Origin of the sequence: Caballeronia sp. LZ003, from assembly GCF_031451465.1 — a bacterium.
In the GTDB taxonomy this organism is placed as follows: domain Bacteria; phylum Pseudomonadota; class Gammaproteobacteria; order Burkholderiales; family Burkholderiaceae; genus Caballeronia.
Genome location: NZ_JARUXJ010000001.1, coordinates 1,949,813 through 2,006,470, shown reverse-complemented (window position 1 = coordinate 2,006,470; position 56,658 = coordinate 1,949,813). Strand labels below are relative to the sequence as shown.

General features: G+C 61.6%; 53 protein-coding genes, 1 tRNA gene and 1 pseudogene (1 of these 55 running past the window's edge). 38 read left to right on the top strand and 17 right to left on the bottom strand.

Annotated features, from left to right (window positions below; translation table 11 throughout):
* From QCE79_RS08910 to QCE79_RS08900, 3 genes are all read right to left on the bottom strand, one after another.
* Positions 1 to 507, bottom strand: partial view of a triphosphoribosyl-dephospho-CoA synthase gene (locus QCE79_RS08910; protein WP_309845267.1) — the 5' portion only. It extends 369 nt beyond the left edge of the window; only the first 507 of its 876 coding nucleotides appear in the window; the start codon lies at positions 505 to 507; its stop codon lies off the left edge, out of view.
* A gap of 200 nt (positions 508 to 707) precedes the next feature.
* A complete protein-coding gene (mdcA, locus tag QCE79_RS08905) occupies positions 708 to 2,402 on the bottom strand; it encodes a malonate decarboxylase subunit alpha (protein WP_250465146.1) in 1,695 nt (564 codons plus the stop codon).
* Positions 2,399 to 3,193: a GntR family transcriptional regulator gene (locus tag QCE79_RS08900; protein WP_244825517.1), complete on the bottom strand. Its 795-nt coding sequence runs from the start codon at positions 3,191 to 3,193 to the stop codon at positions 2,399 to 2,401. Before QCE79_RS08900 ends, mdcA begins: the two co-directional genes overlap by 4 nt.
* A gap of 157 nt (positions 3,194 to 3,350) precedes the next feature.
* Between QCE79_RS08900 and QCE79_RS08895 the strand changes: the two genes are divergently transcribed.
* The 3 genes and pseudogenes from QCE79_RS08895 to QCE79_RS08885 all read left to right on the top strand — a co-directional run bounded on the left by QCE79_RS08895 (position 3,351) and on the right by QCE79_RS08885 (position 5,805).
* Entirely contained in the window at positions 3,351 to 4,667 is a 1,317-nt protein-coding gene (locus tag QCE79_RS08895; protein ID WP_250509203.1) for an MFS transporter, read from the top strand.
* A gap of 200 nt (positions 4,668 to 4,867) precedes the next feature.
* On the top strand, positions 4,868 to 5,218 hold the full coding sequence (locus QCE79_RS08890) for a hypothetical protein (protein WP_370652022.1): 351 nt from the start codon (positions 4,868 to 4,870) through the stop codon (positions 5,216 to 5,218).
* A 200-nt stretch (positions 5,219 to 5,418) separates the two neighbouring features.
* Positions 5,419 to 5,805, top strand: a pseudogene (locus QCE79_RS08885) (hypothetical protein).
* Between the two features lie 243 nt (positions 5,806 to 6,048).
* Here QCE79_RS08885 and fabI read toward each other — a convergent pair.
* Positions 6,049 to 6,840 (bottom strand): enoyl-ACP reductase FabI, encoded by a 792-nt coding sequence (gene fabI / locus QCE79_RS08880; protein WP_244825511.1) that lies wholly within the window; start codon positions 6,838 to 6,840, stop codon positions 6,049 to 6,051.
* A gap of 236 nt (positions 6,841 to 7,076) precedes the next feature.
* On the opposite strand from fabI, the gene QCE79_RS08875 reads away from it, so the two are divergent.
* The 6 genes from QCE79_RS08875 (at position 7,077) to QCE79_RS08850 (ending at position 15,427) form a co-directional block, all read left to right on the top strand.
* A complete protein-coding gene (locus tag QCE79_RS08875) occupies positions 7,077 to 8,900 on the top strand; it encodes an extracellular solute-binding protein (protein WP_250492623.1) in 1,824 nt (607 codons plus the stop codon).
* A gap of 14 nt (positions 8,901 to 8,914) precedes the next feature.
* A complete protein-coding gene (locus QCE79_RS08870; protein ID WP_250465142.1) occupies positions 8,915 to 9,955 on the top strand; it encodes a microcin C ABC transporter permease YejB in 1,041 nt (346 codons plus the stop codon).
* Positions 9,955 to 11,067, top strand: coding sequence for an ABC transporter permease (locus QCE79_RS08865; protein ID WP_309843470.1), 1,113 nt, complete (start codon positions 9,955 to 9,957; stop codon positions 11,065 to 11,067). Before QCE79_RS08870 ends, QCE79_RS08865 begins: the two co-directional genes overlap by 1 nt.
* 8 nt (positions 11,068 to 11,075) lie before the next feature.
* On the top strand, positions 11,076 to 12,674 hold the full coding sequence (locus tag QCE79_RS08860; protein WP_309843468.1) for a dipeptide ABC transporter ATP-binding protein: 1,599 nt from the start codon (positions 11,076 to 11,078) through the stop codon (positions 12,672 to 12,674).
* 147 nt (positions 12,675 to 12,821) lie between these two features.
* Entirely contained in the window at positions 12,822 to 13,496 is a 675-nt protein-coding gene (locus QCE79_RS08855) for a C40 family peptidase (RefSeq protein WP_309845263.1), read from the top strand.
* Between the two features lie 386 nt (positions 13,497 to 13,882).
* Positions 13,883 to 15,427: a 2-isopropylmalate synthase gene (locus tag QCE79_RS08850; RefSeq protein WP_244825503.1), complete on the top strand. Its 1,545-nt coding sequence runs from the start codon at positions 13,883 to 13,885 to the stop codon at positions 15,425 to 15,427.
* A gap of 67 nt (positions 15,428 to 15,494) precedes the next feature.
* Here the strand turns inward: QCE79_RS08850 and QCE79_RS08845 are convergent, their stop codons facing one another.
* A complete protein-coding gene (locus QCE79_RS08845; protein WP_244825501.1) occupies positions 15,495 to 16,010 on the bottom strand; it encodes a hypothetical protein in 516 nt (171 codons plus the stop codon).
* Between the two features lie 328 nt (positions 16,011 to 16,338).
* On the opposite strand from QCE79_RS08845, the gene QCE79_RS08840 reads away from it, so the two are divergent.
* The 27 genes from QCE79_RS08840 (at position 16,339) to QCE79_RS08710 (ending at position 43,243) form a co-directional block, all read left to right on the top strand.
* The gene (locus QCE79_RS08840; protein WP_309845260.1) at positions 16,339 to 17,571 is read left to right on the top strand and encodes a branched-chain amino acid ABC transporter substrate-binding protein; all 1,233 of its coding nucleotides are present in this window, start codon (positions 16,339 to 16,341) and stop codon (positions 17,569 to 17,571) included.
* A gap of 174 nt (positions 17,572 to 17,745) precedes the next feature.
* Entirely contained in the window at positions 17,746 to 18,015 is a 270-nt protein-coding gene (rpsO, locus tag QCE79_RS08835) for a 30S ribosomal protein S15 (RefSeq protein WP_244825500.1), read from the top strand.
* A 388-nt stretch (positions 18,016 to 18,403) separates the two neighbouring features.
* Entirely contained in the window at positions 18,404 to 20,542 is a 2,139-nt protein-coding gene (gene pnp, locus QCE79_RS08830) for a polyribonucleotide nucleotidyltransferase (protein WP_309843463.1), read from the top strand.
* 194 nt (positions 20,543 to 20,736) lie between these two features.
* Positions 20,737 to 21,753, top strand: coding sequence for an NAD(P)H-quinone oxidoreductase (locus tag QCE79_RS08825; protein ID WP_244825496.1), 1,017 nt, complete (start codon positions 20,737 to 20,739; stop codon positions 21,751 to 21,753).
* 253 nt (positions 21,754 to 22,006) lie between these two features.
* Complete coding sequence (tpiA, locus tag QCE79_RS08820; RefSeq protein WP_250509197.1) at positions 22,007 to 22,780, top strand: triose-phosphate isomerase; 774 nt, start codon at positions 22,007 to 22,009, stop codon at positions 22,778 to 22,780.
* An 81-nt stretch (positions 22,781 to 22,861) separates the two neighbouring features.
* A complete protein-coding gene (gene secG, locus QCE79_RS08815; RefSeq protein WP_244825493.1) occupies positions 22,862 to 23,257 on the top strand; it encodes a preprotein translocase subunit SecG in 396 nt (131 codons plus the stop codon).
* Between the two features lie 161 nt (positions 23,258 to 23,418).
* Positions 23,419 to 23,503: transfer RNA gene (locus QCE79_RS08810), tRNA-Leu, on the top strand.
* A 209-nt stretch (positions 23,504 to 23,712) separates the two neighbouring features.
* Complete coding sequence (locus QCE79_RS08805) at positions 23,713 to 24,072, top strand: NADH-quinone oxidoreductase subunit A (protein WP_244825491.1); 360 nt, start codon at positions 23,713 to 23,715, stop codon at positions 24,070 to 24,072.
* Positions 24,073 to 24,133: 61 nt separating this feature from the next.
* Positions 24,134 to 24,613: an NADH-quinone oxidoreductase subunit B family protein gene (locus QCE79_RS08800; protein ID WP_006052903.1), complete on the top strand. Its 480-nt coding sequence runs from the start codon at positions 24,134 to 24,136 to the stop codon at positions 24,611 to 24,613.
* Positions 24,614 to 24,633: 20 nt separating this feature from the next.
* Positions 24,634 to 25,233: an NADH-quinone oxidoreductase subunit C gene (locus QCE79_RS08795; RefSeq protein ID WP_244825489.1), complete on the top strand. Its 600-nt coding sequence runs from the start codon at positions 24,634 to 24,636 to the stop codon at positions 25,231 to 25,233.
* A gap of 9 nt (positions 25,234 to 25,242) precedes the next feature.
* Positions 25,243 to 26,496 carry an NADH-quinone oxidoreductase subunit D gene (locus QCE79_RS08790; protein ID WP_250465136.1) on the top strand — a complete coding sequence of 418 codons (1,254 nt, stop codon included), beginning with the start codon at positions 25,243 to 25,245 and terminating at the stop codon, positions 26,494 to 26,496.
* 144 nt (positions 26,497 to 26,640) lie between these two features.
* Positions 26,641 to 27,126 (top strand): NADH-quinone oxidoreductase subunit NuoE, encoded by a 486-nt coding sequence (nuoE, locus tag QCE79_RS08785; protein ID WP_244825485.1) that lies wholly within the window; start codon positions 26,641 to 26,643, stop codon positions 27,124 to 27,126.
* Positions 27,123 to 28,445, top strand: coding sequence for an NADH-quinone oxidoreductase subunit NuoF (gene nuoF / locus QCE79_RS08780; protein WP_244825483.1), 1,323 nt, complete (start codon positions 27,123 to 27,125; stop codon positions 28,443 to 28,445). Before nuoE ends, nuoF begins: the two co-directional genes overlap by 4 nt.
* Before the next feature lie 49 nt (positions 28,446 to 28,494).
* Positions 28,495 to 30,831, top strand: a complete 2,337-nt coding sequence (nuoG, locus tag QCE79_RS08775) for an NADH-quinone oxidoreductase subunit NuoG (protein ID WP_250525970.1) — start codon at positions 28,495 to 28,497, stop codon at positions 30,829 to 30,831.
* Positions 30,832 to 31,896 (top strand): NADH-quinone oxidoreductase subunit NuoH, encoded by a 1,065-nt coding sequence (nuoH, locus tag QCE79_RS08770; protein WP_244825480.1) that lies wholly within the window; start codon positions 30,832 to 30,834, stop codon positions 31,894 to 31,896.
* 33 nt (positions 31,897 to 31,929) lie between these two features.
* Positions 31,930 to 32,418 carry an NADH-quinone oxidoreductase subunit NuoI gene (gene nuoI / locus QCE79_RS08765; RefSeq protein ID WP_244825478.1) on the top strand — a complete coding sequence of 163 codons (489 nt, stop codon included), beginning with the start codon at positions 31,930 to 31,932 and terminating at the stop codon, positions 32,416 to 32,418.
* A 233-nt stretch (positions 32,419 to 32,651) separates the two neighbouring features.
* The gene (locus QCE79_RS08760) at positions 32,652 to 33,329 is read left to right on the top strand and encodes an NADH-quinone oxidoreductase subunit J (protein ID WP_244825476.1); all 678 of its coding nucleotides are present in this window, start codon (positions 32,652 to 32,654) and stop codon (positions 33,327 to 33,329) included.
* A 20-nt stretch (positions 33,330 to 33,349) separates the two neighbouring features.
* A complete protein-coding gene (nuoK, locus tag QCE79_RS08755) occupies positions 33,350 to 33,655 on the top strand; it encodes an NADH-quinone oxidoreductase subunit NuoK (RefSeq protein ID WP_031360677.1) in 306 nt (101 codons plus the stop codon).
* 17 nt (positions 33,656 to 33,672) lie between these two features.
* Complete coding sequence (gene nuoL / locus QCE79_RS08750; protein ID WP_244825474.1) at positions 33,673 to 35,760, top strand: NADH-quinone oxidoreductase subunit L; 2,088 nt, start codon at positions 33,673 to 33,675, stop codon at positions 35,758 to 35,760.
* 13 nt (positions 35,761 to 35,773) lie between these two features.
* Positions 35,774 to 37,264, top strand: a complete 1,491-nt coding sequence (locus QCE79_RS08745) for an NADH-quinone oxidoreductase subunit M (RefSeq protein ID WP_250465132.1) — start codon at positions 35,774 to 35,776, stop codon at positions 37,262 to 37,264.
* Between the two features lie 25 nt (positions 37,265 to 37,289).
* A complete protein-coding gene (gene nuoN / locus QCE79_RS08740) occupies positions 37,290 to 38,762 on the top strand; it encodes an NADH-quinone oxidoreductase subunit NuoN (protein WP_309843447.1) in 1,473 nt (490 codons plus the stop codon).
* On the top strand, positions 38,762 to 39,079 hold the full coding sequence (locus tag QCE79_RS08735) for a DUF2818 family protein (RefSeq protein ID WP_250465130.1): 318 nt from the start codon (positions 38,762 to 38,764) through the stop codon (positions 39,077 to 39,079). The genes nuoN and QCE79_RS08735 overlap by 1 nt, the downstream gene beginning before the upstream one ends.
* 48 nt (positions 39,080 to 39,127) lie before the next feature.
* Positions 39,128 to 39,736, top strand: coding sequence for an NUDIX hydrolase (locus QCE79_RS08730; RefSeq protein ID WP_309843445.1), 609 nt, complete (start codon positions 39,128 to 39,130; stop codon positions 39,734 to 39,736).
* A 238-nt stretch (positions 39,737 to 39,974) separates the two neighbouring features.
* Positions 39,975 to 40,415, top strand: coding sequence for a DUF1178 family protein (locus QCE79_RS08725; RefSeq protein WP_309843443.1), 441 nt, complete (start codon positions 39,975 to 39,977; stop codon positions 40,413 to 40,415).
* 44 nt (positions 40,416 to 40,459) lie between these two features.
* Positions 40,460 to 41,656: an acyl-CoA dehydrogenase family protein gene (locus tag QCE79_RS08720; RefSeq protein ID WP_309843440.1), complete on the top strand. Its 1,197-nt coding sequence runs from the start codon at positions 40,460 to 40,462 to the stop codon at positions 41,654 to 41,656.
* A 9-nt stretch (positions 41,657 to 41,665) separates the two neighbouring features.
* On the top strand, positions 41,666 to 42,781 hold the full coding sequence (locus QCE79_RS08715) for an acyl-CoA dehydrogenase (RefSeq protein ID WP_309843437.1): 1,116 nt from the start codon (positions 41,666 to 41,668) through the stop codon (positions 42,779 to 42,781).
* Positions 42,782 to 43,243, top strand: coding sequence for a MaoC family dehydratase (locus tag QCE79_RS08710; protein WP_244825464.1), 462 nt, complete (start codon positions 42,782 to 42,784; stop codon positions 43,241 to 43,243).
* A 27-nt stretch (positions 43,244 to 43,270) separates the two neighbouring features.
* Here the strand turns inward: QCE79_RS08710 and QCE79_RS08705 are convergent, their stop codons facing one another.
* The 7 genes from QCE79_RS08705 to QCE79_RS08675 are packed head-to-tail and all read right to left on the bottom strand — an operon-like array spanning position 43,271 to position 50,482.
* Complete coding sequence (locus QCE79_RS08705; RefSeq protein ID WP_309843434.1) at positions 43,271 to 44,497, bottom strand: acyl-CoA dehydrogenase family protein; 1,227 nt, start codon at positions 44,495 to 44,497, stop codon at positions 43,271 to 43,273.
* Positions 44,498 to 44,520: 23 nt separating this feature from the next.
* The gene (locus QCE79_RS08700) at positions 44,521 to 45,603 is read right to left on the bottom strand and encodes a phosphotransferase (protein ID WP_309843431.1); all 1,083 of its coding nucleotides are present in this window, start codon (positions 45,601 to 45,603) and stop codon (positions 44,521 to 44,523) included.
* Between the two features lie 42 nt (positions 45,604 to 45,645).
* Positions 45,646 to 46,371, bottom strand: coding sequence for a histidine phosphatase family protein (locus QCE79_RS08695; RefSeq protein WP_250525963.1), 726 nt, complete (start codon positions 46,369 to 46,371; stop codon positions 45,646 to 45,648).
* 1 nt (position 46,372) lies between these two features.
* Complete coding sequence (locus QCE79_RS08690) at positions 46,373 to 47,161, bottom strand: oxepin-CoA hydrolase, alternative type (RefSeq protein WP_244825456.1); 789 nt, start codon at positions 47,159 to 47,161, stop codon at positions 46,373 to 46,375.
* Complete coding sequence (locus QCE79_RS08685) at positions 47,158 to 48,690, bottom strand: 3-hydroxyacyl-CoA dehydrogenase (RefSeq protein ID WP_309843426.1); 1,533 nt, start codon at positions 48,688 to 48,690, stop codon at positions 47,158 to 47,160. Before QCE79_RS08685 ends, QCE79_RS08690 begins: the two co-directional genes overlap by 4 nt.
* A 44-nt stretch (positions 48,691 to 48,734) precedes the next feature.
* The gene (locus QCE79_RS08680) at positions 48,735 to 49,916 is read right to left on the bottom strand and encodes a pyridoxal phosphate-dependent aminotransferase (RefSeq protein ID WP_244825453.1); all 1,182 of its coding nucleotides are present in this window, start codon (positions 49,914 to 49,916) and stop codon (positions 48,735 to 48,737) included.
* Between the two features lie 35 nt (positions 49,917 to 49,951).
* Positions 49,952 to 50,482 (bottom strand): putative toxin-antitoxin system toxin component, PIN family, encoded by a 531-nt coding sequence (locus QCE79_RS08675; protein ID WP_309843423.1) that lies wholly within the window; start codon positions 50,480 to 50,482, stop codon positions 49,952 to 49,954.
* 56 nt (positions 50,483 to 50,538) lie between these two features.
* Between QCE79_RS08675 and yaaA the strand changes: the two genes are divergently transcribed.
* Complete coding sequence (gene yaaA / locus QCE79_RS08670; protein WP_309843420.1) at positions 50,539 to 51,318, top strand: peroxide stress protein YaaA; 780 nt, start codon at positions 50,539 to 50,541, stop codon at positions 51,316 to 51,318.
* A gap of 24 nt (positions 51,319 to 51,342) precedes the next feature.
* Positions 51,343 to 52,503, top strand: coding sequence for a M14-type cytosolic carboxypeptidase (locus QCE79_RS08665; RefSeq protein ID WP_309843417.1), 1,161 nt, complete (start codon positions 51,343 to 51,345; stop codon positions 52,501 to 52,503).
* 90 nt (positions 52,504 to 52,593) lie between these two features.
* On the opposite strand, the gene QCE79_RS08660 is transcribed toward QCE79_RS08665, so the two are convergent.
* From QCE79_RS08660 to QCE79_RS08640, 5 genes are all read right to left on the bottom strand, one after another.
* Positions 52,594 to 53,172, bottom strand: a complete 579-nt coding sequence (locus QCE79_RS08660; RefSeq protein WP_250465109.1) for a BspC domain-containing protein — start codon at positions 53,170 to 53,172, stop codon at positions 52,594 to 52,596.
* A gap of 116 nt (positions 53,173 to 53,288) precedes the next feature.
* A complete protein-coding gene (locus tag QCE79_RS08655; protein ID WP_244825446.1) occupies positions 53,289 to 53,963 on the bottom strand; it encodes an energy-coupling factor ABC transporter permease in 675 nt (224 codons plus the stop codon).
* A gap of 68 nt (positions 53,964 to 54,031) precedes the next feature.
* On the bottom strand, positions 54,032 to 54,844 hold the full coding sequence (locus QCE79_RS08650) for a response regulator transcription factor (RefSeq protein ID WP_250492514.1): 813 nt from the start codon (positions 54,842 to 54,844) through the stop codon (positions 54,032 to 54,034).
* A gap of 194 nt (positions 54,845 to 55,038) precedes the next feature.
* Complete coding sequence (locus QCE79_RS08645; RefSeq protein ID WP_309843411.1) at positions 55,039 to 56,253, bottom strand: DUF2863 family protein; 1,215 nt, start codon at positions 56,251 to 56,253, stop codon at positions 55,039 to 55,041.
* Between the two features lie 46 nt (positions 56,254 to 56,299).
* The coding region (locus QCE79_RS08640) for a hypothetical protein (protein WP_309843408.1) at positions 56,300 to 56,658 on the bottom strand (359 nt) is incomplete at its 5' end.

Sequence of the window (56,658 nt, the reverse complement as noted above, 5' to 3'; positions counted from 1 at the left end):
GTATCGCGCCGACACGCGCGCGCCGTGACTCGTTTGTGCCGACGCGGGCGCGTAACGATCCTTGAAGCGCGCGATGCGTGCCGCGCTTGCGCAGATCGCCGCGCTGTCGTCGGGCGCATGCATCGCCGCGCCGGCGCACAGCAAGCCGACGATCCAGATCGCACCGCGATGCGCGTTGCTGCCGGCGGTCGCGCGCATCATCGCAATCTCGCCTTCGCGGCCGATGCGTGCAAGCTGTTCGCGTAACGTCTGCGACGGTTCGAGATCGGCCGACGCGCGAGCGATGGCGACAAACGTGGGGTGCAACGCTTTTGCCGAGCGCAACATGATGTCGAGCGACAAATCGCGATGCGCGCCGCTGCCGCGCCGGTCCACCAATGCGGGTTTCGGTGTGAGACACGCTTCGTCGATGAGCGCGGCCACGGCGCGGGTCGCGATGGCATCGGGCGCGATCGGCTGCAAGTGGGCGAACCGAGTGGCTTCGCGCGACGCTAGCGCCGTTTGCATCGCATGGCCCATGCTCGGGCGGGCAGCGGCTCCGGTATTGGCGTGCGTTGCGACGGCACGCGAATTCGACGGGTTCGCATGCGTGGCGTCATCGAGCCGCGCCTCTGCGTTCCACGAACACACGCCAGCGGGAATGTCGGCAACCACGCAAAGGCTCGACGCTTTGTCTTCACGGTCAGACATACACGAACCCATCGCGCTCACCAGCTTCTGAAGCGCGCAGGCGGCGCATACAGACCGCCCGACCACGCCACCAGGTCGTCGATACTGCGTGCCGCGAGCAGCGAACGCTTCGCTTCGCCGCGCCGCACGCCGAGGTCTTCCGGCAACGCGACGATGCCGCGCCTTCTCAACTCCGCCGTCTTCTTCGCATCCGCGCGCATGCCGATGGGCGTGACGCCCGCCACGGCGGCAAGCGCGGCGCGGCGCTCATCGACGCCTTCGGCCGCATGCAGATACGCGATGCCTTCTTCCGTCACGACATGCGTGACATCGTCGCCGTAGATCATGACGGGTGCGATCGGCATGTTGCTTTTTTCACCGACGGCGATGGCATCCAATGCATCGACGATGGTCGGCTCGCCGCCTTTCTTGTACGTCTCGGCGGTCTGCACGACGAGCTTGTGACCACGCGCGATGGCCGGGTTCGGGCCGTCGTTTTTCAGCAGCTTGAGCCACGCCTCGCTCGAATGACGGCGGCCGCGTGGATCGTGGCCCATGTTGGGCGCGCCGCCGAAGCCCGCCAGCCGCCCGAGCGTGACGGTGGACGAGTTGGCGTCGGCGTCCATCTGCAGGGTCGAACCGATGAAGAGATCGACGCCGTATTGCCCTGCCAACTGGCAGAACACGCGGTTAGAACGCAGGCTGCCATCGCGGCCGGTGAAGAACACGTCCGGCCGCGCCGTGATGTAGTCCTCCATGCCGACCTCGCTGCCGAAGCAGTGCACGCTCTGCACCCAGCCGCTTTCGATCGCGGGGATCAAGGTCGGATGCGGATTGAGCGCCCAGTGCGTGCAGATCTTTCCCTTCAGCCCGAGCGATTCGCCATATGTCGGCAGCAGAAGTTCGATGGCCGCCGTATCGAAACCGATGCCGTGATTCAGCGACGTCACGCCGTAGCGGTCGTAGATGCCGCGAATGGTCATCATCGCCATGAGAATCTGCAACTCGCCGATATGCCGCGGATCGCGCGTGAAGAGCGGCTCGACGGCGAACGGGCGGTCTGCCTTCACGACGACATCGATCCACGAACCGGGGATATCGACGCGCGGCAGTTCATCGACGATCTCGTTGACCTGCGCGATCACGATGCCATGTCTGAACGCGGTGGCCTCGACGATGGTAGGCGTGTCTTCGGTGTTCGCGCCCGTGTAGAGATTGCCGTGCCGGTCTGCCTGCACCGCGCACACGAGCGCCACCTGCGGCGTGAGGTCGATGAACATGCGCGCATACAGTTCGATATACGTATAGATCGCGCCGATCTCGAGTTGTCCGTCTTCGAGCAGTTGCGCGACGCGCAGACTTTGCGGACCGGCGAACGCGAAATCGACCTTGCGCGCGATGCCCTGTTCGAACAGCGCGAGATGGTCCGGGCGGCTGATGCTCGAAATCAGCAGATGAACGTCGTGCACGCGTTCGGGATCGAGTCTGGCGAAGGCGCGCGAGAGGAAGTCGGCCTGTTTCTGGTTGTTGCCTTCGAGCGCCACGCGGTCGCCCGTGACGATCAGCGCGTGCAAGGCATCGACGATACGGTCGGTCGCGAGCACCGAGCCGTCGAGCCACGGTTCGATCAGCTTGAGGCGGCGCGCTTTTTCCTGCGCGCGCGTGTTCCACTGCCGGGTTTGCGGGCTCGTGTCGCGCGCGGGCGACGTGGCAGGCGTCGGGGACGAGTTCATCGATCCTCCTTCAAAGAGGTTGCAGAAGCCGTTGCGGGCGCGGCGCGCGGGCGGCGCTTCTTCTTGACATGGCTCGCCGCGGCAAGCGCTTGCGCATCGGCGAGAAAGCGGTGGATCAAATCGCCTGTCGCAAGCAGATGACGCGCGACGAGCGTTTGCGCCTGTTCGATATCGCGGGCGACGAGCGCGGCAAGAATCGCGCGATGCTCCGCATCCGACGAATCCTTGTGAATCGGCAAGCCGAGCTTCAGCCGCAAATAACGTTCGCCGCGCCGATGCATCTGGCCGATCAGCTCCATCAGACGCGGCCGGTCCGCGGGCGCGTAAAGGCTCATATGGAACTGCTCGTTGCGCACGACGTAGAGCGCCGGGTCCGGCTCGCTTTCCGCCGCTTCGAGCAGACGTTGCGATTCGGCGAGCGTTTGCGCCGTGTGATGTTCGAGCGCGATGCCGATCGCCAAGCTTTCGAGCGACGCGCGTATCTCGTAGATCTCGCGCGCCTCGTCGGCCGATTGCAGGCTGACGGCCGCGCCACGATTCGGCTCGATGGTCACCCAGCCTTCGCTTTCGAGCTGCCGGAACGCTTCGCGCACCGGAATCGCGCTCACCGAAAACTGCCGTGCGATGGCGTCCTGGCGCAGCGGTTCGCCCGGCAACAACGCACCTTCGACGATAGCCGTGCGCAACGCATCCGCGATGAAGCGCGACGTGCTCTGGCGCGGTTCGAACTGTGCGTGACGAAACGATGCAAGTGGCTGCGCTGCATCGGAAGTGGAGAGATCTGTCGGCATGGCTAGGTGTAAGTGCGGACTTGCCGCGTGTCGATGTTCAAATATTATATATAAAACGATGCGCGACTTCACAGAAGGTGCTTTCCCTAAGCTGGGAGCGGCTGACAAGAATCGAGAGCGCGCGTGTATCTATATTCCCCTTTCCGGAGACATGGCCATGCCAACCACGGTGGACCGAGAGTTACGCGCCTCGCGCCCGATCAAAACGCCGCTCAACCGCTCGCAGATCACCGGCTTCTGGGGTGCGTGGGCCGGCTGGACGCTCGACGGAATGGATTCTTTCATCTACGCGCTCGTGCTTGCGCCCGCGCTCACCGAACTGCTGCCGCGTTCAGGCTACGCGGCCACGCCCGCGAACGTCGGTCTTGCAGGCTCCATACTCTTCGCGCTCTTTCTGGTCGGATGGGGACTGTCGTTCATCTGGGGACCGCTCGCTGATCGCTTCGGGCGCACCAAGGTGCTCGCCGCGACCATTTTCACGTTCGCGATTTTCACGGGGCTGGCCGCGACATCGCATTCGGTTTGGGAGTTGGGCATTTATCGCTTCTTTGCGGGCGTCGGCATAGGCGGGGAGTGGGCGCTTGCCGGAACCTACGTCGCCGAGGCATGGCCGGAAGATCGTCGCAAGATGGGCGCGGGTTATCTGCAAACCGGGTATTACGCGGGCTTCTTTCTGGCGGCCGCGCTCAACTACACGATCGGCGCGGCATTCGGCTGGCGCGCGATGTTTCTAGTTGGACTGTTCCCGGTCGTCGTATCGATTCTCGTGCTTTTGCGCGTGAAGGAAACCGACAAGTGGCAGCGTGCCGAAGCGACGAGCGCGCCTGCCGTCAAGCAGCACGGTTCGTTGCGCACGATCTTCTCGCCGCAGTATCGCAAGCGCACGATCGTCGCGGCGGTGCTGCTGACCGTGGCGATCATCGGTCTGTGGGCGGGCGCGGTGTATGAACCGTCGGCAGTCATTCAGCTTGCGACGAAGGCCGGCATGAGCAAGCCCGAAGCCGCGCGCATGGCGTCGATCGCGACGGGCTTGCTGTCCATCGGCACGATCTTCGGCTGTCTCGCCTTGCCGCCGATGGCTGAGCGCATCGGCCGGCGCAAGACGCTCGCGGTGTATTTCGTCGGCATGGCGGCTTCCATTGCGCTGTCGTTCGGCTGGGCGTTCTATCTGCCGAACGGGCTCGTGCCGTTTATTGCGCTGCTCGTCGTGCTCGGCTTCTTCGGCGGCAACTTCGCGCTCTTCAGCCTGTGGCTGCCGGAACAGTTCGAAACGCGCGTCCGGGCGACGGCGTTCGCATTCTGCACGTCGGTGGGACGCTTCTTCGGCGCGATCGTGAACTTCGGCATTGGCGCGATGGTGCTGCATATGAAGACGCTCGGCGTGCCGATCGCGCTCACGGGTATCGCGTTTCTCATCGGCCTCGCGGTGATTCCGCTCGCGCCTGAAACGCGCGGACAGGAACTGCCCAATTAGTGCCCGTTGCACGGTCCCTGACGGCGGCTTTCACGAGCCGCCGTTTCTCATTGGCGCGCGGCGTGCATGATCCTTACTCTCCGTAATCATTTGCCTGGTAGGCATTGGTAATGGGACGTTACCAAGTGGCACACAAGCAAAGGCGTTCGTTCGATATAGTCCACTCAACACAACAAACATCCCATCGAGGTGGGCTTCACATGAACAAGGTATTGAGGACATCCGCGCTCGCAGGAGCGTTCGTCATCGGTGGTATGACGCTGTCCGGCGCGGCCATGGCGGGCGTTTCCGTCGGCATCAATCTCGGGGTGCCCGCACCCGTATATGTTGCGCCGGCGCCGGTCTATGCGCCTCCGCCTCCGCCCGTGGTCTATGCGCCGCCGCCTCCGCCGGTTTATGCGCAACCGGCTATCGTGATCGGATGGCATGGCGACCAGTACTGGGATGGCCATCGCTACTGGAACCGCGACGAGTGGAACCACGGTCACGGCGGTCACGGATACGGCGGCCGCGACTACGATCATCACGATCACGGTCATCACGACCATTGAGCGAACGTCGCGCTTAGAGAAAGCCACCCCGTCGAAGGGTGGCTTTTTATTTGTCGCCGCGCGGCAGCGTGTAACAAAAGGTAAGGTTTCTCCTGACGAGAGCCACGTCACGGGAAGAACTTACAAAGCTGAAATATTGCGCTGAAAGGCGTCCGTTATATTTTGTCGCAAGCCAATCAAAACAAAACGAGGACCACGCGATGAAAGTGAATGTCATGGGGCGAGTGCTGGGCGGCATGTTGATCGTGACCGCGTCAGCGATAAGTGGCACCGCGCACGCCGATGTACACGTAGGCGTGAACGTCGGCACCCCCGCGCCGGTGTACGTTGCACCCGCGCCTGTGTACGCGCCGCCTCCGCCGCCTGTGATTTATCAGCCGGCTCCGGTTTATGCGCGTCCGCCCGTGGTCATCGGCTGGTAAGGAAATCGATATTGGGATGGGCGCCGTTACTGGAACCGGAACGACTGGAACCGTTATCACGGCCACGGTTACGGGCATGGCTACAATCGCGGGCCGCAACACGGACACGGTAACGGGTACGGACACGGCAATGGTCATGGCAACGGACATGGTGGCAGGCATTGAACGCGCTGGTCCAGTGTGGCTGCCGAGTCGGCAGATATAGCGGGCCTTTAGACGACGCTACCAAAGGCGTTCTTCACAAAGCCAACGTTCCCGAAGGCGAGGTTCACGAAGATCACGCCCGCATGCATGGCGCTGTGTAAGCGGCTGTCACGACGCCAGCACTTGCAAAAACCCGAACACAAAAGCAAAAGGGCCGCTCTCGCAAGAGAGCAGCCCTCTGCACATGATCGAGCGCCGCAGGCGTTATTCGGTCACGCCCGCCATGCCGCCGACCACCGCATTGAATCCCGCATCGACGTGCACGATTTCCGCGCTCACGCCGGCCGCGAGATCCGACAGCAAGAACGCCGCCACGTTACCCACCTGTTCGATCGTCACGTTGCGCTTGAGCGGCGCGTTGTTTTCGACGAAATCGAGAATCTTGCCGAAGCCCTTGATGCCGCTGGCCGCGAGCGTCTTGATGGGACCGGCCGAGATGCCGTTCACGCGCACGCCGTTGTTGCCCATCGAAGCCGCGAGATAGCGCACGCTTGCTTCGAGCGATGCCTTGGCAAGACCCATCGTGTTGTAGTTGGGAATCGCGCGCTCGGCGCCGAGGTAGCTCAACGTGAGCAGCGACGAACTGTCCGACAGCATCGACTTGGCGGCCTTGGCGAGCGCCGGAAAGCTGTACGCCGAAATGTCGTGCGCGATACGGAAGTTTTCGCGCGTCATGCCGTCGAGGAAGTCGCCCGCGATCGCTTCACGCGGCGCGAAGCCGATGGAATGCACGAGACCGTCGAGCGAATCCCAGCGTTCCTTGAGCGACGCGAAGAGTGCGTCGATGTCGGCGTCGTTCGCGACATCGCACGGAAAGATCAGATCGCTTTCGAATTCGGTTGCGAATTCGGTGATGCGATCCTTGAAACGCTCGCCGACATAGGTGAACGCCAGCTCCGCGCCTTCGCGCTTGCAGGCCTGTGCGATGCCGTAGGCAATCGAACGGTTCGACAGCAAGCCCGTCAGCAGAATTCGTTTTCCAGCGAGAAAGCCCATGAATGCTCCTTTGAAGTCAATGTCGCGCACGTTGGCGAACGAGCCGCATCTGCCAGCGCCGCGTGAGCCTCAAGCGCGTGCGGCGCAATTGACCCACGGTCGCACGGCTTTTGATTTGGGTAGAATTCTCTCACATCGCAATGGCCTGCCCGACCCGAACGTCGATTGCGCGATACCCGGCGCCCAAGGAGCTTATGACGACTCGCACGACGATCCGCCCAACCCGCGCATGGCGCATGGCCATTGCGCTCGCGCTGGCCGGATCGATCGTCTCGGGCGCGAACCAGGCCGAGGCGGCGCACGCTTACGCACAGTACGGCGAGCCGAAATATCCGGCCGGCTTCAGTCACTTCGATTACGTCAATCCCGACGCGCCGCGCGACGGCACGCTCGTACTCGCCAATCCGAACCGCCTGACGAGCTTCGACAAATTCAATCCGTTCACCTTGCGCGGTAATCCCGCGCCGGGGCTCTCGCTGATGTTCGAAAGCCTGACCACCGGCAGTCTCGATGAAGTATCGACCGGTTATGGCTTGCTTGCCGACGACATCGCCGTCGCACCCGATGGCCTGTCCACCACGTTCCACATCAACCCGAAAGCGCATTTCTCGAATGGCGATCCCGTTACCGCCGAGGACGTCAAGTTCTCGTTCGAGACGCTGAAAAGCCCGCTCGCCGCGCCGCAGTTCTCCGTGTACTTCGGGCAGATCGCGCGCGCGGTCGTGGTGGACGCATCGACCATTCGCTTCGAATTCAAGACAGCGACGCGCGAGATGCCGTTGCTCGCGGGCGGCATTCCCGTGTTTTCGCGCAAATGGGGAGTGAAGCCCGACGGCACGCGTATTCCGTTCGATCAACTCGCGTTTCAGAAGCCGATCGGCAGCGGCGCGTATTTGATCGACCAATACGACAACGGCCGCACCATCTCGTACAAGCGCAACCCGAACTACTGGGGCGCGGCGTTGCCGGTGCGCGTGGGCTTGTTCAATTTCGCGCAGATTCACTACAAGCTGTATTCGGACCCGGTCGCGCGGCTCGAAGCCTTCAAGGCGGGCGAGTACGACGTGCTCGTCGAATACGTTGCGCGAAGCTGGGTGCGGCGCGATATCGGCAAGCGCTTCGACAGCGGCGAACTCATCAAGCGCGAATTCCCGCAGCATAACGGCACCGGCATGCAGGGCTTTTTCATGAACACGCGCCGGCCGCTCTTCAAGGACGTGCGCGTGCGTCAGGCGCTCGATCTCGCGCTCGACTTCGAGTGGCTCAACCGGCAACTGTTTTTCAATCAGTACAGGCGCATCGACAGCTTCTTCGTCAATACGGACTTGCAGGCGAAGGGCAAGCCGAGCGACGGCGAACTCGCCATTCTCGATCCGCTCAAAAAGGACCTCGAGGCGTCCGTGTTCGGCGAGATGCCGCGTCAGCCCGACACCGATCCGCCCGGATCGCTGCGCGCCAACCTCATCAAGGCGCGCGGATTGCTCGCCGAGGCGGGCTGGACGTATCGCGATGGCGCGCTGCGCAATGCGAAGGGCGAGCCCTTCGTGTTCGAGATTCTCGACGATACGGGCGGCGGCGCCTCCATGGAACCGGTCGCCGCCGCGTTCGGGCGCAATTTGCAAAAGCTCGGCATCACGATGAACTTTCGCACCGTCGACTACGCGCTGATCCAAAAACGGCTCGACGCGTTCGATTTCGACGTCACGAGCGTGCGCATGCCCGACGTGCAGATTCCCGGCACGGAGCAAGTCTCGCGCTTCGGCAGCAAGTCCGCCGACGAGCAAGGCTCCGACAATCTCGCCGGCGTGAAGTCGAAGGCGGTCGACGCGATTCTGCAAAAAGTGGTGGGCGCGCAGACGCGCGAACAACTCGTCGATGCCACTCACGCGCTCGATCGCGTGCTGATGAATGGCTATTACGTGGTGCCGCATTGGTATTCGGCGACGCATCGGGTGGCGTATCGCAATACGCTTCAGTACCCCGCGACCTTGCCGCTCTACTACACGGCGGAAGAGTGGGTAGTGTCGGCGTGGTGGGCGAAAGCCGCCGCGTCGAAATAACAGGACCGCGCGCCATGTGGAGCTACATACTCAAACGCATTCTGTTGATGATCCCGACGCTCATCGGCGTGCTCACGCTGACCTTCGTCGTGATTCAGTTCGTGCCGGGCGGGCCTGTCGAGCAGGCGGTGCACGATCTGCGGCGCGGCAACGCGGAAGGCGGCGGCGGCTTCGGGCTGCGCACGCATACTGGCGTGGATGCCCAGCAGGTCGCGCAACTCAAGGCGCTCTACGGCTTCGACAAGCCGCCTTTGCAGCGTTACTGGCTGATGCTCGGCAAGTTCGCGCGCTTCGATCTCGGCGACAGTTACTTCCGGCATCAAAGCGTCTGGTCGCTGATCGTGTCGAAACTGCCGGTGTCGATCAGCATCGGCGTATGGACGTTTTTCATCACTTATCTGATATCGGTGCCGCTCGGGATAGCGAAGGCGGTGAGAAACGGCTCGCGCTTCGACGTGGCGACGAGTCTCATCGTGCTGATCGGTTTCGCGATTCCCGGCTTCGTGCTCGGCGTGCTGCTGCTCGTGCTGTTCGGCGGCGGCTCGTTCTGGCAGCTTTTCCCGTTGCGCAATCTCACTTCGGATAACTGGGCCACGCTCTCGCTCGGCGGCAAGATCGTCGATTATCTTTGGCACATCACCTTGCCGGTGGTGGCGTCGGTGGTCGGCAGCTTCGCCATCGTCACCATGCTGACCAAGAACGCGTTTCTCGACGAAATCCGCAAGCAATACGTGCTCACCGCGCGCGCGAAGGGCCTTTCCGAAAGACGCGTGCTCTGGAAGCACGTGTTCCGCAATGCGCTCCTGCCGCTGATCGTCGGCTTTCCCGCAGCGTTTATCGGCGCATTCTTCACGGGCAGTCTGCTGATCGAAACGCTGTTCTCGCTCGACGGACTCGGACTGCTCTCGTACGAATCCGTGGTGCGGCGCGACTATCCCGTCGTGCTAGGCACGCTCTATCTCTTCACGCTGATCGGGCTTGCGACCAAGCTCATCTCCGATCTCTGCTACGTCTGGGTCGATCCGCGCATTCAATTCGAGCAACTGGAGCGCTGATGAACCGAGCCGCTTCTTCACGATCCTCACGCGGCGCCGCCGATGCGCAGCCCTTGCGCGAGCCGGTTTCGCCATCGCCTTCGCGGCGGGTGTGGATGCGTTTCAGGCAGCACAAGCTCGGCTACTGGAGTCTGATCGTGTTTGTCGTGGCGTTCGCGATCAGCCTGGCCGGCCCGCTTTGGTCGAACGTCAAGCCGCTCGTCGTGCGCTACCAGGGACACTTGTATTTTCCGATCGTGCAGACCTACGCGGAAACGACGTTCGGCGGCGACTATCCGACGCCCGCCGATTATCTCGACCCGTTCGTGCGCGACCGCTTCAGCGCGCCGGGCAATTTCGCGGTTTATCCGCCGAATCACTATTACTACGACACGCTCAATTACTTCTCGAAGGGCTCGAATCCCGCGCCGCCGTCGCGCGAGAACTGGCTCGGCACCGACGACCGCGGGCGCGATGTGTTCGCACGGCTCGTCTACGGCTTTCGCGTATCGGTGCTGTTCGCGCTCGTGCTGACGGCCATCGGCACGGTGCTCGGCGTGGTGGCGGGCGCGGTGCAGGGCTACTTCGGCGGCCGGACAGACATCGCCGGGCAACGGCTGATCGAAATCTGGAGTGCGTTGCCGGAGCTTTATCTGCTGATCATCTTCGCGTCGATCTTCGAGCCGAGCCTCGTCTTGCTGGTCATCCTGCTGTCGCTGTTCGGCTGGATCGGGCTCTCGGACTACGTGCGCGCGGAGTTTCTGCGCAACCGCACGCAAGACTACGTACGCGCCGCGCGCGCGATGGGTTTGTCCAACTGGCAGATCATCTGGCGGCATGTGCTGCCCAATAGCCTGACGCCCGTCATCACATTTCTGCCATTTCGCATGAGCGGAGCGATTCTCGCGCTCACGAGTCTCGATTTTCTCGGCTTGGGCGTGCCGTCGCCGACGCCGTCGCTTGGTGAATTGCTCGCGCAAGGCAAGGCCAATCTCGACGCGTGGTGGATTTCGCTGTCCACCTTCGGCGTGCTGGTAGCGACCCTGTTGCTTCTGACTTTCATGGGCGACGCCTTGCGCAACGCGCTCGACACGCGGATTGCGGATGCGGTGAAGGCCGGAGGCGCGAAGTGAGCGCGAGCATGAGCGAACCGTTATTGGCGATCGACGACCTGCGCGTGCGTTTCGGCGATACCGTCGCGGTCGACGGCGTGAGCCTTGACATTCGCGCGGGCGAACGCGTGGCGCTCGTCGGCGAATCGGGATCGGGCAAGAGCGTGACGGCACTGGCAATCCTGCGCCTCGTGCGCGATGCCGAACTCAGCGGCACCATTCGCTTCAACGGCGAGGAGTTGCTGTCGAAGAGCGAGCACGCGATGCGCGGCCTGCGCGGCTCCGACATCGCGATGATCTTCCAGGAGCCGATGACCGCGCTCAATCCGCTCTACACGGTCGGCGACCAGATCGGCGAGACCATTCAGTTGCACGACGGCGCGACGCCGCGCGAGGCGCGTCAGCGTGCCATCGCGTTGCTGGCGCGTACCGGCATCACCGAGCCCGAGCGGCGTGTGGACAGCTACCCGCATCAGTTGTCGGGCGGGCAGCGTCAGCGCGTGATGATCGCGATGGCGCTCGCGTGCCGGCCGCGCCTTCTGCTCGCGGATGAGCCGACCACCGCGCTCGACGTGACCATCCGCGCGCAGATCGTCGATCTCCTGCTGGAACTGCAGCGTGACGAAGCCGAGAAGCGCGGCATGGCCGTGCTGCTGATCACCCACGATCTGAATCTCGTGCGGCGCTTCGCCGAGCGCGTCGCGGTGATGGAGAAGGGTCTTCTGGTGGAAAGCGGGCCGGTGGAGCACATTTTCACCTCGCCGCAGCACCCGTACACGCAGCGATTGCTCGAAAGCAAACCGAAGCGCCACGTTCTGCCCGTGCTGCCCATCGCGCCGGTCTTGCTCGATGCCAAAAACCTCTCGGTCGACTATGCGACGAAACTGCCAGGCATCAACGGCTGGTTCAGGCGCGGCCGCTTCAAAGCCGTCGACGACGTGAGCGTTTCCGTGCGGCAAGGCGAGACGCTTGGCATCGTCGGGGAATCGGGATCGGGCAAATCCACGCTGGCCATGGCGTTGCTCGGCTTGCAGCGCGTATCGAACGGCGCGGTGCAGTTCCAGGGGCGCGCGCTCGGCGATTTTCGCGGACGCGAAAAAACTGTGCTGCGGTCGAATCTGCAAGTGGTGTTTCAGGACCCGTTCAGCTCGCTTTCGCCTCGTCAGACGGTGGAACGAATCGTCGGGGAGGGGCTTGCGTTGCATCGGCCGGAACTGAAGGCGCCGGCGCGGCGCGACAAGGTCATTGCCGTGCTGCGTGAGGTGGGGATGGATCGGACGGCGCTTACGCGTTATCCGCACGAGTTTTCCGGCGGACAACGGCAACGCATCGCAATTGCGCGGGCATTGGTGCTCGAACCCAGCATTCTGATTCTCGACGAACCGACGAGTGCACTAGACGTTTCTATCCAGCAGCAAGTTCTGACGCTGCTCGCCGATATTCAGAAGAAGCACAATCTCGGTTATGTTTTCATTAGCCACGACCTCGAAGTGATCGGCGCAATGGCGCATCGCGTGGCCGTGATGAGAAACGGAATTGTCGTGGAAGCGGGAGAAGTAGAGAAGATTTTTTCGAACCCTTCAGAGGAATACACACGAAAGCTACTGAGGGCAGCGCTGGAATCCTAAAAATCTTTCTTTTTCATCAATTGGGTGCTCGTCTCAATTGTATTTTCCTATTTCTTTTGACAGTTAAATAATTTGTGGCTAGTATCCTTCCAAACTTTCTCGTATCTCCCTGATTTTTCAGTCTTTAATTGTAAAACCTACCGACCGATGCAGCCATTGACATTGACTCAGACATGCGCGCGGGCAGCCGCAGGCATGTTGATCGGCCTTCTGATGACAACAACTTCCGGCGCGTTCGCCGACGAAGTCAGCAGTAATAGCCAAAGTAGCCAAGTTGCCAGCAACGGCAACGCTTCGAACTCCTCCAAGATCAGCCCAGTCGCCGCCACGGCAGACACCGCCAGCGCTCCTGGCGGCGCACGCTCGTTTCTTTCTGGCGTTGCCAGCAAGGCGGGCGATGTGGTCGTCGGCGCACTCAATATGATTGGCGTGCGTTATCGCTGGGGTGGCAATACACCGGATTCCGGCCTCGATTGCAGCGGCTTCGTGCGATACGTCTTTCAGGACACGCTCGGCATGACCTTGCCGCGCCGCGCCGAGGAAATGAGCCGTGTCGGCGAGAAGGTCCGCGTGTCGGATCTCAAGCCAGGCGATCTCGTGTTCTTCAACACCATGCGCCGTTCGTTTTCGCATGTCGGCATCTATATTGGCGACAACAAGTTCGTGCATTCGCCGTCCACCGGCAGCACGATCCGCGTTGACGACATGGAAAGCGGTTACTGGGAGCAGCGCTTCCAGGGCGCGCGCCGCATCGACAACGTGCAGTTCACCGACGGTAGCGAATTGCGTCAGCGCGTGAGCGCGAGTATCGGCGGTTACTAAGCCGTAAGTTGTAAGCCGTCTGAATCTACGAAAGCCTGCTTCCCAACGGAATGCAGGCTTTTTGTTTTCCTACGCGCTGTTTTGCATGACAAGCGGCAGGTAAAAGTCAATCGGTTCGATCGGAAAGCCCGATTGCACGCGTTCCTAAAAGCCGTTATAGTTTTCGAATGAACTTTGTCTCGTTCTCCCTCTCGCTTTATTCGGCTGGTGCGTCGCTACGCGCACTATCGCTACGAGCGCGTCTACCGCGCTGATTCTTCTCGCCTCCCGTCTGCTCGTTCAAGGTTTTCGACGCCAGCGGTGGCGCGAACACCCGAATTCCCTTTTGTCTTTCGCTTCAACGCGATAATTCCAACAGTCGATAATTCTCCCCACTGGAGTCCAACATGGCAGCAGACAAGTTGATCATCTTCGATACGACCTTGCGCGATGGCGAGCAGTCCCCCGGCGCGTCCATGACGAAGGAAGAAAAAATCCGTATCGCGCGGCAACTGGAGCGCATGAAGGTCGATGTGATCGAAGCGGGCTTCGCGGCCAGCTCGAACGGAGACTTCGACGCCATCCACACGATCGCCTCGATGATCAAGGACAGCACGGTCTGCTCGCTTGCCCGCGCGAACGACAAGGACATCCAGCGCGCCGCCGACGCCTTGAAACCCGCGAGCCAGTTTCGCATCCATACGTTCATCGCGACGTCCGCGCTGCATATGGAAAAGAAGCTGCGCATGACGCCGGAACAGGTGTACGAGCAGTCGCGTCTTGCGGTGCGTTTTGCGCGCAAGTTCACGGACGACGTCGAGTTCTCGCCGGAAGACGGCAGCCGTTCTGACATCGACTTTCTTTGCCGCGTGCTCGAAGCGGTGATCGACGAAGGCGCGCGTACCATCAATATCGCGGATACGGTCGGTTACGGCGTGCCCGAGCTGTACGGCAATCTCGTGAAGACGCTGCGCGAGCGCATCCCGAATTCGGACAAGGCGGTCTTCTCCGTGCATTGTCACGATGACCTCGGCATGGCCGTCGCCAATTCGCTGGCGGGCGTGCAGATCGGCGGCGCGCGTCAGGTCGAGTGCACGATGAACGGACTCGGCGAACGCGCGGGCAATACGTCGCTCGAAGAAATCGTGATGGCGATCAAGACGCGCAAGGACTACTTCGGGCTCGACGTCGGCATCGATACGACGCAGATCGTGCCCACGTCGAAGCTCGTTTCGCAGATCACCGGCTTCGTCGTGCAGCCGAACAAGGCAGTGGTCGGCGCAAACGCGTTTGCACACGCGTCGGGCATCCACCAGGACGGCGTCCTGAAGGCGCGCGACACGTACGAAATCATGCGCGCGGAAGACGTGGGCTGGGCGGCGAACAAGATCGTGCTCGGCAAGTTGTCAGGCCGTAACGCGTTCAAGCAGCGTCTGGAAGAACTCGGCGTGCAACTCGAATCCGAGGCCGACGTGAACGCCGCGTTCGCGCGCTTCAAGGAACTGGCCGACCGCAAGGCCGAAATTTTCGACGAAGACATCATGCAGATCGTTTCGGAGGAATCGGCGGAAGCGCAGGCGAAGGAACACTTCCGCTTCGTGTCGATGAAGCAGCATTCGGAGACCGGCGAGCAACCGCAAGCACAAGTGGTGTTCGCGGTCGAAGGCGCGGAAGTGACGGGCGAAGCGCGCGGCAACGGTCCGGTCGATGCGACGTTGCACGCGATCGAATCGAAGGTGGATAGCGGCGCGGAACTGGTGCTGTATTCGGTCAATGCAATCACGACCGGCACGCAGGCACAGGGCGAAGTCACGGTGCGTCTTTCGAAGAGCGGGCGGATCGTGAATGGCGTGGGCACGGACCCGGACATCATCGCGGCGTCGGCGAAGGCTTATATCGCCGCGTTGAACAAGCTGCATTCGAAGGTCGAAAAGCTCAACCCGCAGCTTTGATCGCGGCTTGATGTAGCTCGAAACCAAAGGCCTCGCGATTAGCGAGGCCTCCGTCATTTTGAATACTTCAAAAGGCGTTGCGGCGGTCGGGATCGTGCAGCGGGTCTGGCGTTTTTTGCGTGAGACGCACGATGCCTTGTTCATCGAAATAGAAGTTGTACATCATGTACCAGACGTTCGCCTCCATATAGCGATACGTCCAGACTTCGCGCTTCATCAGCGGGAAGTACGACGTCTCCACCGGACGGCCGAAATTCACGAGCACGTCCGTCTTGGTCCACGTGCCGATCTGCGCCTTGTAGAACTCGTTCTCGTCGAGCACTTGCCGCACGCTGACGATCTTGCCGGAGGCATCGACATCGGCGGCGGTCGTGACTTCACCGAGCGGTTGAGTCGGCCACATCAGGCGCTTGCCGCCGTTGGGCAAATCGTAGACTTCGCGTGGCGGGCCCAAGCGCGCGGTGAGCGTGGATGAATCCGCGCCCGTCTGAAAGTTTTGCCAGGGCTGCGCGCAAGCCGTGAGCATGAGCGCGGCACCCACGCAAGCGAGCGTGCCGCGCAGCCGGTTGAAAGAGTTCAGCATGAAGGCCTCCACATATTCTTGTGTCGCGACAGTGTTAACGTTCTTGGCGCCTCGAGGATTCCAGCGCGCCGCGCGTTGTCGCATTCATCGTTTTGACGATCGTCGCCAAAGCCTGGATCGTTCGCGTTCGATTTTGACACGCCATCGGGACAAAAGCGCGATGCCTCTCATCGACGCGAAGAGGGCGCTCGCGGAATCGCCGCACTTGCACCGCGAGCCATAGCCGTCCTATGATCCGCCCTTTCTTCGACTGGAAGGGCTGACGGTGAGCGAATCCGCAAGCAAACGAGCCGCGCGATGGCTGCAACGGGCCGCGCTGGCCTGCGCGATGTCGTCTTTCATGGCGCACGTAAGCGCCGCTGACTTGCCGCCCATCGAGCTCGCGATGATCGAGGGCATGTCCGGACCTTTCGCCAACGCAGGCGCGGCGGTCGAGCGCAACTTGCGCTTCGGCGTGGAGCGCGTGAATGCGAAGGGCGGCGTGAAGCTCGCCGACGGCATGCACCCGCTGCGACTCGTCGTGCTCGATGGCAAAGGCAGCAGCGAGGCGAGCCTCGTACAGTTGCGCGCGGCGATCGACGACAGGATAGGCTTCGTCATGCAGGGCAACAGTTCGGCGGTGGCGGCCGCGCTGGTGACGGCCATCGACAAGCAGAACCGGCGCGAGCCCGAGCATCGCGTGGTGTTCCTCAACTACTCCGCCGACGATCCCGCCCTGACCAACGCCGCGTGTAGTTTCTGGCATTTTCGCTTCGATGCCCACGCCGGCATGCGCATGGACGCGCTCGCGGACGCGCTGAAGAACGATCGCGCGGTCAAAAAGGTCTATCTGCTGAATCAGGATTACAGCTTCGGCCACGACGTCAGCCGCGAAGCGCAGCGTGCGCTCAAAGAACGCAGGCCGGATATCGCGATTGCGGGCGACGAGTTTCATCCGATCGGCCGCGTGAAGGATTTCGCGCCGTATATCGCGAAGATTCGCGCGAGCGGGGCCGACGCGGTCATCACCGGAAATTGGGGCAACGATCTCACGCTGCTCGTCAAGGCGGCGCGCGAGCAGGGGCTCGACACGAAGTTCTACACGTTCTACGGCAACAGTCTCGGCGCCCCGGCCGCGCTGGGTGACGCCGGCGTAAAGCGCGTGATCGCGGTCGCCGACTGGCATCCGAATGCGGGCGGCGCGTTATCGGACGCGTATTACCGCGATTTCCGCGCGCGCTATCCGGCGGCATCGGACGATTACCTCGTGCTGCGCATGCCGCTGATGATCGAGATGCTCGCCGCCGCGATGACGCGCGTCGGCAGCGCGGACCCTTACGCCGTGGCCCGCGCGCTCGAAGGCATGAAGTTCGATGGCGAAGGATTCCACGCATCGACCATGCGCGCGGAAGATCATCAATTGATCCAGCCCCTGTATGTCATGGAGATGGACAAGGCGGGCACGGCGGGCATCCGGTTCGATAACGAAGGCTCGGACTATGGCTTTCGGACGCTGCTTGCGGTGCCGGCGGAAAAGACCGTCCAGCCGTCGACATGCCAGATGGCGCGTCCGGCGCGCTAGTTGCCCGTCTTTCGGACTTCGCCCTATGCTATACTCTGCGCTTCGCTTTTTTGACTCGGTCCGGCTGTCGAAAACAGTCTGAAACCAAGAGTCTGGAAGAAGCGAATTTATCGTGAACAAACCACGGCACGGCCTTTCTTCCGTGACCGCCTGTCTGTTTTAAAGGAAAAGCAAATGTCCGCAGCAGAAATCAAGAAGTCCGACGTCGTCGCCGAATACGCGCGCGGCGCCAACGACACTGGCTCCCCCGAAGTGCAAGTCGCACTGCTCACGAGCCGCATCAACGAACTGACCGTCCACTTCAAGGCCCACACGAAGGACCACCACAGCCGCCGCGGTCTGCTGCGCATGGTGAGCCGTCGCCGCAAGCTGCTCGACTACCTGAAGGGCAAGGACGCGGACCGTTACCGCTCGCTGATCGAAAAACTGGGTCTGCGTAAGTAATTGCGCCCAAACGTGGCTTTGCGGCCAGCGTTCTAACGAAGTGCCTGTGTCAGTTCGCTGATACGGGCATTTTGTTTTTGCGCGATCCGCTCGCCTGATCATTTGCCCGGTCAGCGCTCGGTCGATCTCTCATCATTGGGTTCGTCGAATGCTGATAATCGGCAAGTAGTTCACATGCTTTACCCCGGATGCTTCATCCGGACAGACACTCGGTGCAGCCTCGCGGCGGAGCTTTGTGTCATTCCAGCGCGGTACGAACACTCAATGCGCGCGGCGCGCTGGAATGGCATAACACACCTCTCAAGCGCGGCTCGGTACCGCCTAGCCAGCGCCGTCCGGTGGGCAAACGTCCACCGATCCGGCGTGGCGCAACGTAGAAGGAGTCGCAATGTTCAATAAGATCGTCAAGGAATTCAAGTGGGGACAGCATAACGTCCGCCTGGAAACGGGTGAAATCGCTCGTCAGGCAAGCGGCGCGGTGATCGTCGATGTCGAAGATACCGTCGTGCTCGCCACTGTCGTCGGCGCAAAGACCGCCAAGCCGGGTCAGGATTTCTTCCCGCTGACCGTCGATTACCTCGAAAAGACCTACGCCGCCGGCAAGATCCCGGGTGGCTTCTTCCGCCGCGAAGGCCGTCCGTCCGAAGGCGAAACGCTCATCTCGCGCCTGATCGACCGTCCGCTGCGCCCGCTCTTCCCGGAAGGCTTCTATAACGAAGTGCAGGTCGTGATCCACGTCCTGTCGCTGAACCCGGACGTTCCCGCCGACATTCCCGCGCTGATCGGCGCGTCGGCAGCGCTCGCCGTGTCCGGTCTGCCGTTCAACGGCCCGGTCGGCGCCGCGCGCGTCGCCTACATAAACAACGAATATGTGCTGAACCCGACGCGTCCGCAAATGAAGGAATCGGCGCTCGACCTCGTGGTCGCCGGTACGGAACGCGCGGTGCTGATGGTGGAATCGGAAGCGCAGCAGTTGTCCGAGGAAGTCATGCTCGGCGCGGTCGTGTTCGGCCACGAGCAGATGCAAATCGCCATCGACGCAATCCATGAACTGGTGCGCGACGGCGGCAAGCCGGAATGGGACTGGCAGCCGGCCCCGAAGAACGAAGCGCTCATCTCGCGCGTCACGGAAATCGCCAAGCCGGAACTGGAAGCGGCTTATCAACTGCGCAACAAGCAAGCGCGTTCGGCCAAGCTGAAGGAAGTTTTCGCGGCGACCTCGGCGAGGCTCGCAGCGGACGCGGCTGCTTCGGGCACGGCAGCGGCGGATGCGGCGACCATCGGCAACGTGTTGTTCGACATCGAAGCGAAGATCGTCCGTTCGCAGATTTTGAACGGCGAACCGCGTATCGACGGTCGCGACACGCGCACCGTGCGTCCGATCGAAATCCGCACCGGCGTTCTGCCGCGCACCCACGGCTCGGCGCTCTTCACGCGCGGCGAGACGCAGGCGCTGGTCGTCGCCACGCTCGGCACGAAGGGCGACGAGCAGAACATCGACGCGCTCGAAGGCGAATACCGCGAGCGCTTCATGCTTCACTACAACATGCCGCCGTTCGCGACGGGCGAAACGGGCCGCGTCGGTTCGCCGAAGCGCCGTGAAATCGGTCACGGCCGTCTCGCCAAGCGCGCGCTGGTCGCGTGCCTGCCGAACGCCGACGAATTCGGCTATTCCATCCGCGTCGTGTCGGAAATCACGGAATCGAACGGCTCTTCGTCGATGGCTTCGGTCTGCGGCGGTTGCCTCGCGCTGATGGACGCCGGCGTGCCGATGAAGGCGCACGTGGCCGGCATTGCCATGGGTCTCATCCTCGAAGACAACAAGTTCGCGGTTCTGACCGACATTCTCGGCGACGAAGATCACCTCGGCGACATGGACTTCAAGGTGGCCGGCACCGCGCAAGGCGTGACGGCGCTGCAAATGGACATCAAGATTCAGGGCATCACCAAGGAAATCATGCAGGTCGCGCTCGCGCAGGCGAAGGAAGGCCGCATGCATATCCTCGGCAAGATGACCGCCGCGGTGCCGACCACGAACACGGAGCTGTCGGACTACGCGCCGCGCATGATCACCATCAAGATCAATCCGGAGAAGATTCGCGACGTGATCGGCAAGGGCGGTTCGGTGATCCGCGCGCTGACGGAAGAGACCGGCACGACCATCGACATTTCCGACGACGGCGTCGTGACGATTGCGAGCACGAGCTCGGAAGGCATGGCCGAGGCGAAGAAGCGTATCGAGAACATCACGGCCGAAGTGGAAGTGGGCCAAGTGTACGAAGGTCCGGTGCTCAAGCTGCTGGACTTCGGCGCGATCGTGAATATCCTGCCGGGCAAGGATGGTCTCCTGCACATCTCGGAAATCGTCAACGAGCGTGTGAAGGACATCAACGACTACCTGAAGGAAGGCCAGATCGTGAAGGTCAAGGTCATCCAGACGGACGAGAAGGGTCGCGTGCGTCTGTCGGCCAAGGCGCTTCTGAACGAAGCCGCGCAACAAGCCGAACCGACGCAGCCGCAGCAGTAATGCGGTAATGTGTCGACGGCCGGCCGCATCTGCGAGCCGGCCGTTTTCTTGTATGAGGTGCAGCGGGCGACGCTTTGTCCGATGCATCGCCGGACCCGATGGCACTGTGGAGCGCGTGTTGCCCGCGCGGCACAGTGCCATCTGGTTCGCCAAGTCAACGCGCTTGCCACACGACTGACTGTCTGGGAGAAGCAATGAAGGCCATCGAAATCACTGAGTTTGGTGCACCCGAAGTGCTGAAGCTGGGCGAGCGCCCGAAGCCCGAGCCGGGCAAGTGCGAAGTGCTCATCAAGGTGAGCGCTTCCGGCGTCAACCGGCCCGATGTTTTTCAGCGCAAGGGCGCGTATGCGCCGCCGCCGGGCGCGTCGGATTTGCCGGGGCTCGAAGTGGCGGGCGAGATCGTCGATGGCGACTTCGATCCTAAACATAATCCGTTCGGCCTCAAGAAGGGCGATCGCGTCTGCGCACTGCTCGCGGGCGGCGGTTACGCGGAATACGCGGTTGCGCCGCTCGAACAATGTTTGCCGGTTCCGGCTGGATTGACGGACATCGAAGCGGCTTCGCTGCCGGAAACGTTCTTCACCGTGTGGAGCAATGTCTTCGAGCGCGCGCATCTCGGTTCGGGCGAAAACGGCGACGAGGAGACGCTGCTCGTGCAGGGCGGATCGAGCGGTATCGGCGTGACGGCCATACAGATTGCGAAGGCGCTCGGCTTTCGCGTGTTCGCCACGGCCGGCAGCGACGAAAAGTGCCGCGCCTGCGAAGCACTCGGCGCGGAGCGCGCGATCAACTACAAGACGGAAGATTTCGTCGAAGTGGTGCGTTCGCTCACGAACGATCGTGGAGTCGACGTCATTCTCGACATGGTCGCGGGCGATTATCTCCCGCGCGAACTGAAGTCGCTTGCGGATGGCGGGCGTATCTGCGTGATCGCGCTGCTTGGCGGCGCAAAAGCGGAGATCAATCTCAATGACGTGCTGCGGCGTCGGCTGGTCATCACCGGATCGACCCTGCGGCCGCGTCCGGTGGCGTTCAAGGCGAAGATTGCCGCTAAGCTGAAAGAGCAAGTCTGGCCGGAGATCGAGGCGGGGCGTATCAAGCCGGTGATTCATCAGGTGTTCCCGGCAAGCGAAGCCGCAGCCGCACACACGTTGATGGAAAGCAGCACGCACGTCGGCAAAATCATGCTCGACTGGCGCGAGGACGCCTGATTGCCCTTGATTGTTGCGCGTTGCGGTTCTGGCGGTTTGACCGGTTTCGCCGTATCACAGTAAAATCGCCTGTTTTGCAAGCAGTTGGCAGTTCGCTTTTTCGAAATACGCGCAGAGGGTTCAAACATTCCTATAACAGAGTGGTCTTTGAACCTCCGGGTGAACGATTGATGAACGATCGGGTTCGCCCCGGTGATCTTCAAAGGCCGCCACGCATGGCGGTGTCATTCCACCGCCGTCGAGTGACGAGACAATGTCCAGACAACGAGCGAAACTGGTGGTGGGCAACTGGAAGATGCATGGCCGCATCAAAGAGAACGCGGCTTTGCTGAGCGAGGTCGCCGTTGGGGCGTCGGCCTTGCAGAAGAGCGTGGGTGTGGGCGTATGCGTTCCATGTCCGTACCTCGCGCAATCGCAGGCGCTTTTGAGCGGCTCGGTCGTGCGCTGGGGCGTTCAGGATGTGTCCGCGCATGAGAAGGGCGCGTTCACCGGAGAAGTCGCGGCGGAAATGGCCGCCGATTTCGGTGTGACATATGCAATCGTCGGGCATTCCGAGCGGCGCGCGTATCATCGCGAAAGCCCGGAACTCGTGGCGGCCAAGGCGCTGCGTGCAATCGACGCAGGCCTGACGCCCATTGTGTGCGTCGGCGAGACGCTCGAACAGCGCGAAGCAGGCTCGACGGAAGAAGTCGTCGGCACGCAGCTCGAAGCCGTGTTGCTCGCGTTGACCGAGGAACAGGCAGCGAGCATCGTGGTGGCGTACGAGCCGGTGTGGGCCATCGGCACGGGCAAGAGCGCCACGGCGCAGCAAGCGCAGGATGTTCACGCGTTCGTGCGTGCGAAGCTGGCGGAGAAGGGTGCGTCGGTGGCGAACGTGCCGCTGTTGTATGGCGGCAGCGTGAAGCCCGAGAACGCGCAGGAATTGTTCGGGCAACAGGACATCGACGGCGGGCTGATTGGCGGCGCGTCCTTGAAGTCGGAAGATTTTCTTGCGATTTGCCAGGCGGCGTTGGCCGAGATTCAGTAAACGGCCGAAGCGTCAGGCAGACGAAGAAGCAAATCGCGGCACATGAGTGTCACGGAAACATCAAGATCCAGGTGAGTTGAAATGCTGTATTTGAAGACTTTGATTATCGTCGTCCAGTTGTTGTCGGCGCTTGGCGTAATCGGGCTTGTGCTGTTGCAGCATGGCAAGGGTGCGGACATGGGTGCGGCGTTCGGAAGTGGGGCATCGGGCAGTCTGTTTGGCGCGACCGGTTCCGCTAACTTCCTATCACGCACGACCGCCGTGCTTGCCGCGGTCTTCTTCGTGACGACGCTGGCGCTGACATACATCGGCAGCTACAAGCCGCAGGTTTCCGCGGGCGTTCTTGGCGGTGCAATGCCTGCGCCCACGGCTTCCGCGCCTGCTGCGGCAAAGTCGGGTTCGGCGCCTGCCGCTGCGACTGCGCCGGCATCCGCCGCGCCTGCGTCGAGCGCGCCGGGTTCCGACGTGCCGAAGTAAATCGCCGAACTCCTTGGCCGGGTTGTCCAAGAAACGCCCAGAACAAATTTTCGCGTTATTCGTGTTTTGTGCGTTGAACAATTCGTGAGACCTAGTTATAATTCAAGTCTTGTAGCGATTCGCGGCAATTAAGAAGTTGTTTTCCCGGATTGCAGTACAGTGCCGACGTGGTGAAATTGGTAGACACGCTATCTTGAGGGGGTAGTGGCGAAAGCTGTGCGAGTTCGAGTCTCGCCGTCGGCACCAAAAAGTTATCCAAATGCCAGCCGCATGCATCGCTTCGGCTGGCATTGTCACTTCTGGAGTACCCTTACGGTTTCACATTGACTTATCGTTGTGATAAGCATGGTGCCGAAGAGTTACCAAGCGGTCCGAAGTGAATTCTCCGCCGTGCATTTGCGCCGGCAGCAGCACCCAGACAGTCACAGACCACATCTACCGATCTGAGGATAGCCTTGAACCTCGCACCCTATTACCCCGTCTTCTTGTTTATCGTAGTCGGCCTCGGTCTGGGTATAGCGTTGGTCAGCATCGGCAAAGTTCTCGGTCCCAACAGACCCGACACCGAAAAGAACGCACCGTACGAATGCGGCTTCGAAGCCTTCGAAGACGCGCGTATGAAGTTCGATGTGCGTTACTATCTCGTCGCGATTCTTTTCATCATCTTCGACCTTGAGACGGCGTTCCTGTTTCCGTGGGGTGTTGCCCTGCGCGATATCGGGTGGCCGGGCTTCATGGCCATGATGATTTTTCTGCTCGAATTTTTGCTCGGCTTCGCCTACATCTGGAGAAAGGGCGGACTCGACTGGGAATGAAAGTTAGATCACCGGATTCATGGGCGGCTATGGCTGGCAGCTCATCTGGAGTGGAAAACAAATGAGTATCGAAGGGGTCTTGAAGGAAGGCTTTGTCACCACCACGGCTGACAAGCTGATCAATTGGACGCGCACCGGCTCTCTTTGGCCGATGACGTTCGGTCTCGCCTGCTGTGCGGTCGAGATGATGCATGCGGGCGCGGCGCGCTACGACCTGGATCGCTTCGGGGTGGTGTTTCGCCCGAGCCCGCGTCAGTCCGACGTCATGATCGTGGCAGGCACGCTGTGCAACAAGATGGCGCCCGCGCTTCGTAAGGTGTACGACCAGATGGCCGAGCCGCGCTGGGTCATCTCCATGGGTTCGTGCGCGAACGGCGGCGGGTACTATCACTATTCGTATTCCGTCGTGCGCGGCTGCGACCGTATCGTTCCGGTCGACGTCTACGTGCCCGGCTGTCCTCCGACCGCCGAAGCGCTGGTCTACGGCGTGATCCAGTTGCAGGCGAAGATTCGCCGGACCAACACCATCGCGCGTCAATAAAGGCCTGAACCTCCCCAATTATGGCAAGCAAACTCGAGACCCTCAAAGCGAACCTCGAGGCGGCGTTTGGCGACCGTCTCCAAGTCACCGAGTCGCTGGGTCAGGTAACGGTGGTCGTGAAAGCGGCCGACTACATCGAAGTCGCGACCCGGCTGCGTGACGATCGCTCGCTCGGCTTCGAGCAGTGCATGGACCTGTGCGGCGTCGACTATTCGACCTTCGGCGACGGCGTCTACGACGGCCCGCGTTTTGCCGCTGTGCTGCATCTTCTGTCCATCGCGAACAACTGGCGCGTGCGCGTGCGCGTGTTCGCACCGGACGACGAAGTGCCCATCGTGCCGTCGGTGGTCGACATCTGGTCGTCGACAAATTGGTACGAGCGCGAAGCGTTCGACCTGTACGGCATCGTGTTCGAAGGCCATCCCGACCTGCGCCGCATTCTCACGGATTATGGCTTCATCGGCCATCCGTTCCGCAAGGACTTCCCGATCTCCGGCTACGTGGAAATGCGCTACGACCCGGAAGAGAAGCGCGTCGTGTATCAGCCTGTGACGATCGAACCGCGCGAGATCACGCCGCGCGTGATTCGCGAAGATCGCTACGGCGGTCTGAAACATTAAGAGAACGCCATGGCAGAGATCAAGAACTACACGCTGAACTTCGGCCCGCAACACCCTGCAGCGCACGGTGTGCTGCGTCTTGTGCTGGAACTCGACGGCGAAGTCATCCAGCGCGCAGATCCGCACATCGGCCTCTTGCATCGCGCGACCGAAAAGTTGGCGGAAACCAAGACCTTCATTCAGTCGGTTCCGTACATGGACCGCCTGGACTACGTGTCGATGATGGTCAACGAGCACGGCTATGTGCTCGCCATCGAAAAGCTGCTCGGTATCGACGTGCCGATCCGCGCGAAGTACATCCGCGTGCTGTTCGACGAAATCACGCGCGTGCTGAACCACCTGATGTGGATCGGATCGCACGCGCTCGACGTCGGCGCCATGGCGGTGTTCCTCTATGCGTTTCGCGAGCGCGAAGATCTGATGGACGTCTACGAGGCGGTGTCGGGCGCGCGCATGCACGCGGCTTACTATCGTCCGGGCGGCGTTTATCGCGATCTGCCTGACGCAATGCCGCAATACAAGGCGTCCAAAATTCGCAATGCGAAGGCGCTTGACCGGATGAACGAGAACCGTCAAGGTTCGCTGCTCGACTTCATCGAAGACTTCTTCAATCGCTTCCCGCACTGTGTCGACGAGTACGAAACGCTGCTCACCGACAACCGTATCTGGAAGCAGCGGCTTGTCGGCATCGGCGTGGTGAGTCCTGAGCGCGCGTTGCAGATGGGTCTTTCCGGTGCAATGCTGCGTGGCTCGGGCATCGAATGGGATCTGCGCAAGAAGCAGCCGTACGAGGTGTATGACCAACTCGACTTCGACATCCCGGTTGGCGTGAACGGCGACTGCTACGACCGCTATCTGGTGCGCGTCGAGGAAATGCGTCAGTCCGTGCGTATCGCCAAACAGTGCATTGCCTGGCTGCGCAAGAATCCGGGCCCGGTGATGGTCGATAATCACAAGGTTGCGCCGCCTTCGCGCGTCGGCATGAAGAGCAACATGGAAGAGCTGATTCACCACTTCAAGCTCTTCACCGAAGGCTTCCACGTGCCCGAAGGCGAGACTTATGCCGCCGTCGAGCATCCGAAGGGCGAGTTCGGCATCTATCTGATTTCGGACGGCGCGAACAAGCCTTATCGCCTCAAGATTCGCGCTCCGGGCTACGCGCATCTCGCGTCGCTCGACGAAATGGCGCGCGGCCACATGATCGCGGATGCCGTGACGATCATCGGCACGCAAGACATCGTGTTCGGCGAAATCGATCGCTGATAGCCGTTCGTATTGGTTCTCGCTCGACGCCCAAGCGAACAGCGCAGCAGCAATAACAGCAAACCGCAGGACGCCAGGTCTGCCGCAACAAGAAGGGCGCGGCAGGTTTTCGTTCGGTAGGAATTGAAAGAGTCGTGTCTGAAAATGATCTCAGCTGAAGGCCTGAAAGAAATCGATCGCGCGGTCGCGAAATATCCCGCGGAGCAAAAGCAATCCGCGGTGATGGCAGCGCTGGCTGTCGCTCAGGAAGAGCACGGGTGGCTCTCGCCGGAACTCATGCAGTTCGTGGCGAGCTATCTCAGCATGCCGCCGGTCGCCGTGCAGGAAGTCGCGACGTTCTACACCATGTACAACCTCGCGCCGGTCGGCAAGCACAAGATCACGCTTTGCACGAACCTGCCTTGCCAACTCGGCCCGGACGGTGGCTCGGATAGTGCTGCTCAGTACCTCAAGCAGAAGCTTGGCATCGACTTCGGCGAAACCACGCCGGACGGCAAGTTCACGCTGAAAGAAGGCGAATGCTTCGGCGCGTGCGGCGACGCACCCGTCGTGCTGGTGAACAATCACCGCATGTGCAGCTTCCTGAGCCACGAGAAGATCGACCAGTTGATCGAGGAACTTTCGAAATGACGTCACTCCACGATCGTCACATCAAGCCGCTGATCCTCGCTGGCCTCAACGGCGAGAACTGGCATCTCGAAGATTACGTTGCGCGCGGCGGCTACAAGCAGTTGCGGCGCATTCTCGAAGAGAAGATTCCGCCCGAGCAAGTGATCGCCGACGTCAAGGCGTCGGGTCTGCGCGGCCGCGGCGGCGCGGGTTTTCCGACCGGCCTCAAGTGGAGCTTCATGCCGCGTCAGTTCCCGGGGCAGAAGTATCTCGTCTGCAATTCGGACGAAGGCGAACCGGGCACGTTCAAGGATCGCGACATCCTGCGCTGGAACCCGCATTCGCTGATCGAAGGCATGGCCATCGGCGCGTACGCAATGGGCATCACCGTGGGCTACAACTACATTCACGGCGAGATCTTCGAGGTCTATCGCGTGTTCGAAGCGGCGCTCGAAGAGGCGCGCGCGGCCGGTTATCTCGGCGCGAACATCCTGGGCACGGGCTTTTCGTTCGAGTTGTACGCGCATCATGGCTATGGCGCGTATATCTGCGGTGAAGAAACCGCGCTGCTGGAATCGCTGGAAGGCAAGAAGGGCCAGCCGCGCTTCAAGCCGCCGTTCCCGGCGAGCTTCGGCGTGTACGGCAAGCCGACCACCATCAACAACACCGAGACGTTCGCGGCCGTGCCGTTCCTGCTGGAAATCGGCCCGCAGAATTACCTCGAGATCGGCAAGCCGAATAACGGCGGCACGAAGATCTTCTCGGTGTCGGGTGACGTGAATCGTCCTGGCAATTATGAAGTGCCGCTCGGCACGCCGTTCGCCACGCTGATGGAACTGGCCGGCGGTGTACGCGGCGAGTCGATCAAGGCGGTCATTCCAGGCGGTTCGTCGGCGCCGGTCGTGCCGGGCGAGATGATGCTCGCAACGGACATGGACTACGATTCCATCGCCAAGGCGGGCTCCATGCTCGGCTCGGGCGCGGTCATCGTCATGAACGAAACGCGTTGCATGGTGCGTTCGCTGCTGCGTCTGTCGTACTTCTACTACGAAGAGTCGTGCGGTCAGTGCACGCCTTGCCGCGAAGGCACGGGCTGGCTGTACCGCGTGGTGCATCGTATCGAGCACGGACTTGGCCGCAAGGAAGATCTGGATCTCTTGAACTCGGTTGCCGAAAACATCATGGGCCGCACGATTTGCGCGCTCGGCGATGCGGCGGCCATGCCCGTGCGCGGCATGCTCAAGCACTTCTGGAACGAATTCGAATATCACGTCGAGCACAAGCATTGTCTCGTCGGCGGGCACGCGCATCATGCGGCGTCCGAAGCGCTTACCGCGTAATCAGACGCGCAATCAGATGCGCGACAGAGGTTGAGGATCTTTATCCATCATGGTTGAACTAGAAATTGACGGCAAGACGGTCGAGGTTCCTGAAGGCAGCATGGTGATCCAGGCTGCGCATAAGGTCGATACGTACATTCCTCACTTCTGCTATCACAAGAAGCTGTCGATCGCGGCGAACTGCCGGATGTGCCTCGTCGAAGTCGAAAAGATGCCGAAGGCCGTTCCCGCGTGCGCCACGCCCGTATCCAACGGCATGATCGTGCGTACCACCTCCGACAAGGCCGTGAAGGCGCAGCAGTCGGTGATGGAGTTCCTGCTGATCAACCACCCGCTGGATTGCCCTATTTGCGATCAGGGCGGCGAGTGCCAGTTGCAGGATCTGGCCGTCGGTTACGGCAAGTCGCAATCGCGCTATAGCGAAGAAAAGCGCGTGGTGTTCCACAAGAACGTCGGCCCGCTCATCTCCATGGAAGAGATGACGCGCTGCATCCACTGCACACGCTGTGTGCGCTTTGGCCAGGAAGTGGCCGGTGTGATGGAGCTCGGCATGCTGGGCCGTGGCGAGCATTCGGAAATCACCTCGTTCGTCGGCAAGACGGTCGACTCCGAACTGTCCGGCAACATGATCGATCTGTGCCCGGTCGGCGCGCTCACGAGCAAGCCATTCCGCTATAGCGCGCGTACGTGGGAACTGTCGCGCCGCAAGTCGGTGAGCCCGCACGATTCCGTTGGCGCGAACCTCGTCGTCCAGGTAAAGAACAATCGCGTCATGCGCGTTCTGCCGATGGAAAACGAAGCCATCAACGAATGCTGGATCTCGGACAAGGATCGCTTCTCCTACGAAGGCCTGAACGGCGACGAGCGCCTGAGCACGCCCATGCTCAAGCAAGGCGGCAACTGGATCGAAACCGACTGGCAGACCGCGCTCGAATACGTGGCGAAGGGCATCAAGGGTATCAAGGCGGACCACGGCGCGAACGCCATCGCTGCGCTGGCCACGCCGCATGCAACGGTCGAAGAACTTTTCCTGCTGAAGCAATTCGCGGAAGGCGTGGGTACGCCCAACGTCGATTTCCGTCTGCGTCAGAACGACTTCTCGGCGCCCCTGGGCGTCGGCGCACCCTGGCTCGGCGTGCCTATCGCGGATCTGTCGAATGTCGATACCGCGTTCGTCATCGGTTCGTTCCTGCGTCGCGATCATCCGTTACTGGCCGCGCGTCTGCGTCAGGCGGCGAAGAATGGCGCCATGCTCACGCTTCTCAACGCAAGCAACGACGACTCGCTGATTCCGACCGCGCATCGCCTGGTGGCGGCGCCGTCGGCTTGGCTCGACCAGCTCGCGGGCATCGCAGCCGCGGTGGCCGAAGCGCGTGGCTCGGAACTGCCTGAAGCGTTTGCCGGACGCGAAGTATCGGCGGCGGCGAAAGATGTCGCGGCATCGCTCTCGGCGGGCGACAAGCGCGTCGTGCTGCTCGGCAACCTCGCGGTTCAGCATCCCGATTTCGCGCAGATTCACGCGGCGGCGCAATGGATCGCGAACAGCACGGGCGCCACGCTTGGCTTCCTGACCGAAGGCGCAAATTCAGTGGGCGCGCATCTGGTCGACGTCCTGCCGGGCGAAGGCGGTCTCAACGCGCGCGAAGTGTTCGAACAGCCGCGCAAGGGCTACGTGCTGCTCAATGCAGAACCGGAATTCGATACGGCCAACCCCGCACAAGCCATCGCCGCATTGAAGCAGGCGGAAATGGTCGTGGTGATGTCGTCGTTCAAGCACGGCCTCGACTACGCGGACGTGTTGCTGCCCATCGCGCCGTTCACGGAAACGTCGGGCACCTTCGTCAACGCCGAAGGCACGGCTCAGTCGTTCAACGGCGTCGTGCGCGCGCTGGGCGACACGCGTCCGGGCTGGAAGGTTCTGCGGGTGCTCGGCACGTTGCTCGGTCTGTCGGGCTTCGATTACGACACGGCCGAAGAAGTGCGTATCGCCGCACTCGGCACGGGTGAGTTGAGCGCGCGTTTGTCGAACGAGACGACGGTCGCGGCCAAGCGCGCGGCGTCGAATGTCACGGCGAACGGCGGCTTCCAGCGTCTTGCCGACGTGCCGATCTATCACGCCGACGCACTGGTGCGCCGCGCCCCGTCGCTGCATCTGACGGCCGCGGCCCGCGACGCGAACATGGCGGGTCTGCCGACCGCGCTTTTCGACCAGCTCGGCCTGAAAGACGGCGAAGCAGTGCGCGTCAAGCAAGGCAATCTGTCGGTGGTGCTGCCCGCGGTTCGCGATGCGAATCTGGCGGAATCGGTGGTCCGCGTATCGGCGGGCACGTCAGCCGGCGCCGCGCTTGGCGGCCTGTTCGGCGAACTGGTAGTGGAGAAGGCGTAAATGGGCTTGTTCGATACGATCAACGCGGGCGGCACGCAGATTCTGGGCGTCGCATGGCCAACGGTGTGGGCGCTGGTGCGCATTGTCGTGGTCGCAGTAGTGATCCTGCTGTGCGTCGCGTACCTGATTCTCTGGGAACGCAAGCTCATCGGCTGGATGCACGTGCGTCTCGGCCCGAACCGCGTCGGCCCGGCAGGTCTCTTGCAACCAATTGCGGACGTGCTGAAGCTGTTGCTCAAGGAAGTCATTCAGCCGACGCAAGCAAGCAAGTGGATCTACGTGATCGCGCCGATCATGACGGTGGTCCCGGCGTTCGCCGTGTGGGCGGTCATTCCGTTCCAGGCCAAGGCTGTGCTCGGCGACATCAACGCCGGTCTGCTGTATGTCATGGCGATCTCGTCCATCGGCGTGTACGGCGTGATTCTCGCGGGCTGGGCGTCGAACTCGAAGTACGCGTTCCTAGGCGCCATGCGCGCGGCGGCGCAGATGGTGTCCTACGAAATCTCGATGGGCTTCGCGCTGGTCGTCGTCCTGATGGTCGCGGGCACGTTGAACATGTCGGATATCGTCACGTCGCAGCAGCGCGGCATTTTCGCGGGCTTCGGCGTCAACTTCCTGTCGTGGAACTGGCTGCCGCTTCTGCCAATGTTCGTCGTGTACTTCATCTCGGGCATCGCCGAAACGAACCGCCATCCGTTCGACGTGGTGGAAGGCGAATCGGAAATCGTCGCCGGTCACATGATCGATTACTCCGGCATGGCGTTCGCGCTGTTCTTCCTCGCCGAGTACATCAACATGATCGTGATCTCGGCGATCGCCACGACGCTGTTCCTCGGCGGCTGGGACGCACCGTTCGGCTTCCTGTCGTTCATCCCGGGCGTGTTCTGGTTCGTTTTCAAGGTCTTCCTCCTGCTGTCGGTCTTCATCTGGGCGCGCGCGACTTTCCCGCGTTACCGCTACGACCAGATCATGCGTCTTGGCTGGAAAGTGTTCCTGCCGGTGTCGGTGGTGTGGGTCGTCGTGGTCGGCTTCTGGATCATGTCGCCGCTCAACATCTGGAAGTAACGGCGCGCAAAGAGACAAGAGCGGACAAATATCATGAACGCAATACAGAGCTTTTTTAAGACCTTCTTCCTGACCGAACTGCTCAAGGGTCTGGCGCTGACGGGACGCTACACGTTCCAGCGCAAGATCACGGTGCAGTTCCCGGAAGAGAAGACGCCTATTTCTCCGCGTTTTCGTGGCCTGCATGCACTGCGCCGCTATGAAAACGGTGAAGAGCGCTGCATTGCCTGCAAGCTGTGCGAGGCAGTATGCCCGGCGCTCGCCATTACGATCGAATCGGAAACGCGTGCTGACAATACGCGCCGCACGACGCGTTATGACATCGACCTGACCAAGTGCATCTTCTGCGGCTTCTGCGAAGAAAGCTGCCCGGTCGACTCGATCGTCGAGACGCACATCCTCGAATATCACGGCGAGAAGCGCGGCGACCTGTACTTCACGAAGGACATGCTGCTTGCGGTGGGCGACCGTTACGAGACAGAAATCGCCGCATCGAAGGCGGCAGACGCGCCTTATCGTTGATGCGAAGCCGAGCCTGGAGCGCCGCGCGAGAGAAACAGAAACCACGTTCGCGCGCTCCCGTCCTCGACATGTCGTTGCGTTTTTGTTGTTGCTGTCTGGCACAATGCGGCGCGCTTAGTGACCGTGCTTCGTGGCTGATCTTCCCCGGCCGCGCTTTGTCCGTCGCACGGAGAGAGCGAGCCGAAGCGCCGATACACCATGCCTCTTGATGGCCTAACGATGAACCGGTAATCATGGAATTCACAACCGTACTGTTCTATATCTTCGCGCTGCTCCTGACCGTGTCGGCGCTGAAGGTGATCACTTCGCGCAACCCGGTGTCATCCGCGCTCTTCCTCGTGCTCGCGTTCTTCAACGCGGCCGCGATCTGGATGCTGCTGCAGGCCGAATTCCTCGCGATCCTGCTGGTTCTCGTCTACGTGGGCGCCGTGATGGTGCTGTTCCTCTTCGTCGTGATGATGCTCGACATCAACATCGACGTACTGCGACGCGACTTCAGACGCTTCGTGCCGCTCGCGAGCATCGTGGGCGCGATCATCGTGGTGGAAACGGCGCTGATCCTGTGGCACGGTTTCGGCGCGACGACCACGCCGGTGGTCGGCGCGGCTGTCAGCGGCGCGGCGGTGATGCCGAACACGCAGCTCATCGGCAAGATCATCTACACGGACTACATCTTCGCGTTCGAAATCGCCGGTCTCGTGCTGCTGGTCGCCATCATCGCGGCGATCTCGCTCACCATTCGCGACAAGAAGGACAAGAAGACGCAGACCGTTAGCCAGCAGGTCAAGGTGCGTGCTCAGGACCGCGTGCGTATCGTCAAGATGAAGTCCGAGACAGAGGCGCCCGACGCCGCGACGGAACCGCCCGTGACCGGCAACATCGGTGCGGGAACGGTCGACAACAAGGGCTGAGCGCGAAGGAGAATATCGAAATGTTGAGTCTTGCCCATTACCTCGTGCTCGGTGCGATCCTCTTTGCGATCAGCATCGTCGGCATCTTCCTGAATCGCCGTAACGTCATCATCATTTTGATGGCCATCGAGCTGATGCTGCTCGCGGTGAACACCAATTTCGTCGCGTTCTCGCATTATCTGGGCGACATACACGGCCAGATCTTCGTGTTCTTCGTGCTGACCGTGGCTGCTGCTGAAGCGGCAATCGGTCTCGCGATTCTCGTGACCCTGTTCCGCAGCCTCGACACGATCAACGTCGAGGACCTCGATCAGCTCAAAGGTTAATTTCAGGCTAGGCTGTTATGTCCATGACACTCAATGAAAACGTCCTGCTTGCGGTTCCGCTGGCGCCGCTTGCCGGTTCGCTGATCGCGGGGCTGCTGGGAAAGACGATAGGGCGCAAGGGCGCGCACAGCGTGACGATTCTCGGCGTCGCGATCTCCTTCGTGCTGTCCGCGATGGTCTTCTTCGACGTGCTGAACGGCGCGAGCTACAACGCCACCGTCTACGAATGGATGACGGTCGGTTCGCTCAAGATGGAAGTCGGCTTCCTGGTCGACTCGCTCACCGCGATGATGATGGTCATCGTGACCTTCGTCTCGCTGATGGTGCATATCTACACCATCGGCTACATGGCGGATGAAGAAGTCGGTTACGAGCGGTTCTTCTCGTACATCTCGCTCTTCACGTTTTCCATGCTGATGCTCGTCATGGCGAACAACTTCTTGCAGCTGTTCTTCGGCTGGGAAGCCGTGGGTCTCGTGTCGTACTTGCTGATCGGCTTCTACTTCACGCGTGAAACCGCGATCTACGCCAACATGAAGGCGTTTATCGTGAACCGCGTGGGCGACTTCGGTTTTCTGCTGGGCATCGGCCTTTTGCTGGCGTTCGGTGGCTCGTTGAACTACGGCGACGTGTTCGCGCAAAGCGACAAGCTCGCGACCATGACCTTTCCCGGCACGCAATGGGGCTTGCTGACGGTATCGTGCATTTGCCTCTTCATCGGCGCGATGGGTAAGTCCGCGCAGTTTCCGCTGCATGTCTGGCTGCCCGACTCGATGGAAGGCCCGACGCCGATCTCCGCGCTGATCCACGCGGCAACCATGGTAACGGCCGGTATCTTCATGGTGACGCGCATGTCGCCGCTCTTCGAGCATTCGGATGCGGCGCTGTCGTTCGTCACGGTCATCGGTGCGATCACCGCGTTGTTCATGGGCTTTCTCGGCGTCGTGCAGAACGACATCAAGCGCGTGGTGGCTTACTCCACGCTATCGCAGCTCGGCTACATGACGGTCGCGCTCGGCGTGTCGGCTTATCCGGTCGCCGTGTTCCACCTTGCCACGCATGCGTTCTTCAAGGCGTTGCTGTTCCTCGGCGCGGGTTCGGTCATCATCGGCATGCACCACGACCAGGACATGCGCAACATGGGCGGTCTGCGCAAGTACATGCCGATCACCTGGATCACGTCGCTGATCGGTTCGCTCGCGCTGATCGGCACGCCGTTCTTCTCCGGCTTCTACTCGAAAGATTCGATCATCGAAGCGGCCAAGGCCTCGCACCTGGCGGGCTCCGGCTTTGCGTACTTCGCGGTGGTCGCAAGCGTGTTCGTCACGTCGCTGTACTCGTTCCGCATGTACTTCATGGTGTTCCACGGTCCGGAGCGTTTCCGCGGTCCGAAGCATCCCGATTCGCCGATGGGTCAAGCTGAAGCACATGGCCACGGTCACGATTCGCACGGCCATGGTCACGACGACCACGGGCACGGCCATGATGACCACGGCCACGCGCACGTGCCGCACGAAACCCCGTGGGTGGTGTGGCTGCCGCTCGTGCTGCTGGCTATTCCGTCGATCATCATCGGCGCGATCGGTATCGGTCCGATGGTCTACGGCGACTTCTTCTCGCACGGCGTGATCTTCGACAAGGTGATCTACATCGCCGAAAACCACGAAGGCCTGAAGGAAATGGCCACGGAGTTCCACGGCTGGATGGCCATGGCGCTGCACGGCATCATCACGCCGGGACCGGTGTGGATCGCGGCTTTCGGCGTGATCGTCGCGTGGTTCCTGTATATCAAGCGTCCGGATCTGCCCGCTGTCATCAAGAAGGCGTCCGGCCCGATCTATACGCTCCTCGACAACAAGTACTACTTCGACAAGATCAACGAAGTGGTCTTCGCCAAGGGCGCGGTCGCCATTGGCCGGGGGCTGTGGAAAGAGGGCGATGTGGTCGTCATCGACGGCATCGTCAACGGCAGTGCGCGGTTCGTCGGCTGGTTCGCCGGTGTGATCCGCTTCCTTCAATCCGGTTACATCTATCACTACGCGTTCGCCATGATTATCGGCATGTTGGGGCTCTTGACCCTGTTTGTAACGCTCGGCGGCAAATAAGGCGAGGGACCCTATGCACTCTTTTCCGATTCTCAGTGTCGCGATCTGGCTGCCGATCGTATTCGGCGTCCTGGTCCTGGCTATAGGTAACGACCACAACCCGGCGCCCGCGCGCTGGGTCGCATTGATCGGCTCGGTGCTCGGGCTGATCGTGACGATCCCTCTCATCACCGGCTTCGATACGTCGACGGCCGCGTTGCAGTTCGTCGAGCAGGCGAACTGGATCGAACGCTTCAACATCACGTATCACCTGGGCGTGGACGGCATCTCGATGTGGTTTGTCGTGCTGACCGCGCTCATCACGGTGATCGTGGTGATCGCCGCATGGGAAGTGATCACCGAGCGCGTCTCGCAGTACCTGGCCGCGTTCCTGATTCTCTCGGGCATCATGATCGGCGTGTTCTCGACCGCCGACGGCCTGTTGTTCTACGTGTTCTTCGAGGCCACGCTCATCCCGATGTACATCATCATCGGCGTGTGGGGCGGTCCGAACCGTGTGTATGCGGCGTTCAAGTTCTTCCTGTACACGCTGGCCGGCTCGCTTCTGATGCTGATCGCGCTGCTGTACCTGTACACGCAGACGCACACGTTCGACCTCGCCACGTGGCAAGCCGCGAAGATCGGCATGACGCCGCAGGTGCTGCTGTTCATAGCGTTCTTCCTCGCGTTCGCCGTCAAGGTGCCGATGTGGCCCGTCCACACCTGGCTGCCGGACGCTCACGTGGAAGCACCGACGGGCGGCTCGGTCGTGCTTGCCGCGATCATGCTGAAGCTCGGCGCGTATGGTTTTCTGCGCTTTTCGCTGCCCATCGCGCCGGACGCGAGCCACTTTCTCGCGCCCGTGGTCATCACTCTGTCGCTGATCGCGGTGATCTACATCGGTCTCGTCGCGCTCGTTCAGGCGGACATGAAGAAGCTGGTGGCGTATTCGTCAATTGCGCACATGGGCTTCGTCACGCTTGGCTTCTTCATCTTCAGCCAGCTTGGCGTGGAAGGCGCGATCATCCAGATGATCTCGCATGGCTTCGTCTCGGGCGCGATGTTCCTTTCCATCGGCGTGCTGTACGACCGCGTCCACTCGCGCCAGATCGCGGATTACGGCGGTGTCGTCAATACCATGCCGAAGTTCGCGGCGTTCTCCATGTTGTTCGCCATGGCCAACTGCGGCCTGCCGGGCACCTCGGGTTTCGTCGGCGAGTTCATGGTGATTCTGGCCGCCGTGAAGTTCAACTTCTGGATCGGTTTCCTGGCCACGTTCACGCTGATTCTCGGCGCGGCCTATACGCTGTGGATGTACAAGCGCGTGTACTTTGGCGCCGTGGCGAACGACCATGTCGCGAAGCTGAAGGACATCAACAAGCGCGAAATGTTCATGCTGGTGGTGCTCGCAGCGTTCACGCTGTACATGGGCCTGCATCCGAAGCCCTTCACCGACGTCATGCACGAATCGGTGGCAAACCTGCTCTCCCACGTCGCGCAGTCCAAGCTGCCGCTGGATCAGTAACGCCGTGCGGAGGATTTAAAAGATCATGCAAAACGCCCCTATGAGTGTGCTGTTGCCCGACGCGGTCCTGATGGCCGCAGTCGTCATCGCCTGGTTGAACGACACGATCTTCGGCGTGCCAAGCCGTCGTGTCACGTATCTGATCGCGCTCGTGTCGACCCTCGTGGTCGGCGTGTGGTTCGCGGTCACGGCACTCGACCCGACGCCGCATTACTTCTTCACGCGCATGTATGTCGTCGATCCGTTCGCGAGCGCCATGAAAGCGGTGGTGTGTCTGGGCTACGCGGTGTCGGTCATCTATTCGCGGCGCTATCTGGAAGACCGCGGTCTGTTTCGCGGCGACTTCTTCCTGCTTGGCCTCTTTTCGCTGCTCGGCCAGTGCGTGATGATTTCGGGCAACAACTTCCTCACGCTGTACCTCGGCCTCGAACTGATGTCGCTGTCGCTGTATGCGGTCATCGCGCTGCGCAAGGATTCGCCGCAGGCGAACGAATCGGCGATGAAGTATTACGTCCTCGGCGCGCTCGCTTCCGGCTTCCTGCTCTACGGCGTTTCCATGCTTTATGGGGCGACCGGCTCGCTGGAACTGGGTGAAGTCTTCAAGGCGGTGGCTTCGGGCCGCATCAACGACGCGGTGCTGCTGTTCGGCATCATCTTCGTCGTGGCGGGCGTGGCGTTCAAGATGGGCGCGGTGCCGTTCCATATGTGGGTGCCGGACGTCTATCAAGGCGCACCGACTGCAATGACCTTGCTCACAGGCGGCGGCCCGAAGGTCGCGGCCTTTGCGTGGGGCTTGCGCTTCTTGGTGATGGGTCTGCTGCCTTTCGCGGTCGACTGGCAAGAGATGCTCGTGATTCTCGCCGCGCTGTCGCTGATCGTCGGCAACGTCACGGGTATCGTGCAGAAGAACATCAAGCGGATGCTCGCGTACTCGGCCATCTCCAACATGGGCTTCGTGCTTCTCGGCCTGCTGGCTGGCGTGGTGGACGGCAAGGTAACGGGCGCGGCGGGCGCCTACAGTTCGGCAATGTTCTACAGCATCATCTACCTCGTCACGACGCTTGGCACCTTCGGCGTGGTCATGCTGCTTGCGCGCCGCGACTTCGAAGCCGAGATGATCGACGACTTCAAGGGTTTGAATCAGCGCAGCCCGGTGTTCGCGTTCGTCATGATGATCATGATGTTCTCGCTTGCGGGCATTCCGCCGACCGTCGGTTTCTACGCGAAGCTCGCCGTGCTCGAAGCGACGATGAACGCCGGTCTGACGTGGCTCGCCGTGCTGGCCGTCCTGACATCGCTGGTCGGTGCGTTCTACTACCTGCGCATCGTGAAGCTGATGTACTTCGACGCGCCGCAAGATGCGTCGCCGATCGTTGCCGGCAGCCTCAATCGCTCCTTGCTGGCGTTCAACGGTCTGGCCGTGCTCGTGCTCGGTCTCGTGCCCGGCCCGCTGATGACGGCTTGCCTGCAAGCGATCACGCATACGCTGCCGCTGTAATGTCGGCAGCGGGATGGTTTATCGTGCTGTTGGCGCTCGTCGGCGCCAACTTGCCGTTCCTGAATCAGCGCCTTTTTGCCGTCATGCCGCTCAAGCTTCATGCGGATGGGAGTAAGACGGCGAAGAAGGGCGTCTGGATTCGGATCGGCGAGTTGCTCGTTCTTTACTTCGCGGTCGGCGCGCTCGGCTTCATGCTCGAAGCGCGCGCCGGCAACCGCTTCGATCAGGAATGGCAGTTTTATGCCATTACCTTCAGTCTCTTCGTGGTGTTCGCGTTTCCGGGCTTCACGTATCAGTATCTTGTCAAACGCCGCTGACGGCTGGTTGCTGTCGGCGGCTTTTGGCCATTTGGCATAGGGCTCAAGATGGCAGATCACAACGCTTCTTCCACCGCGAACTTCGGTAACGACGACGGCCTAATCGAGAAGAAGGTCGAAAGCGTCACGCTTCACGAAGGCAAGTTTCTGACGCTCAAGCGCGATACCGTGGAATTGCCCGACGGCAAGAACGCCACGCGCGAATTCGTCGAGCATCCGGGCGCGGTGATGATCCTGCCGGAATTCGACGATGGTCGGGTCTTGCTGGAACGGCAGTATCGGTATCCGGTGGGAAAGGTGCTGCTCGAATTTCCGGCCGGCAAGCTCGATCCCAACGAAGACGAGCTGACATGCGCGAAGCGTGAACTGCTGGAAGAGACGGGCTATACCGCGAGCGAATGGATTTTTCTGACGCGTATCCACCCGGTGATCTCCTATTCGACCGAGTTCATCGATCTCTATCTCGCGCGCGGTCTCACCGCTGGCGATGCCCGGCTCGATGAAGGCGAATTTCTCGAGACGTTTATCGCGGAACCTGCGCAACTCATGCAGTGGGTGAAGGACGGCACGATCAGCGATGTTAAGACGATCATCGGCGCGTTCTGGCTGGAGAAGGTGCGCTCGGGAGAGTGGGCGTTGGGAGAATCGACGGCGTAGTCGTCATCCGTCGAACCGCTGAAGACGTATCGCTTGCCCCAAGATCATTCGATCTTGGGGCTTGTTCATTTTCGGCGCAGTGCCACACTGCCACATTTCGCGTTATGTGTGAGCCAAGCGCCCGTACCCTCGAACCGCTAGAATCGATCACCGGTCGAGCAATCAAAAGATCAGTCTTTACGAACGACCGTTCACAATCGATAGTTTTGAGATAAACTTCCCGGAAGTCCCCATCAGCATGAAGGTCCTCGATTTAAAGTGCTCGCATGAACATCGGTTTGAAGGCTGGTTCGCTTCTACCGAAGAGTTCGAATCGCAGCTGTTGCGCAAGCTGGTTGCGTGTCCGGTCTGTTCGGAGACGGATGTGAGCCGCATGCCATCGGCGCCGCGTCTGAATCTTTCGACGGCGCGCAACAACCGCGCGGTACCGGCGGAAGCATCGCCGGATGCGGCGGGCGTTCAGGCGCGCGCGCTTCAGTTCATGCGCGAGTTGATCGAGAAGACCGAGAACGTGGGCGATCGTTTTGCCGAGGAAGCACGGCGCATTCATTACGATGAAGCGCCCGCGCGCAATATCCGCGGCGTGACGACGCCCGAAGAAACGCATGCCTTGCTGGAAGAAGGGATCGACGTATTGCCGTTGCCCGTTCCGGCCGCACTGAAAGAGCCGCTGCAGTAAATCAGCGGTGTCTCGTGTGGTCGGCTACACAGGAGACACAGCGTATGAATCTCGATCATTCCCCTGCGGACGAAGCCTTTCGCGCCGACATCCGTAACTGGCTAGAAGCCAGCCTGCCGCGCGCATTGCGCGACAAGGTTCTCAATCACAAGCGTCTGACTCGCGAAGACTTCGTGAACTGGCACAAGCTGCTCGGCGAGCGCGGCTGGTCGGCGGTCGCGTGGCCGAAGCAGTATGGCGGTCCCGGCTGGAACGCCACGCAGCGTCATATCTGGGACGAAGAATCCGCGCGCGCGGGCGCACCGATGGTCCTGCCATTCGGCGTATCGATGGTCGCTCCCGTACTCATGAAATATGGCAGCGACGCGCAAAAGGCTCGCTATCTGCCGCGCATTCTCGATGGCTCCGACTGGTGGTGTCAGGGCTATTCCGAGCCCGGCTCCGGTTCCGATCTCGCTTCGTTGCGCACGCGCGCCGAGCGACAGGGCGATCACTACATCGTCAATGGTCAGAAAACGTGGACCACGCTCGCGCAACATGCCGACATGATGTTCTGCCTCGTGCGTACCGATCCCGAGGCCAAGAAACAGGAGGGCATTTCGTTCCTTCTGATCGATATGAAAACGCCGGGCATCACCGTGCGGCCGATCATCACGCTCGACGAAGATCACGAAGTCAACGAAGTCTTTTTCGACGACGTGAAGGTGCCGGCCGCCAATCTCGTCGGCGAGGAAAATCGCGGCTGGACGTATGCGAAGTATTTGCTGGGGCACGAGCGAACGGGCATTGCGCGCGTGGGGCAATCGAAGCGTGAACTGCGCTTTCTCAAGCGGCTTGCACTCGAACGCACGAGCCGCGGCCAGCCGCTTTTGCACGATCCCTTGTTCGCCGCGAAAGTCGCCGCGCTCGAGATAGAACTGATGGCCCTCGAAGCGACGGTGCAGCGCGTGATCGCAAGCGAGTCGGATGCAAAAGGTCCGGGGCCCGAAGCATCGATGCTGAAGATCAAAGGCACGGAAGTGCAGCAGGCGCTGACCGAACTCATGTTCGAAGCGGCCGGACCGCAAGCGGCCGGCTTCGATTCCGCGTACCTCGAAGGCGAGCGCGACGCGAGCCAGACCGGCGACGACGATGCCGCGCCGCTTGCCGCGTACTACTTCAACTTTCGCAAGACGTCGATCTATGGCGGCTCGAACGAGATTCAAAAGAACATCATCGCGCAGATGATTCTGGGCCTTTGAGGAGCGCGCATGGACTTCGATTTCACCGATGAACAGCAGCAGTTTCGCGATGCACTGCGCCGCTATCTCGACCGCGAATATTCGTTCGACGCGCGGCAGAAGATCGTCATGTCGCAAGCGGGCGTCGATGCACGGCACTGGAACGCGTTCGCCGAACTCGGCTTGCTGGCGCTGCCCGTTCCCGAAGCGCAAGGCGGTTTCGATGGTGGGCCCGTCGATATGCTCGTCGTGATGCAAGAGCTCGGGCGCGCGCTCGTCGTCGAGCCTTATTGGGCGACGGCGGTCGGTATCGAAGCGTTGCGGCTCGCGGCATCGGCGGAACAGGGCGAATTGCTCGAGCGCGCCGGACGTGGCGAACTCAGGATGGCGGTGGCGTTCAACGAGCCGCACGCGCGCTACGATCTCTTCGATCTTCGCACTACGGCGAGCAAGCAAGGCGAACGCCATACGCTCGACGGCAGGAAATCGGTCGTGCAGCACGGCGCGCAGGCCGATTACTGGATCGTGCCCGCGCGTCTCGGCGATGAAGTTGCGCTCTTTCTGGTGCCGCGCGATGCCGCCAACGTCGATGTCACCGACTACCGCACGATCGACGGTCAGCGCGCCGCGACGCTCGTCTTCAGGAACACGCAAGCCACGCGTTTGAACGGCGGTGCGGCCACGTTCGCGAAGATCGCCGATTACGCCACGCTTTTGCTTTGCGCCGAAGCCCTCGGCGCGCTCGATGCGCTCGATCGCGCGACCGTCGACTACACGAAGGAGCGCAAGCAGTTCGGCGCGCCCATCGCACGGTTTCAAGTGCTGCAGCATCGCATGGTGGACATGCTGATCCACACCGAGCAGGCACGCTCCATCACGTATCTCGCCGCTGCGCGTTACGCCAGCGACGACGCGGCCACGCGCACGCAGGCCATTTCCGCTGCGAAGGCGCGTGTCGGTCAGGCGGCGCGCTTCGTCGGGCAACAGGCGGTGCAGTTGCACGGCGGCATGGGCGTGACCAACGAGATGCCCGCCGCGCACTGGTTCAAACGGCTGTCGATCATCGAGACGACGCTCGGCGACGTGGACTACCACCTCGCGCGTTTTGCGTCGCAACCTGCGTTTCATGACCTGGAAGGAGCTTGAATGACCTACGCCTATGAAGATTTCGAAGTCGGTGATGCGGTGACGCTCTCCGCCCACACGTTCACGCGCGATGAGATCATCGAGTTCGCGAAGCGTTACGATCCGCAGCCGTTCCATCTGTCGGAGGAAGCGGGCAAGGCGTCGCATTTCGGCGGTCTCGTTGCGAGCGGCTGGAACACCTGTTCCGCGATGATGGGCATTCTCGTGCGCGACATGCTCGCCGATTCGACCTCGATGGGTTCGCCCGGTCTCGACAATATCCGCTGGATCAAGCCGGTGCGCGTCGACGATTCGGTGCGGCTTACGGTGCGCGTGCTGGACAAGCGCGTGTCGAAGAGCAAGCCGGATCGCGGTATCGTCGCCACGCGCTGGGAAGCGCATAACCAGGATGGCGAACTGGTGCTGACGGTGGATTCGGCGGCGCTGTTCGGGTTGCGCGACGCGGGTTCGCAAGCGAGCTAAAGGGCGCGGCGAGGCCGTCTTCCTCGCTCAATCGCGCGCTTCCGAATACCGCCCGAACTCGAGCTTCGCGATGGCATTGCGATGCACTTCGTCCGGCCCATCCGCGAGCCGCAGCGTGCGCGCCGAAGCATACGCATAAGCGAGCGGAAAGTCGTCGCAGATGCCGGCCGCGCCGTGCGCCTGTATCGCCCAGTCGATGACCTGACACGCGATGTTCGGCGCCACGACCTTGATCATCGCGATCTCGCCGCGCGCGCACTTGTTGCCGACGGTGTCCATCATGTAGGCAGCTTTGAGCGTGAGCAGACGCGCCTGTTCGATCATGATGCGCGCCTCGGCGATGCGCTCTTGCGTCACGCCTTGCCGCGCAATCGGCTTGCCGAACGCCACGCGCGACAGCGTGCGCTTCGTCATCAGTTCGAGCGCGCGTTCGGCGAGACCGATGAGCCGCATGCAATGATGAATGCGCCCCGGCCCGAGCCGCCCTTGCGCGATCTCGAAGCCGCGTCCGGCGCCGAGCAATAAGTTGGCGGCCGGCACGCGCACTTGCTCGAGCGTAATTTCCATGTGGCCGTGCGGCGCGTCGTCGTAGCCGAAAACATTGAGCGGCCGACGCACCGTGATGCCCGCTGCATCGGCAGGCACGAGGATCATCGATTGTTGCGCGTGGCGTGGCGCATCGGGATCGGTCTTGCCCATCACGATATACACCTTGCAGCGCGGATCGCCCGCACCGGATGACCACCACTTGTGGCCATCGACGACGTAATCGTCGCCATTGCGCATGATGCTGCAACGGATGTTGGTCGCATCCGACGACGCCACTTCCGGCTCGGTCATCAGAAACGCCGAACGAATCTCGCCGCGCAGAAGCGGTTCGAGCCACTGCGCCTTTTGCGCGTCGGTGCCATAGCGTTCGATGGTCTCCATGTTGCCGGTATCGGGCGCATTGCAGTTGAAGACTTCGGGCGCCCACGGTACGCGGCCCATGATTTCGCAGAGCGGCGCGTATTCGAGATTCGTGAGACCCGCGCCACGCGCCGATGCCGGCAGAAACAGATTCCACAGTCCTTCGCGACGTGCGTGGTCCTTGAGGTTTTCGATCAGCCGCGTCGGCACCCATGCGTTGCCCGCCGCGCGATTGGCCGCGATCTCCTCGGCGAAGGCGTGTTCGTTCGGATAGACATGCGCGCCGAAGAAGGCGAGCAGCTTCTCACGCAGCGCGTGCACCTTCTCTGTGTAGTCGAAATTCATCGCTCGTCTCCTCTTTTCCGTCTTCAGTGGCCGACTTTCTGGGCGTAGTGCCAGGCAAGTTCGGCCATCGGCCGCGCGCGCCGGCCCGCATCGGCGGCTTGTGCGCTCGCGGCGGTGCCATCGACCACACGCTTCATGATGCCTTGCAGAATCGCGGCAATGCGGAACATGTTGTAGGCAAGGTAAAAGTTCCAGTCGCCTTCGATCGCAAAGACCGTGCGTTCGCAATAGCGTGCGACGTAGGCGGCTTCGTCGGGAATGCCGAGCGCGGTCCAGTCGAGTCCCGCGATACCGCGAAACTGCGATGGATCGACATGCCAAGCCATGCAGTGATACGCGAAGTCGGCGAGCGGATCGCCGAGCGTGGAGAGTTCCCAGTCGAGCATGGCAAGCACGCGCGGCTCGTTCGGATGAAAGATCAGGTTGTCGAGCCGGAAGTCGCCATGCACGATGCTGACGCGCGCTTCGACTTGCGGGATATGCCGCGGCAACCATTCGATCAGGCGGTCCATTGCGTCGATGGATTCGGTTTGCGACGCGACGTACTGCTTGCTCCAGCGTCCGATTTGCCGCTCGAAGTAGTTGCCAGGCTTGCCGTAGGTGGCGAGTCCGACCGCTGCTACATCGACGGTATGAAGCGCGGCGATCACGCGATTGGTTTCGCCATAAATCGCGGCGCGTTCGTCGGCCGACATGCCGGGCAGCGACGGGTCCCACAAGACGCGGCCTTCCACAAAATCCATGACATAGAACGCCCGGCCGATCACGCTCTCGTCCTCGCACAGCGCGAGCATGCGCGCGACGGGGACATCCGTGGCGGCGAGTGCATGCATCACGCGATATTCACGCTCGATTGCATGCGCCGATGGCAAGAGCTTCGCGGCCGGCCCGGGCTTCGAGCGCATGACATAAGCGCGCGTGGGCGTGACGAGTTTGAAGGTCGGATTCGACTGGCCGCCCGCGAACTGCTCCAGCTTGAGTGGGCCGCTGAATCCTTCAACGTGCGCGGCAAGCCACGCGGCGAGCGCGTCGCTATCGAAGCGCTGGCTCTCGTGCACCGGACGCGTTCCTTCGAACGCTGCGAAATCGGTTTCGTTGTCTGGCATCGTCTCCTCCCATATTTTTGTGGTGCGCCAGGACATCGCGCTTCAGTCCATCTCGTCGGCCTTGAAGCGCAGAAACTGCGCGTACAGCAGTTCCATCGTCGTGTGACGCACGTCGGCATGAAGCGGCGAGGGCGGCGAATGATTGATTGCATGCACGACCCAGTCGCCGGGTTTGTCGCCGACATCGAGCGCGTTGATGCAGCCCGTCGCCTGCGACAGATGCCCGAAGAACGCGCGCCCGCCGGCCGTGATCGCATGCGACAGCAACGCGCGATTCACGCCGCCGTGCAGCACGAGCAGCACCGTGTCCCATGAGGCATCGCCGCGCAGCTTCGTCATGGCGGGCAGCGCGCGATCGAGCAGCTCGCCAATGCTTTCGCCGCCCAGAAAGCGCGTCTCTTCGGGCACCACGCCATCGAACACGGAAAGAAAAGCGCGCTCGATATCCTGCGTCGTGAGACTCGCGAGCCGCCCGCCGCGTATCTCCTGCCACTCCGGCCAAACTTCCGGCTCGATTGGCTGATGCGTTTCGGCGAGCACGCGCTGCGCCGTTTCGCGCGTGCGCGGCAAGCCGCTCACGATCACGCGGTCGAAGCGAATGTTCTGCGCGGCAAACACGCGTCCAGCCGCGCTTGCTTCCTCGCGGCCGCGTTCGTTGAGCGGCACGCTTTCCGGGTCGATTGCGCGGCCGCTGTCGTCGAAATACGTGACGTCGCCATGGCGCATCAGATAGATGCGGCGGCGTTTGGGCAACTGGTATTGAGCCATCTCAGCGGTAAGTCGGCTGACGCTTTTCGAGGAACGCGGTAATGCCTTCGAGCGCGTCACCGTGATGCAGGGCGTCGACGAAACTGTCGCGTTCCATGTCGAGATGCGCGGCGAGCGGCTGAACGTCCGCCGCGTTGATGAGCGACTTGATGCGTGCGAGTGCTTTCGGCGACACGCTGCCGAGATCGTCGGCCCAGGCGATGGCGGCATCGAGCGCAATGCCTTTCTTCGTCAGCCGGTTGACCACGCCCACTTCATACAGACGCGCCGCGCCGATCGGCTTCGCTTCGAGCAGGACTTCGCTGGCGAGCGTGCGCGGCAAGGCGCGCGCGAGGAACCACGAAGCGCCGCCATCGGGCGTGAGGCCGACGCGCGCATACGACATGACGAAGCGCGCGTCGTCGGCGGAGACGATCAGATCGCACGCGAGCGCAAGCGAAAATCCCGCGCCGGCCGCGGCACCCTCCACGGCCGCGATGATCGGCTTGGTCGATGCCCGCAACGCGCTGATCCATTCGCCCAGCAAGTCGATGCTCTCGGCCTGCACCGATTCATCCTTCGCGCGATTTTCGAGCAGCCTGTTCAGGTTGCCGCCCGAGCAGAAGAAGTTGTCCGCGCCCGTCAGCACGATGGTGCGCACCGACGTGTCGCGCTCGGCCGTGCTGAGCGCCTCGATGCCGGCCGCATACATATCCGGATGCAGGGCGTTGCGCGCGCCCGGATTCGACAGCTTGAGCACGAGCGTGGTGTCGCTCCCGGCAGGGCGGTAGGTCAGCAGTTCGGCGCTCATCTGAGCTCCTCGATATGGGTAAGAGAAAGTCCGAGCCTCGCGCGGCGTGCGAGCCAGGGCGAAGGCCGGTAGCGTGGGTCGCCGAGCACGCCGTGGATGTTCTGCAAGATCGTGAGGATGGTCGCGGCGCCGAGCGCGTCGCCGAGTGCGAGCGGTCCGCGCGGATAGCCGAGGCCGAGCATGACGGCGAGATCGATGTCGGACGGCGTCGCAATGCCTTGCTGCGCGATATCGCAGCCAATGTTCACGATGGTTGCCACCACGCGTTGCGCGACAAAGCCGGTCGAGTCGCGGATCACGCTGACGGGCACGCCATCGGCGGCGAAGAGCGCGTGCGCCGCGTCGCGCATGGCGGGCGTGGTCGCGGGCGTCGTCATGATGGTGCGGCGCGCGGCGGTATCGAAGGGAAAGAGTGTGTCGATGGCGACGACGCGCGTGGCGTCGAGCGTTTCAGCGACGGCGGCGGTGGTCGCATCGAAGCCGAGCGGCGTGACCATGATCAAGGAATCCGAAGCGGGCGTTGCGTCGGTATCGAGTTCGACCGATGCGGGAAGCAACGCGCGCACCGCTTCATAAGCGCTTTGCGACGCCCGACTCACCCACACGCGCTTGGGCAAGCGGGTAGGCGCTTCGGCTTCGGGCGGCGCGATTTGTTTGCCATCGGCATATCGATAGAAACCTTCGCCCGTCTTGCGCCCGATCAGCCCGCCCGCGAGCCGCGTGCCCGTGATCGGCGAAGGCCTGAAGCGCGGCTCTTCATAGAACTGGTGATAGATCGACTCCATCACCGGATGCGAGACATCCAGCGCGGTGAGATCGAGCAATTCGAACGGCCCGAGGCGAAAGCCCGCCTGCTCGCGCATGATGCGGTCGATGTCCGCGAAACTCGCCACGCCTTCGCTCGCCACGCGCAGGCCTTCGGTGTTCATGCCGCGTCCCGCGTGATTCACGATGAAGCCCGGCATGTCCTTCGCGCGCACCGGCGTGTGACCCATGCGGCGCGCGAGTTCCATGAGTGAATCGCCCGCGCGCGGATCGCCACGCAGTCCGTCGATGACTTCGACCACGCGCATCAACGGCACGGGATTGAAAAAGTGGAAGCCCGCGACGCGTTCCGGTTTCGAGCAGCCCGCCGCGATTGCGGTGATCGACAGTGACGAAGTGTTCGACGCGAGAATGCAGCGCTCGCTCACCACGGCTTCGAGTTCACGGAACAGTTCGCGCTTGATGTCGAGATTTTCGACGATCGCTTCCACGATGACGTCGCAATCCGCGAGTTCGCTCGCGTCCTGTGCGTCGTGCACGTTGGCGAGCGCGGCGTGCGCATCGGCTTCTCTGATCTTGCCCTTGGCGGCGAGCTTCGATAGCGTTTCGGACAGATACTCGCGCGCGGCGGCAAGCGCGACGGGATTGGCATCGAAGAGACGCACGGTGAGTCCGGCGAGCGCCGCGATCTGCGCGATACCGCGACCCATCGCGCCGCTGCCGACGATTCCAAGCGTTCCGATTGCGTATTCCTGCGAACTCATGATGCGGATGTCTCCTCTACGTGATTGAATTCGCCGCGCCCCGCTCAGAGTTTCGAGAGCCTTTGCAAGGCGAGCGCCAGCGTTTCTTCCTTCTTGGCGAAGCAGAACCGCACGACGCCGGATTCGTGACTCTCGTGATAAAACGCCGACACCGGAATGGCCGCGACGCCGATCTCGCTCGTGAGCCATTGCGAGAAGTCGGCTTCGGGCATGTCGCTGATCGCCGAATAATCGACGCACTGAAAATAGGTGCCGTCGCAAGGCAGGAGCTTGAAGCGGGTATCGGCGAGACCCGCGCGGAAAAAGTCGCGCTTCTTCTGATAGAACGCGGGCAGTTCGAGATACGGCTTCGGGTCTTCGAGATAATGCGCGAGGCCGACCTGCATGGGTGTGTTCACCGTGAACACGTTGAACTGATGCACCTTGCGGAATTCGGCGGTCAGCGCGGCGGGCGCGGCGACGTAGCCCACTTTCCAGCCTGTCACATGGAAGGTCTTGCCGAAGCTCGACACGACGAAGCTGCGCTTGGCCAGTTCCGGATAGCGCGAGACGCTTTCGTGCGGCGCGCCGTCGTAGACCATGTGTTCGTAGACTTCGTCGGAGAGGATCAGCACGTTGGTATCGCGCACGATCTCTTCGAGCTTCTTCATGTCCGCCGCCCGCCAGACGCGCCCGGTCGGATTGTGCGGCGTGTTGATCATCAGAAGGCGCGTCTTCGGCGTGATCGCGGCGGCGATCTTGTCGAAGGGCAGCGCGTAGTCGGGCGCTTCGAGCGCGACGAACACGGGCTTGCCGCCCGCGAGCTCGATGGACGGCACGTAGCTGTCGTACGTCGGCTCGATGACGATGACTTCATCGCCCGGATGCACGCAGCACAGCACCGCCGTGAGCAGGGCCTGCGTCGCGCCGGCGGTCACGGTGATCTCGCGGTCGGCGTCGTAGGCGCGGCCGTAGAGCGCGTCGATCTTGCGCGCGATGGCCTGACGCAAGGGCGCGGCGCCCGCCATCGGCGGATATTGGTTGTGGCCGTCGCGCATGGCGTTGGCGACGGCATCCACGACGCGCGGGTCGCAGTTGAAATCGGGGAAACCCTGACCGAGATTCACCGCGCCCTTCTGTGCGGCGAGCGCGCTCATCACCGTGAAGATGGTCGTGCCGACATTGGGCAGACGCGACGGAAAGGACAGCTCGGGCGGGGTCTGTGGCAGTTCGTGCGTGGCGTTCATGGCGTGGACGTGTGCTGACGGGTAGGGTTGCTATTCTAAACAGCGCTTGCAATGTGCGCGGACGTGGCCTGCGGTGCCTCGAATCGTGCCTCGAATGCGGTGACGAAAGGTTTGGGTTCGCCGATACGAAACGCAAAATCCCGCGCGATGCGCTTCGCGAGCTTCAGCACCGCGCGATCCTTCGAGACGAGCCAGTCCGCGCGAGAAGCCTGCGCGAGTTCGAGGAACTTCTGGTCGTCGCGGTCGCGGCACTTGGGCAGCGGCCGTTCGGCCTCCCGCGTGCGCGGCGCGATCAAGGTCGAAAGCCGCGCGACGATGGCAAGCGCCGCTTCCTTGTCGACGTTCAAGCGCACGAACTGCGGATAGTCGAGCACACGCGTGAGTTCGGTGAGACACCGCGGATCGATCAGCGCTTCGAGCGTGCCTGCTTCGAGCGCGGTGCGAATCGGGCGCGTGGCGGGATCGTCGAATACGAGGATGTCGATCCACACGTTGGAATCGAGCACCACGCGTAAGGCGGAGGCGGGCGTGGGCGCTTGCACGGGCAGCGCGGCGGAATTTTCCATTCGATACAATTGGGGGTTTATGCCTATGATCGCCGCTCGTTTGACGGCGAGCCTCCATGATAATCGTTCTATCGCCTGCCAAATCGCTCGACTACGAGACGCCGCCGCATATCCGCAAGCACACGCTGCCCGAGTTCGTCGATGACGCCGCCGAGCTCATCAAGGGTCTGCGTCATCTTTCGCCGCAACAGATCGGCGGAATGATGGGCATCTCGGACCAGCTCGCGAGGCTCAACTTCCAGCGTTATGCCGAATGGTCGAGGCGTTTCGACGAGACGAATTCGAAGCAGGCCGTGCTCGCCTTCGATGGCGACGTCTACGAAGGCTTCGCCGCGAAGACGCTGTCTTCGGCCGATCTCGACTACGCGCAGAATCATGTGCGTGTTTTGTCCGGGCTTTATGGGCTCTTGCGACCACTCGACCTATTGCAGCCTTATCGCCTTGAAATGGGCACCAAGTTTCCGAACGCACGCGGCAAAGATCTTTACGCGTTCTGGGGCGAGCGCATCACGGCCGCGCTCAACGAGCAATTCAGGAAGCAGCGCGGCGCGCGCGTGCTCGTGAATTGTGCGTCGGGGGAATACTTCAAGTCGGTGAAGCCGCGGCTTCTCGACGTGCCGGTGGTCGCGCCCGTGTTCGAGGACTGGAAGGGCGGACGCTACAAGATCATCAGTTTTCATGCGAAACGCGCGCGCGGTTTGATGGCGCGCTATGCGGTGAAGAACCGCATCGACGAGCCGGAAGGGCTCAAGGACTTCGACAGTGACGGGTATGCGTTCGACGCGAAGGCATCGAACGATACGACTTATATTTTTCGCCGCCGCGTCGCGGATTAAAGTGTCTGCATCAAGGAATTCATCATGAGCATTTCAATTTCAAGTCATTTCGATGCGGGCGCAATCGAAGTCGTCGACGCGACCAACCCGTCCGATATTCGTTTGCGCGTGCGTCCGGATTCTCACGCCGATTTCGCGCAGTGGTTCTATTTCCGCGTCTCGGGTGCGCGTGGCGAGCGTCTCGTGATGAGCTTCGAGAATGCGGCGCAATGCGCGTTTCCGGAAGGCTGGCGCGACTATCAGGCGGTGGCGAGCTACGATCGCGTGAACTGGTTTCGCGTGGCGACGGAGTACGTGGGCGGCGTGTTGAAGATCGACCATACGCCCGATTTCGATCGCATCCATTACGCGTATTTCGAGCCGTATAGCGACGAGCGTCACGCGGAATTCCTCGGCGCCGTGCAGCAGATGCCGCACGCCACGTTGACCGAACTTGGCAGCACGGTGCAAGGCCGACCAATGTCCTTGCTTTCGCTCGGTCTCGCCGATGGCATGAGTGCCAAGCCCAAGAAGAACGTGTGGGTCATCGCGCGCCAGCATCCGGGCGAAACGATGGCGGAATGGTTCGTCGAGGGCCTCGTCAAGCGGCTCGCGGGCTGGGGCGACTGGGCGGGTGACCCGACCGCGCGCGCGGTACTGGATCGCGCGGTGTTTCATATCGTCCCGAACATGAATCCGGATGGCAGCGTGCTCGGCAATCTGCGCACCAACGCAGCCGGCGCGAACCTGAACCGCGAATGGATGGAGCCGGATGCCGCGCGCAGTCCCGAGGTGCTCGTGGTGCGTGATGCCATCCGCGATATCGGCTGCGACATGTTCTTCGACATCCATGGCGACGAAGCCATTCCTTACGTGTTCGTCGCGGGCTCGGAGATGCTGCCGGGCTTCACCGGCAAGCAGGCCGAAGAGCAGAAGGCGTTCATCGAATTCTTCAAGCAGGCAAGCCCGGACTTTCAGGACGTGCACGGCTACGAGTCGAGCAAGTATCAGACGGATGCGCTCAAGCTCGCGTCGAAGTACATCGGCAACGAGTACAAGTGTCTCTCGCTGACGCTGGAGATGCCGTTCAAGGACAACGCGAATTTGCCGGATGAGCGTGTGGGCTGGAGTGGCGAGCGGAGTTCGGCGCTTGGTGCGGCGATGTTGCAGGCGATTCTTTGGCAGTTGCAGACGTATCCGGCCTGATCTATCCGACAGCCTTTCCGATGACGCAAAAAGGCGCGACACCTTCAGGTGCCGCGCCTTTTTTGTTTGCCGTGCTTCCTGGCTGGCTAGCTAGTGCTTCTTGGCCGACTTCTTCGTCGACTTGCCCGAGCTCTTGCTTTTGCCCGCAGACGCACCTTTTGTTTTCGCGCCATGCTTGCCCTTCGTGCCGCGTGCGGACGACGGTTCGGCGCGGGGGCGTAGTGGCGGAACCGGATCGTTCCAGCCGAAGGCGAGCATTTGACTGCCTACGTAGCCACAACGAAACTTGAGCGGCGTGACATCGCTCTCACCGCTCTTCGAGACGCCTTCGCCCTCGACTGTCACGACGTTGTCCACCTTGATACGCTGCTTCTTCTCGTCGAACGAATCGTTCCACGGTTCGATGGTCGAGCGCGATGGGTCGAAGACAGCAGGCGGAAACTCTACGTGATCGAACGCCGCCGAAGTGCTGGCGATGAAGTTGCCGTGTGCCGCGCAATCCGCGACGAGCGGATTGGCGTGGAAGTCGGTGACGAAGTGGTGAATCAATTCGTTGCGCTCGTCGAGCGAGTCGGCTAAGGCGGATACTGCCGCGCATGCAATCGATGCGCATACCGCCAACCGGCCGACGAGCCGCAAAAGCCGGCGCGGTGCGTGGTTACTTTCCATCAAGTCTGGTGCTAAGAAGACACGGGCAAGTAAGATGCCGCGTGCGGGGAAGGAGTTCCATCTTATCGCACTTTGATTGCGTTTTTGCTCGCGTGCAATTCGGCTTGCGGTGTGCCTCAGACGCGAGGTCCGCGATCAAGGCGATAGCGGCGCACGTCGTAAGTGGTGATCCAGGCTGGCTTATACACCGAGATTAAAATGGTGAGCAGGCCGGTAAAGAGCGCTTCGCCGACAACCAGTAATAGCGAGCCGCGCATGAATGCAGCGGGCACGGTGACCGGTCCGCCGGTGAGCGCCATCTCGAAGAGCACCGTCGCACCGCATGCCGCGGCAACCGCTGCCGCGGAACTCACGAAGCCGTGCCCGATGATGAACGTAAACAGATTGCGCGGCAGCCACGCATTGGATAGCCGTTGCAGGAACGTTGATACTGCAACAGGCAGCGCGCCGAACAACATATAGGTGACCGCGACCGAGAGCCAGGATGCGTCGAGCACGACGGCCGCGAGCCCGGTGGTGGCAGCCGTGCCGATGAGCGCCAGCCGCCAGTCGAACAAGGTGACCATCAAGGTCGCGCCCAGCAAGTGGATGACGGGTCCGTCGTCGAACCATGCATTGCACGCCCACAACACCGTCACCGCGACGATGATGCCAAGCCACACGTGCTGTAGCGTGGCGTCCTGCAATCTGCTGAAAGGACGCTGCAACAGTACGAGCGCGAGCAATCCCGCGGCGACTATCCAGCCGCCGACGGTAAGCCAAAGCGGGAGCGGTGTGTAAAAGAACCCCATGCCTTGCATATTACTCGTTGCGCGTGATTCGTGCGTGCAAACGACGAACCCAAACGCGTCCTTTGTTGCTAGAACGTCGCCTCGGGCTGGGCGGCCATTGGCAGCGACGACGCGTCGCTTTCCGTGAGTGACGGATACAGCGCGCGTCTTCGGCGCAATGGCACCACGTTCGCTTGTCCCGGAACTGCGCGCTCCGGCGCTTCGCATTCGCTGCTGCGAAGAATTTCGAGATGCGCGGTTTGCACGCCGTTATAGATGGCAACGGCAGCGGCGCGGTTCGTGGCGCCCAGTTGCTGAAAGATGCTCGCAAGGTGGATCTTGACAGTGCCTTCGCTGATACCCAGCGTCTTCGCGATCATCTTGTTGGTGCTGCCCATGTGTACGCAACGCATGATCTGCTGCTGCCGTGGCGAGAGCGCGGGCAGATGACGCAGCCGCCGCCGAATGGCCGCGCTAAGCGGCGTACGAATGATGAGCGACTCCTGACTCAGCGCCGGATCGATCACATCGGGCGGCACGTAATGACCGCCGATGAGCACCATGTCGAGCGCCCTGACGATGAGAACGGGATCGAGCGTGCGTGGAATGACGCCCATCGCGCCGATGCCCATCAGCATATAAACCTGAGCGACCGTGGGTCGGTCGACCACTACGGCGGTGGGAATGCCTCGTGCCTCTTCGAGCAGCGTCTGCAGATCGCCCGCTCGCAGATGAGGCTCCCAGTCGACGACGATCAGGCTGGATCTGGCTTGTCTCAAGGCCACCCCGGCCTGTCGCCAGTCGATTACTTCGTTGAACTGCGCGTGACGCGCGATACGGCGCAGCAATGTTTTAAGGCCTGCACGACGTTCGCCGTCAGCACCCATGATCGTAATTTTCATGCTTATACCTCGAATCAATACGCCGACGCCTGCGCGTCGGGACTTGCTGCCGACAAGCGCGTCGGCACGGGTCCATATTGACAAACTTCGGCCGATTTTTCCCCCTAGCCAAACGGCATAGGCAGAATTGCACAAAAAACCCCGCAAAAGCGGGGTTTTTTAATTGCCTTAGGCACTTAGTCTTATGACGCCAGTCAATGAAAGTGAGGTTGCGCAGGCTCGGCGTCTTCAGGCATCTCGGCATGTACGATTTCACCGAGCGGATCTGCGTAAAGCGGCACGCCGCAGTCGTCGCAAAATTCGGGTTCGAAGCGGCCTGCGTGGCGGCGCACGTCGGACACTCCAGCTTTCTTCAATAGCTCGACGATTTCTTCGACCGGACCATTTGCGCCTTCCAGTTCGACGATGTCCTCTTCCATGTCCAGCTCGCCGTTCTCGCGGCCGTATAACGGCCATACGACACCGTAGATCACATCGTTACTGCCGCGACGCGTGAAGCCGACTCGATACTCGTCGATTCGGCGCTCGCCAAAGCCCGCGATGACTGCGCGCAATTCCTGCGGCGCGGTGCCGAGCGTATCGAACAGATAACGCACCGCCGTGCGCACCGTGTGAGGGCGGACTTGCTCGTCTGCATCGCGGCAGGCTGAGTAATAGGCGTCTGGAAGCAGGCATTCGATCTCACAACCCGGCAGGATGGCAGCGAAGTTTGGCCCACCTTGCGCCATCCATTGCTCCAGGCACTGACCGCGTTCGGTACGACCGCCCGTTTCGTCTTCTTGCCAGCGGAAGAAAGCCGCGCCTGCAGGAACGATCGCGATGGCCAACAGGAAGCGCGGGTCGGCGAGAATTGGCGAGGTCTCCGGCAGATCAGCTAGATTCAGCCGGACTGCCGCCGCGCCCAAGGCGGTCTGCGTCAATTGCTGGGCTAGCCGAGCCGTATCCACGTGATGACGCGGCAATTGATCGATGCTGTACAGATACGGCGCGAATGCAACCCGCGCACCCGCCGCGAGCACGTGCGCCTGCAGCTGCGTACGCATGGCGTCGATCGTCTCGGACTTGAGCGCACCCGACGGGATGGAATAGCGCGTCCAGGCGAGCACCGGCGCGGCAATCAGGAGCGCTTCGTGCGCGACGCCGTCGATGTCGATGGCAAAAGACTCGCTATGCGTCTCGGCCATATCGGCAAGCGCACCGTAGGCATCGGGATGATTCTGCTGGAGATGATCTAAGGCAGCGTCGAGCGTTGTTTGATTGCCGTTACGCACGAGTTTGGCGATAAGGGCATCGAGACGCACTTCCCAGAAGCGGTCTTCGACGCGGCTGCCCGACGCGAACAGCGCGAGCGAGAGACTGACGAGCTTGTCAGCGTCCGGAGGAATACGTTTTGCAATTCGCGAGCGCATAGGGATACGAGTTTAGTTGGGGCAGAAAACCTTTAATTGTAGTCGCTTAGGTGGCGCCGTTACTGCTCATCTGAATGGTAGCTAGAGTGACGTTCGAAACGTTGAACACGGGCTTTGAAGTGGATCGTTTGGGCGGTGGATCTTCGCCCGTCAATTTTTTCGTTTCGGCTACTTGCGGATTGCACGCCGCGCAACTAAAATTCCGTTCCTTCGCGATTCGATGAACGCGAAGGAAGCGGGAGGTGGTTTCAGTAGGCGAGGCGGACAAAGGTGGTATTCGCTCCGAAGCGCGGTGGGCAAGAAAAGAAAGCTTCAAATTCTTGTTGACAGTAACTGAAACGACGTACATAATCTCGTTTCTCTGCTGCAGATGCAGCGACGCAAGACGAAGCGGTGCTGAGCAAA

Excerpts from the sequence above, each read along its gene's own strand:
- nuoL (WP_244825474.1), top strand. The coding sequence starts at position 33,673 with ATGTCCATGACACTCAATGAAAACGTCCTGCTTGCGGTTCCGCTGGCG.
- QCE79_RS08680 (WP_244825453.1), bottom strand. The coding sequence starts at position 49,916 with ATGAACGCCACGCACGAACTGCCACAGACCCCGCCCGAGCTGTCCTTT.
- QCE79_RS08860 (WP_309843468.1), top strand. The coding sequence starts at position 11,076 with ATGAGCGAACCGTTATTGGCGATCGACGACCTGCGCGTGCGTTTCGGC.
- QCE79_RS08870 (WP_250465142.1), top strand. The coding sequence starts at position 8,915 with ATGTGGAGCTACATACTCAAACGCATTCTGTTGATGATCCCGACGCTC.
- nuoH (WP_244825480.1), top strand. The coding sequence starts at position 30,832 with ATGGGCTTGTTCGATACGATCAACGCGGGCGGCACGCAGATTCTGGGC.
- QCE79_RS08725 (WP_309843443.1), top strand. The coding sequence starts at position 39,975 with ATGAAGGTCCTCGATTTAAAGTGCTCGCATGAACATCGGTTTGAAGGC.
- QCE79_RS08715 (WP_309843437.1), top strand. The coding sequence starts at position 41,666 with ATGGACTTCGATTTCACCGATGAACAGCAGCAGTTTCGCGATGCACTG.
- QCE79_RS08665 (WP_309843417.1), top strand. The coding sequence starts at position 51,343 with ATGAGCATTTCAATTTCAAGTCATTTCGATGCGGGCGCAATCGAAGTC.
- tpiA (WP_250509197.1), top strand. The coding sequence starts at position 22,007 with ATGTCCAGACAACGAGCGAAACTGGTGGTGGGCAACTGGAAGATGCAT.
- QCE79_RS08760 (WP_244825476.1), top strand. The coding sequence starts at position 32,652 with ATGGAATTCACAACCGTACTGTTCTATATCTTCGCGCTGCTCCTGACC.
- secG (WP_244825493.1), top strand. The coding sequence starts at position 22,862 with ATGCTGTATTTGAAGACTTTGATTATCGTCGTCCAGTTGTTGTCGGCG.
- QCE79_RS08705 (WP_309843434.1), bottom strand. The coding sequence starts at position 44,497 with ATGAATTTCGACTACACAGAGAAGGTGCACGCGCTGCGTGAGAAGCTG.
- QCE79_RS08890 (WP_370652022.1), top strand. The coding sequence starts at position 4,868 with ATGAACAAGGTATTGAGGACATCCGCGCTCGCAGGAGCGTTCGTCATC.
- QCE79_RS08720 (WP_309843440.1), top strand. The coding sequence starts at position 40,460 with ATGAATCTCGATCATTCCCCTGCGGACGAAGCCTTTCGCGCCGACATC.
- QCE79_RS08655 (WP_244825446.1), bottom strand. The coding sequence starts at position 53,963 with ATGGGGTTCTTTTACACACCGCTCCCGCTTTGGCTTACCGTCGGCGGC.
- QCE79_RS08645 (WP_309843411.1), bottom strand. The coding sequence starts at position 56,253 with ATGCGCTCGCGAATTGCAAAACGTATTCCTCCGGACGCTGACAAGCTC.
- QCE79_RS08875 (WP_250492623.1), top strand. The coding sequence starts at position 7,077 with ATGGCCATTGCGCTCGCGCTGGCCGGATCGATCGTCTCGGGCGCGAAC.
- QCE79_RS08660 (WP_250465109.1), bottom strand. The coding sequence starts at position 53,172 with ATGGAAAGTAACCACGCACCGCGCCGGCTTTTGCGGCTCGTCGGCCGG.
- fabI (WP_244825511.1), bottom strand. The coding sequence starts at position 6,840 with ATGGGCTTTCTCGCTGGAAAACGAATTCTGCTGACGGGCTTGCTGTCG.
- QCE79_RS08855 (WP_309845263.1), top strand. The coding sequence starts at position 12,822 with ATGCAGCCATTGACATTGACTCAGACATGCGCGCGGGCAGCCGCAGGC.
- QCE79_RS08730 (WP_309843445.1), top strand. The coding sequence starts at position 39,128 with ATGGCAGATCACAACGCTTCTTCCACCGCGAACTTCGGTAACGACGAC.
- nuoG (WP_250525970.1), top strand. The coding sequence starts at position 28,495 with ATGGTTGAACTAGAAATTGACGGCAAGACGGTCGAGGTTCCTGAAGGC.
- QCE79_RS08685 (WP_309843426.1), bottom strand. The coding sequence starts at position 48,690 with ATGAGTTCGCAGGAATACGCAATCGGAACGCTTGGAATCGTCGGCAGC.
- nuoN (WP_309843447.1), top strand. The coding sequence starts at position 37,290 with ATGCAAAACGCCCCTATGAGTGTGCTGTTGCCCGACGCGGTCCTGATG.
- QCE79_RS08700 (WP_309843431.1), bottom strand. The coding sequence starts at position 45,603 with ATGCCAGACAACGAAACCGATTTCGCAGCGTTCGAAGGAACGCGTCCG.
- yaaA (WP_309843420.1), top strand. The coding sequence starts at position 50,539 with ATGATAATCGTTCTATCGCCTGCCAAATCGCTCGACTACGAGACGCCG.
- QCE79_RS08795 (WP_244825489.1), top strand. The coding sequence starts at position 24,634 with ATGGCAAGCAAACTCGAGACCCTCAAAGCGAACCTCGAGGCGGCGTTT.
- QCE79_RS08710 (WP_244825464.1), top strand. The coding sequence starts at position 42,782 with ATGACCTACGCCTATGAAGATTTCGAAGTCGGTGATGCGGTGACGCTC.
- nuoK (WP_031360677.1), top strand. The coding sequence starts at position 33,350 with ATGTTGAGTCTTGCCCATTACCTCGTGCTCGGTGCGATCCTCTTTGCG.
- QCE79_RS08675 (WP_309843423.1), bottom strand. The coding sequence starts at position 50,482 with ATGGAAAATTCCGCCGCGCTGCCCGTGCAAGCGCCCACGCCCGCCTCC.
- QCE79_RS08850 (WP_244825503.1), top strand. The coding sequence starts at position 13,883 with ATGGCAGCAGACAAGTTGATCATCTTCGATACGACCTTGCGCGATGGC.
- QCE79_RS08800 (WP_006052903.1), top strand. The coding sequence starts at position 24,134 with ATGAGTATCGAAGGGGTCTTGAAGGAAGGCTTTGTCACCACCACGGCT.
- QCE79_RS08690 (WP_244825456.1), bottom strand. The coding sequence starts at position 47,161 with ATGAGCGCCGAACTGCTGACCTACCGCCCTGCCGGGAGCGACACCACG.
- nuoF (WP_244825483.1), top strand. The coding sequence starts at position 27,123 with ATGACGTCACTCCACGATCGTCACATCAAGCCGCTGATCCTCGCTGGC.
- QCE79_RS08790 (WP_250465136.1), top strand. The coding sequence starts at position 25,243 with ATGGCAGAGATCAAGAACTACACGCTGAACTTCGGCCCGCAACACCCT.
- QCE79_RS08840 (WP_309845260.1), top strand. The coding sequence starts at position 16,339 with ATGTCGTCTTTCATGGCGCACGTAAGCGCCGCTGACTTGCCGCCCATC.
- QCE79_RS08845 (WP_244825501.1), bottom strand. The coding sequence starts at position 16,010 with ATGCTGAACTCTTTCAACCGGCTGCGCGGCACGCTCGCTTGCGTGGGT.
- pnp (WP_309843463.1), top strand. The coding sequence starts at position 18,404 with ATGTTCAATAAGATCGTCAAGGAATTCAAGTGGGGACAGCATAACGTC.
- QCE79_RS08650 (WP_250492514.1), bottom strand. The coding sequence starts at position 54,844 with ATGAAAATTACGATCATGGGTGCTGACGGCGAACGTCGTGCAGGCCTT.
- QCE79_RS08825 (WP_244825496.1), top strand. The coding sequence starts at position 20,737 with ATGAAGGCCATCGAAATCACTGAGTTTGGTGCACCCGAAGTGCTGAAG.
- QCE79_RS08895 (WP_250509203.1), top strand. The coding sequence starts at position 3,351 with ATGCCAACCACGGTGGACCGAGAGTTACGCGCCTCGCGCCCGATCAAA.
- rpsO (WP_244825500.1), top strand. The coding sequence starts at position 17,746 with ATGTCCGCAGCAGAAATCAAGAAGTCCGACGTCGTCGCCGAATACGCG.
- QCE79_RS08900 (WP_244825517.1), bottom strand. The coding sequence starts at position 3,193 with ATGCCGACAGATCTCTCCACTTCCGATGCAGCGCAGCCACTTGCATCG.
- QCE79_RS08695 (WP_250525963.1), bottom strand. The coding sequence starts at position 46,371 with ATGGCTCAATACCAGTTGCCCAAACGCCGCCGCATCTATCTGATGCGC.
- QCE79_RS08745 (WP_250465132.1), top strand. The coding sequence starts at position 35,774 with ATGCACTCTTTTCCGATTCTCAGTGTCGCGATCTGGCTGCCGATCGTA.
- QCE79_RS08735 (WP_250465130.1), top strand. The coding sequence starts at position 38,762 with ATGTCGGCAGCGGGATGGTTTATCGTGCTGTTGGCGCTCGTCGGCGCC.
- mdcA (WP_250465146.1), bottom strand. The coding sequence starts at position 2,402 with ATGAACTCGTCCCCGACGCCTGCCACGTCGCCCGCGCGCGACACGAGC.
- QCE79_RS08865 (WP_309843470.1), top strand. The coding sequence starts at position 9,955 with ATGAACCGAGCCGCTTCTTCACGATCCTCACGCGGCGCCGCCGATGCG.
- nuoI (WP_244825478.1), top strand. The coding sequence starts at position 31,930 with ATGAACGCAATACAGAGCTTTTTTAAGACCTTCTTCCTGACCGAACTG.
- nuoE (WP_244825485.1), top strand. The coding sequence starts at position 26,641 with ATGATCTCAGCTGAAGGCCTGAAAGAAATCGATCGCGCGGTCGCGAAA.